Annotated in this window: 46 protein-coding genes (1 of these 46 running past the window's edge); 27 read left to right on the forward strand and 19 right to left on the reverse strand. The window is 41.9% G+C overall.

The annotated features are described in order from the left end of the window. On the reverse strand, window positions 1–133 hold a 133-nt coding region (locus EAE89_RS15915), incomplete at its 3' end, for an Rpn family recombination-promoting nuclease/putative transposase (RefSeq protein ID WP_214086238.1). Between the two features lie 797 nt (window positions 134–930). Further along, a complete protein-coding gene (locus EAE89_RS24180; protein WP_054475845.1) occupies window positions 931–1,209 on the reverse strand; it encodes a hypothetical protein in 279 nt (92 codons plus the stop codon). Between the two features lie 852 nt (window positions 1,210–2,061). On the opposite strand from EAE89_RS24180, the gene EAE89_RS15925 reads away from it, so the two are divergent. From EAE89_RS15925 to EAE89_RS15975, 11 genes are all read left to right on the forward strand, one after another. After that, entirely contained in the window at window positions 2,062–2,628 is a 567-nt protein-coding gene (locus tag EAE89_RS15925; RefSeq protein ID WP_054475844.1) for a type 4 pilus major pilin, read from the forward strand. A 38-nt stretch (window positions 2,629–2,666) separates the two neighbouring features. After that, the gene (locus tag EAE89_RS15930; RefSeq protein ID WP_149617150.1) at window positions 2,667–3,464 is read left to right on the forward strand and encodes a prepilin peptidase; all 798 of its coding nucleotides are present in this window, start codon (window positions 2,667–2,669) and stop codon (window positions 3,462–3,464) included. A 111-nt stretch (window positions 3,465–3,575) separates the two neighbouring features. After that, window positions 3,576–5,087, forward strand: a complete 1,512-nt coding sequence (gene pilV / locus EAE89_RS15935; RefSeq protein ID WP_054475841.1) for a shufflon system plasmid conjugative transfer pilus tip adhesin PilV — start codon at window positions 3,576–3,578, stop codon at window positions 5,085–5,087. 86 nt (window positions 5,088–5,173) lie between these two features. Beyond that, a complete protein-coding gene (locus EAE89_RS15940) occupies window positions 5,174–5,698 on the forward strand; it encodes a hypothetical protein (protein ID WP_054475839.1) in 525 nt (174 codons plus the stop codon). An 85-nt stretch (window positions 5,699–5,783) separates the two neighbouring features. Continuing rightward, the gene (locus tag EAE89_RS15945; RefSeq protein ID WP_214086220.1) at window positions 5,784–6,125 is read left to right on the forward strand and encodes a toxin co-regulated pilus biosynthesis Q family protein; all 342 of its coding nucleotides are present in this window, start codon (window positions 5,784–5,786) and stop codon (window positions 6,123–6,125) included. Between the two features lie 4 nt (window positions 6,126–6,129). Continuing rightward, complete coding sequence (pilN, locus tag EAE89_RS15950; protein ID WP_054475835.1) at window positions 6,130–7,731, forward strand: PilN family type IVB pilus formation outer membrane protein; 1,602 nt, start codon at window positions 6,130–6,132, stop codon at window positions 7,729–7,731. 3 nt (window positions 7,732–7,734) lie between these two features. After that, on the forward strand, window positions 7,735–9,036 hold the full coding sequence (gene pilO2 / locus EAE89_RS15955) for a type 4b pilus protein PilO2 (protein ID WP_054475832.1): 1,302 nt from the start codon (window positions 7,735–7,737) through the stop codon (window positions 9,034–9,036). Further along, window positions 9,023–9,568 carry a type IV pilus biogenesis protein PilP gene (gene pilP, locus EAE89_RS15960; protein ID WP_054475830.1) on the forward strand — a complete coding sequence of 182 codons (546 nt, stop codon included), beginning with the start codon at window positions 9,023–9,025 and terminating at the stop codon, window positions 9,566–9,568. The genes pilO2 and pilP overlap by 14 nt, the downstream gene beginning before the upstream one ends. 23 nt (window positions 9,569–9,591) lie before the next feature. Further along, window positions 9,592–11,148, forward strand: coding sequence for a GspE/PulE family protein (locus EAE89_RS15965; RefSeq protein ID WP_149617147.1), 1,557 nt, complete (start codon window positions 9,592–9,594; stop codon window positions 11,146–11,148). Between the two features lie 12 nt (window positions 11,149–11,160). Next, window positions 11,161–12,252, forward strand: coding sequence for a type II secretion system F family protein (locus EAE89_RS15970; protein ID WP_244866511.1), 1,092 nt, complete (start codon window positions 11,161–11,163; stop codon window positions 12,250–12,252). 276 nt (window positions 12,253–12,528) lie between these two features. Next, on the forward strand, window positions 12,529–13,398 hold the full coding sequence (locus EAE89_RS15975; protein ID WP_054475824.1) for a DMT family transporter: 870 nt from the start codon (window positions 12,529–12,531) through the stop codon (window positions 13,396–13,398). A 668-nt stretch (window positions 13,399–14,066) separates the two neighbouring features. Here the strand turns inward: EAE89_RS15975 and EAE89_RS15980 are convergent. Next, entirely contained in the window at window positions 14,067–15,380 is a 1,314-nt protein-coding gene (locus EAE89_RS15980; RefSeq protein ID WP_149617144.1) for an FAD-dependent oxidoreductase, read from the reverse strand. Between the two features lie 173 nt (window positions 15,381–15,553). On the opposite strand from EAE89_RS15980, the gene EAE89_RS15985 reads away from it, so the two are divergent. From EAE89_RS15985 to EAE89_RS16000, 4 genes are all read left to right on the forward strand, one after another. Then, a complete protein-coding gene (locus EAE89_RS15985; protein WP_054475821.1) occupies window positions 15,554–16,207 on the forward strand; it encodes a TetR/AcrR family transcriptional regulator in 654 nt (217 codons plus the stop codon). Window positions 16,208–16,514: 307 nt separating this feature from the next. Further along, window positions 16,515–18,227 (forward strand): L,D-transpeptidase, encoded by a 1,713-nt coding sequence (ldtD, locus tag EAE89_RS15990; protein ID WP_214086222.1) that lies wholly within the window; start codon window positions 16,515–16,517, stop codon window positions 18,225–18,227. 93 nt (window positions 18,228–18,320) lie between these two features. Continuing rightward, window positions 18,321–18,869, forward strand: coding sequence for a peptidoglycan L,D-endopeptidase MepK (gene mepK, locus EAE89_RS15995; RefSeq protein ID WP_214086223.1), 549 nt, complete (start codon window positions 18,321–18,323; stop codon window positions 18,867–18,869). Window positions 18,870–18,914: 45 nt separating this feature from the next. Further along, window positions 18,915–19,562 carry an MBL fold metallo-hydrolase gene (locus EAE89_RS16000; protein WP_214086224.1) on the forward strand — a complete coding sequence of 216 codons (648 nt, stop codon included), beginning with the start codon at window positions 18,915–18,917 and terminating at the stop codon, window positions 19,560–19,562. Window positions 19,563–19,686: 124 nt separating this feature from the next. Here EAE89_RS16000 and EAE89_RS16005 read toward each other — a convergent pair whose 3' ends face one another. The 5 genes from EAE89_RS16005 to pncB form a co-directional block, all read right to left on the reverse strand. Beyond that, entirely contained in the window at window positions 19,687–20,877 is a 1,191-nt protein-coding gene (locus EAE89_RS16005) for an amino acid aminotransferase (protein ID WP_214086225.1), read from the reverse strand. 235 nt (window positions 20,878–21,112) lie between these two features. Next, window positions 21,113–22,264, reverse strand: coding sequence for a porin OmpC (gene ompC / locus EAE89_RS16010; protein WP_280516026.1), 1,152 nt, complete (start codon window positions 22,262–22,264; stop codon window positions 21,113–21,115). Between the two features lie 518 nt (window positions 22,265–22,782). Next, window positions 22,783–23,928, reverse strand: a complete 1,146-nt coding sequence (locus EAE89_RS16015) for a porin (protein WP_054475810.1) — start codon at window positions 23,926–23,928, stop codon at window positions 22,783–22,785. Between the two features lie 323 nt (window positions 23,929–24,251). Then, complete coding sequence (asnS, locus tag EAE89_RS16020; RefSeq protein ID WP_054475808.1) at window positions 24,252–25,652, reverse strand: asparagine--tRNA ligase; 1,401 nt, start codon at window positions 25,650–25,652, stop codon at window positions 24,252–24,254. A gap of 211 nt (window positions 25,653–25,863) precedes the next feature. Beyond that, window positions 25,864–27,078, reverse strand: coding sequence for a nicotinate phosphoribosyltransferase (gene pncB, locus EAE89_RS16025; protein WP_054475807.1), 1,215 nt, complete (start codon window positions 27,076–27,078; stop codon window positions 25,864–25,866). A 345-nt stretch (window positions 27,079–27,423) separates the two neighbouring features. On the opposite strand from pncB, the gene pepN reads away from it, so the two are divergent. Continuing rightward, on the forward strand, window positions 27,424–30,036 hold the full coding sequence (pepN, locus tag EAE89_RS16030; protein ID WP_214086226.1) for an aminopeptidase N: 2,613 nt from the start codon (window positions 27,424–27,426) through the stop codon (window positions 30,034–30,036). A gap of 344 nt (window positions 30,037–30,380) precedes the next feature. Here the strand turns inward: pepN and EAE89_RS16035 are convergent, their stop codons facing one another. Further along, window positions 30,381–30,917 (reverse strand): hypothetical protein, encoded by a 537-nt coding sequence (locus EAE89_RS16035; RefSeq protein ID WP_214086227.1) that lies wholly within the window; start codon window positions 30,915–30,917, stop codon window positions 30,381–30,383. A gap of 599 nt (window positions 30,918–31,516) precedes the next feature. On the opposite strand from EAE89_RS16035, the gene pyrD reads away from it, so the two are divergent. Next, window positions 31,517–32,527 carry a quinone-dependent dihydroorotate dehydrogenase gene (gene pyrD / locus EAE89_RS16040; protein WP_054475801.1) on the forward strand — a complete coding sequence of 337 codons (1,011 nt, stop codon included), beginning with the start codon at window positions 31,517–31,519 and terminating at the stop codon, window positions 32,525–32,527. A gap of 190 nt (window positions 32,528–32,717) precedes the next feature. Beyond that, a complete protein-coding gene (locus EAE89_RS16045; protein WP_149617139.1) occupies window positions 32,718–33,263 on the forward strand; it encodes a cell division protein ZapC in 546 nt (181 codons plus the stop codon). Between the two features lie 373 nt (window positions 33,264–33,636). Here the strand turns inward: EAE89_RS16045 and EAE89_RS16050 are convergent, their stop codons facing one another. The 3 genes from EAE89_RS16050 to EAE89_RS16060 form a co-directional block, all read right to left on the reverse strand. Next, complete coding sequence (locus tag EAE89_RS16050) at window positions 33,637–34,935, reverse strand: glycosyltransferase (protein WP_214086228.1); 1,299 nt, start codon at window positions 34,933–34,935, stop codon at window positions 33,637–33,639. 220 nt (window positions 34,936–35,155) lie between these two features. Next, window positions 35,156–36,454 carry a glycosyltransferase gene (locus tag EAE89_RS16055; RefSeq protein WP_214086229.1) on the reverse strand — a complete coding sequence of 433 codons (1,299 nt, stop codon included), beginning with the start codon at window positions 36,452–36,454 and terminating at the stop codon, window positions 35,156–35,158. Window positions 36,455–36,905: 451 nt separating this feature from the next. Then, complete coding sequence (locus EAE89_RS16060) at window positions 36,906–38,030, reverse strand: YcbX family protein (protein WP_214086230.1); 1,125 nt, start codon at window positions 38,028–38,030, stop codon at window positions 36,906–36,908. 102 nt (window positions 38,031–38,132) lie between these two features. Between EAE89_RS16060 and rlmKL the strand changes: the two genes are divergently transcribed. The 6 genes from rlmKL to rmf all read left to right on the forward strand — a co-directional run bounded on the left by rlmKL (window position 38,133) and on the right by rmf (window position 46,148). After that, entirely contained in the window at window positions 38,133–40,250 is a 2,118-nt protein-coding gene (gene rlmKL / locus EAE89_RS16065; protein WP_214086231.1) for a bifunctional 23S rRNA (guanine(2069)-N(7))-methyltransferase RlmK/23S rRNA (guanine(2445)-N(2))-methyltransferase RlmL, read from the forward strand. Window positions 40,251–40,255: 5 nt separating this feature from the next. After that, a complete protein-coding gene (locus EAE89_RS16070; RefSeq protein ID WP_149617134.1) occupies window positions 40,256–42,166 on the forward strand; it encodes an ABC transporter ATP-binding protein in 1,911 nt (636 codons plus the stop codon). Window positions 42,167–42,256: 90 nt separating this feature from the next. After that, window positions 42,257–43,504: a membrane integrity-associated transporter subunit PqiA gene (gene pqiA / locus EAE89_RS16075; RefSeq protein WP_214086232.1), complete on the forward strand. Its 1,248-nt coding sequence runs from the start codon at window positions 42,257–42,259 to the stop codon at window positions 43,502–43,504. A 20-nt stretch (window positions 43,505–43,524) separates the two neighbouring features. Then, window positions 43,525–45,174 (forward strand): intermembrane transport protein PqiB, encoded by a 1,650-nt coding sequence (gene pqiB, locus EAE89_RS16080; protein ID WP_054475790.1) that lies wholly within the window; start codon window positions 43,525–43,527, stop codon window positions 45,172–45,174. Further along, the gene (pqiC, locus tag EAE89_RS16085; RefSeq protein ID WP_214086233.1) at window positions 45,171–45,734 is read left to right on the forward strand and encodes a membrane integrity-associated transporter subunit PqiC; all 564 of its coding nucleotides are present in this window, start codon (window positions 45,171–45,173) and stop codon (window positions 45,732–45,734) included. Before pqiB ends, pqiC begins: the two co-directional genes overlap by 4 nt. A gap of 246 nt (window positions 45,735–45,980) precedes the next feature. Next, window positions 45,981–46,148, forward strand: coding sequence for a ribosome modulation factor (gene rmf, locus EAE89_RS16090; protein ID WP_071881064.1), 168 nt, complete (start codon window positions 45,981–45,983; stop codon window positions 46,146–46,148). Between the two features lie 457 nt (window positions 46,149–46,605). Here the strand turns inward: rmf and EAE89_RS16095 are convergent, their stop codons facing one another. The 3 genes from EAE89_RS16095 to EAE89_RS16105 all read right to left on the reverse strand — a co-directional run bounded on the left by EAE89_RS16095 (window position 46,606) and on the right by EAE89_RS16105 (window position 49,705). Then, window positions 46,606–46,944 (reverse strand): hypothetical protein, encoded by a 339-nt coding sequence (locus EAE89_RS16095; protein ID WP_054475788.1) that lies wholly within the window; start codon window positions 46,942–46,944, stop codon window positions 46,606–46,608. A 428-nt stretch (window positions 46,945–47,372) separates the two neighbouring features. Continuing rightward, entirely contained in the window at window positions 47,373–47,891 is a 519-nt protein-coding gene (gene fabA, locus EAE89_RS16100; RefSeq protein ID WP_054475787.1) for a bifunctional 3-hydroxydecanoyl-ACP dehydratase/trans-2-decenoyl-ACP isomerase, read from the reverse strand. An 83-nt stretch (window positions 47,892–47,974) separates the two neighbouring features. After that, a complete protein-coding gene (locus EAE89_RS16105) occupies window positions 47,975–49,705 on the reverse strand; it encodes an AAA family ATPase (protein WP_149617131.1) in 1,731 nt (576 codons plus the stop codon). A 347-nt stretch (window positions 49,706–50,052) separates the two neighbouring features. On the opposite strand from EAE89_RS16105, the gene matP reads away from it, so the two are divergent. Next, a complete protein-coding gene (matP, locus tag EAE89_RS16110) occupies window positions 50,053–50,508 on the forward strand; it encodes a macrodomain Ter protein MatP (protein ID WP_149617130.1) in 456 nt (151 codons plus the stop codon). Between the two features lie 137 nt (window positions 50,509–50,645). Here matP and ompA read toward each other — a convergent pair whose 3' ends face one another. The 3 genes from ompA to sulA form a co-directional block, all read right to left on the reverse strand. Continuing rightward, window positions 50,646–51,746 (reverse strand): porin OmpA, encoded by a 1,101-nt coding sequence (ompA, locus tag EAE89_RS16115; RefSeq protein ID WP_149617129.1) that lies wholly within the window; start codon window positions 51,744–51,746, stop codon window positions 50,646–50,648. A 243-nt stretch (window positions 51,747–51,989) separates the two neighbouring features. Next, window positions 51,990–52,112 carry a hypothetical protein gene (locus EAE89_RS24030; RefSeq protein WP_262499990.1) on the reverse strand — a complete coding sequence of 41 codons (123 nt, stop codon included), beginning with the start codon at window positions 52,110–52,112 and terminating at the stop codon, window positions 51,990–51,992. A gap of 345 nt (window positions 52,113–52,457) precedes the next feature. Beyond that, window positions 52,458–52,982, reverse strand: coding sequence for an SOS-induced cell division inhibitor SulA (gene sulA / locus EAE89_RS16120; protein ID WP_054475780.1), 525 nt, complete (start codon window positions 52,980–52,982; stop codon window positions 52,458–52,460). A gap of 247 nt (window positions 52,983–53,229) precedes the next feature. On the opposite strand from sulA, the gene EAE89_RS16125 reads away from it, so the two are divergent. After that, the gene (locus tag EAE89_RS16125) at window positions 53,230–53,832 is read left to right on the forward strand and encodes a TfoX/Sxy family DNA transformation protein (protein WP_054475779.1); all 603 of its coding nucleotides are present in this window, start codon (window positions 53,230–53,232) and stop codon (window positions 53,830–53,832) included. Between the two features lie 51 nt (window positions 53,833–53,883). Here the strand turns inward: EAE89_RS16125 and yccS are convergent, their stop codons facing one another. Beyond that, window positions 53,884–56,031, reverse strand: a complete 2,148-nt coding sequence (gene yccS, locus EAE89_RS16130; RefSeq protein WP_054475777.1) for a YccS family putative transporter — start codon at window positions 56,029–56,031, stop codon at window positions 53,884–53,886. A 119-nt stretch (window positions 56,032–56,150) separates the two neighbouring features. Between yccS and helD the strand changes: the two genes are divergently transcribed. Then, on the forward strand, window positions 56,151–57,671 hold the 5' portion of the coding sequence (gene helD, locus EAE89_RS16135; RefSeq protein WP_214086234.1) for a DNA helicase IV. The gene runs 534 nt beyond the window's last position; only the first 1,521 of its 2,055 coding nucleotides appear in the window; it begins with the start codon at window positions 56,151–56,153; its stop codon lies off the right edge, out of view.

A 57,671-nucleotide genomic window follows, 5' to 3' on the forward strand; every position in this document is an offset into this window, starting at 1 on the left:
ATGTGGCTAAATCACACAACAACTGGATCTCTTCGGGCAGATAAAGGGATAAAAACTCCCTGGCCGTTTCGGGCTGCGTTAAAAAATGCTTGAATAACGCGTCATGGTGAGGCCGTTTTTCTTTCTTTGCCACAGTCTGTTTCTCTGTCTTATCAGGTAGTCATTATTACTCATTGTTAAGGTATAGTATTTCTACCAAGTTACAAAAAACATTGTCTCAGATTTCCTCAGACAAATCTTTACCGAATGCATTAATAGAAGAGCCTAAAGAATAAAATATCAGAAAATGAAAAACGATAAAATATTATATTTACAACAACTTCTTTATGAAAGCTATTTATTTAAATCAGTTTTTAACTTGTATTCTCAGAATGATAATTCCTTTGTAAAAACATCGATTGCTTATATTTCCGTTAATCTTGGATGTTCAGATCGCAAAAATTTAACTGAGTTATCTTCAGGTGATCTATTATTTTTAAATGTTATTTAGGAATCAGAAAAACCTCTGCTTCACTTTCAGAAAATTCTGTTAGACCTTTATGTATTAAAGATTTTCCATATGTAATGTTGAGTGACATAAGATAGCCTAAGTCCTCTTTATTTTGCATCAGGTCATACAAACTAAGGAGCGATATTCTGGAATAGGTTTTTATATAAATTATTTAATGCAATGAATGTGTCGGTGGTATTTTCACTATGGCTCGGAGGAAAATGACATCTAGTACGGCAGACCCCGGTTAGGTACAGTTCCTCTATAGGGAATACAATATGGGAGGCGTTTTATAACTATCACAGACCCTGCGGTGGTTTGAAAGGTAAAACGCCTTATGAGATTTTTTTGAAAAAATGAGAACGTAAAAATACTCTGTCACTCTGTCAGTGAGTCTTTACATTATCTGTATTATCTTATGCCACTCGCCAACAATAGAATTATTTTCTTTTCTTATTGCCAGCAGCAATACGGGCTTGTATTTCCTTTTGGGATAATGGCGTTGTAATGGGTGATGTTCGTGGTGTAATATCAAAAATATTCCTATCATAGCCATATCCACCGCCATTAATAAAATAGGCGCGCAGTGCGATATCAAGCCTATCGGTGGGATCAAATTGTCCACCTTTTAGTGTCAAATAATCCAGCCAGCTATTAATACGGGCAGGGGTATCTGTGGGTAAAAATGCATTGTCATTTGCAACGGCAAAAGCAGGCACTGCTGTTGATCCTGAGCTAACTGAGAGTGCAAGTGAGGCGTCTTCTTCAATATAAATGCCGGTATAGGTATAAGGTATGCATATAATTTTTATTTTATGATTATCATTAATTAATAGGGAGAGCAAGATGAATTTATTAATGATGTTACGTATCTATATATTTATATTGTTTTTGTAATTCAAATTGGGTAATTAATAGAGTTATTTTCTATTTATCTGGATTAATGACTTAATTTTATTTTTTTATTTGATCAACTTATGATCATTATGTGTATTTCGTTCTGTTATTTAAAAGATGAGTAGGTGTTATTTGGCTTTAATTGAGTATTTAATTCTCTATTCCCTTTCTCGATAGACTTTCTTGATAGATAGTGAGCAAAAATTTCCTGTCGGCATTTAAAAAACCTTGGTTAATGAAAGGCGTTTTTCTTTAGCAAGGAGCACTGCTGCATGTCCCATTGTTACGAAAATGTGATCTATGACAGGTTCGGTACAACAGTAAGTCTTAACAACAAGTTAATTTCATATATAAGAAAAATTTTCCAATGGTTGTTTGCAGCTAATTGGCAGAATAAAATCCATTGATTTTTTAATGGGCTATATCATCAGTTTTAATCGATATTCACGATTGAAATTAAAATATTTGATAGTTTTTAACGATCGTTTGTGCGATTTTTGAACGTTTTAAACAATTTTATTTTTCAAATTGTAACCTATAGTATTAATTTCAACATGAAACACTAAAGTGTTTTAAATGTTTTCGTATGTGTTATTATTACGTTAATATTTTATTTCATTTGGTGAGTATGTGAGTGGTAATACGTCTCTTATTTTGATTTTGGAGTGATTAGCATGAATAAGAAAGTCAATGTACTGCGTGGCGCCAAGCGTCAATCAGGTTTTACGCTGATTGAAGCATTGGTTGTGATGATTGTTGGTATTGTGATATTAGCCGCAGCAGCAGCCGGGATCGGTAAGTTGTTCCGGGCTTCGGAAATTTCAACTGAATCTTCAAATATTACTCAGATGGCAGCAAATGTGAAATCAATTAAAAACGGCGCTAAAGGCTATGACAGTTTGGATAACAAAGTTGCCATTAATTACAAAGTTGTTCCGGCTAATATGACTCAGGATGGTAAGGCCGGAATTATTTTTAATAGTTGGAATGGCAAAGTAACGATTTCTCCGGGAGATACTACCGCTCAGACGTTCAAGATTGAGTATCAAAATGTGCCTGATGAGGCTTGTCAGCAGCTTTCGCTGAAATTGCGGGTGGCGGGTTGGTCGAAAATGACCGTTGGTAGCGGGAAGGGGCAGCAGTCTGCTACAGAAATTAAACCAGATTCGACTTTGGCTCAAATTGATGCCGCATGTAATGCCAGTGATGCCAATACGGTGACACTTATTTCTGCCAGTTAGGACATTGATTCTTTAAGCGAATGCACCGGGAGATCATCATGGTGATAGGGTGGTTGCAATCTGAGACAGGATATTTAGTTTTGGTAGCAGGGTTACTGGGATTGTGTGTCGGAAGTTTTCTGAATGTGGTGATCTGCCGCCTGCCGATCATGATTATCTCTGAAAGCAATAATGAGACCGCTGGTTTTAATCTCTGTTTTCCCAGTTCTCATTGTCCACGTTGCAGCCACGTGTTGGCAGTCCGCGATAATATTCCCTTGTTGAGCTATTTGTGCCAGAAAGGGCGCTGTCGATACTGTAACGGTATGATTTCAATACGTTATCCATTGGTTGAAGGTACCGTGGCAGTGCTCTTTTCTTTGCTGGCTTTGTTCACTGGATGGAATTATTCGTTGTTGGGGTTATTGATGCTGAGTTCGATGTTGGTAGCGTTGGCTGTCATTGATTTCGAGTCTATGTTGCTACCTGATCAACTGACCCTTTCTTTGTTGTGGTTAGGGCTGTTGTTCAATCTGTATTCTGCCGGATTTGTGGCATTACCTCTGGCAATCAGTGGCGTGGTTTGTGGATATCTGTTTTTTAGGTTGGTGGGGTGGATTGCCCGGCAATTGATCCAGTGTGATGCGTTGGGAAGGGGAGATGCTAAATTTCTGGCGGCGCTTGGTGCTTGGTTGGGGGTGGAAGCGCTCCCATTGGTGGTTTTGCTTGCAGCAAGTCTCACACTAATAAGTTATCTGACGATTTGGCGGCTACGCAGAATAAGAACGGAGCCACAGATACCTTTCGGTCCAGGTTTGGCAATGGCTGGATTGATTGTCGCATTTTGCCAAAGGTAGCTAGGGAGTGGTATGAGCAGTGGTGTAGTCCCCTTAAGCAGGATCTCTTTTGGGGAAATAGGTTATCGGATGGAAGAGGTTTTCGTACTTATTATGTAAGAAGGGCTATTTATGCATGATGATGAGTCTGTATCTATATTGACGATACGCCGCCATGATGCAGGTTTCACTTTACTGGAAGTGATTGTTGCACTGATGGTACTGGCATCAATGATGGTGGTTGGTGTGGTTTATCTAAGTAGACAGAGTGACATGTTGGTGAATCAGGTAGTCGCCGGGCAGATCCAACATCTTGGTGATGCGGTGGTGGATTATGTTAATGACAATTATGTTGTTTTAAGTCATGGGGCAACGCCTGTATCAATCAATTGGGCAGAGATGATCCCCTATTTACCGCCGGGACTTGACCAGAATACGGTCAATCCGCTTGGTCAGAAATATGATGGCGTTTTGCGTATTGTCATGCTACCCAATGGCAAAAAACGCATTGATCCGTTGATTTATACCGTGCCGGCAATGGCTGATGGAAAACAGCCAAATGTGGCTGATCATTCGATGAAGATCGCGCAATTGATTGGGGTTGGTGGCCTGTATTTGGATTACAGAAATCGTGACAACCATAATCCGGTCACTTATTGGAATAGTTATGGTCAAGTTAATGCGCCTGAATCTTTTGCGGGTTTTTTCAATGAGCAGCCCGCTGAAATTGGCCGCATTTTTTATGCTCCGTTCATGCGGGATGCGTCAATCTATGGCCCCGGGACATTGGCGGGTGATTTGCTTCACCGACAAAAAACCGGGGGGCATCCAGAGTGGAATAAGATGGAAACCAGCATCAGTATGGGTGGCAATAGTCTCGATCAGGTGGATACGTTGTCGATGCAAGGCGCTGGAATAGTTAACGGTGCGAATAAGATAGCCTTTTCTTCCCATTCTCAAGAGAAACCATCTTATATTGAGCAAAATAATGACGGTGCAATAGTTATCAATCCAGCACATGGCTCGTTATTTATCCTTGATGGTAATGTTAATTCTGGTAATAAAGGTATTTTGGCTGCTGGCGAGGTTCAGGCAGATAAAAATGTCGTTGTTGGCAACAACTTAGTGATAAACACCAAAACTGGAAATTTTATTGGTGGTACTTGCCCAGCGTTAGGTAACGTATCCATGAACAAACAAGGGGAACTGCTGGTGTGTCAGAAAACCGGCATTAGTCCGCCGGCGTTGCAATGGAAAGACGCAACCGGAAGCGGGCGGTTATTTGCGGATCAACCGGTAATCGGGAATGGTGGTAAGGCAAATAGTCAGCCCTTTTTTAACAACTCTGATTTCCCTGTGTTAGTCACTGCTTCTACATCTCCGATTTCTGATGGCTGTTATATGTGTTGTGTGTTGGCTGTGTATGAGGCGGATAAAAATGGTAACAACCAAGAATCTGACTTACCGCTTGTTTTTCAGCGATCTGGATTAGTGGACTATCCAGAAGTGAGTACCAATGTAAATCGACAGAATACGAGGGCTTGTGTAGTGGCATTCATTGCGAGACCACATCACAAATATAACATTACCAGCGTATTCCACTCTTCTAAAAACAACATTCATATTTTGGGCAGTCATCACTGATGATTAACAGCACCCGGTATCTGGTTATTTGGAATTAACCAATCTATAGGATCACGGCTGTTTTTAACCTAAATAGGAGAACATCAATGTGGCCATTAGCTATTGTTGGGATCGCCGTCGGATTTTTCATGCAACTGATGTTCAGTGAGCTGTTGTATGAAGTGCGTGAGCAGTCAGTGCGTGCCAGGACTGATATAGCTGCGTTGTTTCGTAGCTATGCTTCAGCGGGGGTGCAATTGCTTAATAATCATTCTGTTGGTGTGATTAGTCACCGCAAGATGCAGCAAGCATTAACCACTCTGCATATGACGTGGGTGAATACCGATGCTTGGTGTAATCGCTTTTCCAGCCAGTGTCTTTGGGGGGGGATGATTTCGGGGAAGCATATCTATGTTTTCCGCAAAAATATCAACCCCGGCGACAATGTGTTGTTACATAGCGCTTTTGGGGAATTGCTTAAATGGGGGGCAGAACCCGATCAGATTGGTTTCAAGAGCGGCTCCAGGCTTATCGATGGTAGAGGAAGAGGAATAGGAAGTCCGCTTGCCAGACAATTACCGGATGATGTTCGGAAGTTTGTGTCTGACGGAGCGTTGGTGGAAATACTGTAGTTGTTGTTCTGCAAGTGGGTTTTCTTCGGGTCACTGAACTTGATTAATGGGTTGTTTGGCTACTTCTTTTTATTTGGAAAGATCGATGAACAAAATAATCGCATATGTTTTGACGGCATTTGTCTGTATGTCAAATATCGCCGTTTACGCAGCACCTACGCCAACATCGGTTCCTTTCGCGGCGGTATGGATAGCAACGCCGGGGCAAACTCTGCGTGGTGTGACGCAAGAGTGGGCGAGTAAGTCCGGCTATCAGGTGGTATGGGATGCTTCCTATGATTTTCCGATCAGGGCTGGCTTGCGTTTTAATGGCTCGTTTATCCATGCGGTCAGTGAGCTGTTCGAAGCTTATGCAATGGCGAATCGTCCTTTCACCGTCGATATTTATCAGGAACAGCGACTTGTCCATGTACAGGCACAGGGGTAATAACATGCGTATCCAATTTTTGCAGTTTTTCAGATTGATATTGTTACCCTGCATAGTCGCTGGTTTGCCAAGTTGTACAGCAATTTCTAATGTCGATCATCGGGCAGATACCGAGATGGCAAAGGCTACCGATATTATCAAGGAATTACGTAATACTCCCGCTGCGGTAGCTGTTCATGTTCACGAGCATGGTTATTGGGTGTCAACCAAGGAGATTCCATCAAGGAAAGAGAGTGAGACCGTTTCCTGTATGTTGACTCTGGAGGAAGCCGAGCCGATGACGCTGAACCAGTTTGCAGAAAAGATCAAACGTATCTGCGGTGTGCCGGTGCTTATCAGTGCCGATGCGCGGCTTGCAATGTATTCCAGTTCGGCATCGGATGAGAAAGAGAGCGGCAGGGAGGTTGTTATTGTCAATTCGAACACTCAGTCAGGATCTGAAGGCAGTGGATCAGAAGAGATGAAAATCAACGTAAATTGGCATGGTTCTTTGGCAGGTTTGCTTGATTCGGTTATTTTATCATCAGGATTGCATTGGAAAGTACACAACGGTGCAGTGCATATTTTCAAAACAGAGACGCGGGTGTTTCAAATATATGCACTGCCGGGTACCGATGCGTTATCTTCCAGCGTGACGGCGACCACCAGTGCAACATTCGGTGGTGGCTTAGGTGGAGAGGATAGTGGTAACAGCGGTAGTTCCCAAACTCTTGCGACTTCTTTGACTCGTTCGGTGATGGATGAGATCCAAAAAACAGTATCCAATATGTTAACGTCTGGTGAAGGGAAGTTAACTTTGTCGATGGCGACAGCGTCATTGGTGGTAACGGACTCACCTGAAGTGCTTGATAGAATTAAGGATTATATCGATCAGCAGAACAAGTTACTGACAACGCAAGTGGTGCTTAATGTTAAGATCCTTAACCTGACGTTTGATCGGGCTGATCAGTATGGTGTTGATTGGTCACTGGCTTATAAAAGCGCTCACATAGGAGTGGGGGGGGAGGGCAGTAGTGCCATTAATGGGCGCGATATTAGTACGAATATTCATATTCTCAAGGGGCCATTTAGTGACAGTACCTTACTGATCAAGGCGTTATCGGCTCAAGGTAAAGTCTCTATAGTGACTCAACCTTCGGTGACTACACTAAATTTGCAGGCGGTACCGATGCAGGTCGCAACGCAGACCGGTTATGTTTCATCCATTTCTAACACCTCAACGCCACAAATTGGCACTTCGGTAGGGATTGAGCCTGCGACAGTAACGACGGGTTTTAATATGTTGATGCTGCCTTATGCAATGGCCGATAAGCAAATATTGTTACAGTACAACATTAGCTTGAGCGATTTAAAAAGGTTGGAGAAATTTGGCAAGGAAGAAACCGGTCAGGTGCAGTTACCGACCATAGACTTACGTGCATTCAGTCAGAAAGTGAGGCTACATTCAGGTGAAACTCTGGTGCTGTCAGGATTTGAGCAACAGTCAGATACCAGCGATCGCAGTGGCTTGGGTAGCCCGGATAATCAATTTCTGGGGGGAAGTCGTGAGGGTAAAAGAAACCATAATGTGATCGTAGTCATGATTACCCCTATAGTGGTAGATTGAAAAATGACCCAGACTGAAACAGGCGTGGAGCGCGCTATGCAAATCAAGTTATATGGTAAAACTTTGGTAGCAGGCATCATTTGGCAACCGCCTGTTACTGCGTTGGCGCGTTCTAATATACGTAGAAGTGGGATTGCGGCGGGGTTTACCTTGGTTGTCCGGCATCGTGTTGGACGATGTATACAGGTTGGGTATATACCAAAGGAGGCAGGCGCACCGGGTTGTTATTCATTAGCTGTTATCCTTGCTAAAGCCGTGGATAAGCCTAACTGGATAGGCGCGTTTTGTTTACCTGATGGACAGTATGCATTGGTAGCGGTACACCAGGGCGCGATAATGTCCGGACGTGATTTGATCGGGACTCGTGAAGAAATTGAAGCGAAATTGTGTGATACGGTGCAGTTGGTAGAGGGCGCCAATGGGGTTTGGAATGCGATCTATGCGCCGCCGGAATTTGAATCGCCGTGGCCGGAGATGTCATTGGTGCAATTGTTACCGAAGTCCGCATTGAGAAAATCAATTGGTCAGATCGAGAGTTTAACCGGCGAAATGTCGAAGTATCAAATTAAGGTCTTTGGCATGACCGTCGGCACTGTCTTCTTGTTGGCTGGTGGTTGGTGGATGTGGCACATCTATCAGCAGAATACAGCAATAAGAGTACCGGATTTATCTAATGAGGTGGTGGAAGTTCCACCGCCGCATCCGTGGCTTGCACAGCCAAAAATGGCATGGCAGTTTTCTGCATGGAATAAAGCTTTAGCCAAGGTTCCCTTATCGCTCGCGGGTTGGCAGGTTGAATCCATTATGCTGGACACTAATACGGTTTCCGTGAGTTATCAGCGTCATGACGGGATGCCGATCAACATTTTTCAGGTTGCGGCTATCAATATTTTCCGAGCTGGCCCGGTGATTTCTAATGGTGGGGAGCAGGCACAGGTCTTGATACCGTTTGAGCAGCCGCAAGGTCATGATCAGGAAAACAATGACGATGTGTTGCAGCCGTCAGATCAGGCGTTGATTGAGCTGATGTCTTATTTTCAAGCATTGGGTTTACCATCTCCAGTTTTGACGGAGGGTGCTTCCGTTTTGCCCCCTCCGCCTCCACTTTTGCCGGGGGGGGAAACGCGTGTGTGGTCTAATCCTGATTGGCAGACTTATGACTGGACACTGACTTCTCAGTTATCGCCGGATGCATTGTTTTCAGGTAAGCCACTTCCCGGATTAAGAGTGACCAGTGCCAGAATTGTGTTATCTGATGGTTTTCCTGAGTGGAAGCTGAGTGGAGTTTTCTATGCAAAAAATTAGCCAGCTTATAATTAGCCTGTTTCTATTTGTAGTGTCGGTATTTTCCTTGGCATATGCACAAACATCACCCACTGAGCTACCGGCAGCTCAGGCGAAGCATGTTGCCCAGAAGCCTGCATTGCCAGCGGTAACGACTGGCAGCGTTGCTGCGCAGCTGGAAAAGTTACAGACGGATTTGATGTTACTTAAAGCTGAAACCGCAAGGGCAAATGCTCAGGCTGAATTCGATAAAATTTCCAGAGAGGTGAGTAAAAGAGGTGCTGTCAATAATGATTTGCCTTTGGTCAAGTCAATTTTCGGGCGAAATGGGGCATTGACCGCGACACTCCGGTTTCGTTCTGGCGGCATTATGGACGTGAAAACGGGTGATCAGCTGCCAAATGGTTATAAAGTGATCCGCATCGATACAGGGGTAGTGACTTTCACCAAACAAGGGCGATTCTATGATGTCGGTCTTACGGCTACGAATGATGCATCGTTGTTGGATAGCCTTGATTTAATGGTTGCACCACCATTGCCGTTAAGCCATTGATCACTAATGGATGGAGATTTCTAATGGTAATAACAAGTTCCGATCTGTTGTGTATGGTCAGGCAAGGTGCAAAAGTTTTATCTGCCTTGAGCGGTGCACTTGAAATAGAGTTGGCTAACCGTAGCTTGATCTGCCTTGTTGAGTTACCCCAGCAAAAAGGGCAATGCGTACTTGCCGTGTCTGCATCCCACCGGCTTGATCCACATGTGCTGGCCTATGAAGAAACGGTTAAAAGACATGGTCTCATCTACCAAATTGTCACTTGTGGTATGGGAGACATATTAGAATTGTACCGTCTTAGTAAGGGGCATAGTCATGGGCTGGGAGGTACTGAATCGGATGTTCAGCGTTATATCATTCGCTTAATCAGTGAAGTGACTGAGGAGCGTGCGTCAGATTTACATGTTGTTGCTCGCCACAATTATTGTGAAATCCGTTGCCGGGTTGATGGTTATTTGCGACCAATCGGACAATTGCGCCCGGAAGAAGGATTACGATTATGCGCGACTATCTATCAAAGTATGTGTGATGTGGCCGAGCCGACGTTTAAGCCGATGCAGGCACAGCGTGCGCGAATGAAGGATGAGTTCCTGAGTGAATGTGGACTTTCCGGGGCGCGTATTAATACTCGTCCGCTCGATCGCGGCATGTTGATGGTATTGCGATTGTTGTATGCGGACAGCCCCGGGACAATGTGCACCCTAAGCGATCTTGGCTATTTGCCGGAACAGTGTCAGATCCTGGAAGAACTTATGGACCATCGGGCCGGTGTGGTCCTCTTGTCTGGTGCGACCGGTAGCGGGAAGAGCACCACCTTGAAAGTCGTGATGCAGAAGATGATAGCTGAACAAGCTGGCATTCATCTACTCACACTCGAAGATCCACCTGAATATGAGATTACTGGCGCTAATCAATCTCCTATAACCGGAGATCGAGGTGATAGCGTCGTTATCGAACAAGAATGGGCTATGGCAATTGCTGATGCAATGCGACTCGATCCCGATGTGATTATGGTCGGTGAGATACGTGACGCAGTGACGGCAAAGATGACATTTCGTGCAGCCATGACGGGCCATTTGATCTGGACCACGATACATGCAAACGATGCTTTAGCGATTTTGCCCCGCTTACAGGATGAGGCTGTGATGGAGTCGTTATTGATGGATTCGCGGTTGGTGATCGGTTTGGTCAGTCAATCGTTGATCCAGGTGTTATGCCCTCACTGCAAAGTTCCCCTGAAAGGGCATGAACAGGAAGTTTCCGATCGCCTATTGAAAAGGCTCAATCTTTACTGCCAGCCGGAATCAGTTTACCTACAGGGAGAAGGTTGTGACTATTGTAAACAGTGCGGTACTTTGGGCCGAACTGTAGTTGCTGAAGTGATACGGACTTCCCCTGACTTAATGCAAGCTTATCGAATTGGTCACCATCACGAAGCAACCCGATATTGGATTACCGAGATGGGAGGATTAAGCAAGCTCGACGCACTTATTCGCAAAATAAATGACGGAATTATTGATCCCCGTGCTGCAGAACGTGTTATGGGGCCGATTATTCCTGCGATCAATCAAGTAGAGTGAAACGATATGGTTATGACCGATTTTGTTGAAAGACTGAACTATCGATTGACGAAGATACAGTTTGGTCAGAAAGCGCGGATTCGTTTTTACGGGCATCTTGTCATGATGCTGGAAAATCGTGTCATGCTGATTGATGCATTACGTGAGATGTATAATATTGCCAGCAACGAAGGCCATAAACCTAACAATGGTTGTGCATTGGTGTTAAGTAGTTGCTATGAATCTGTGAGTCAGGGTAGCACTTTGGCAGAGAGCTTGCGGCAATGGATTGGTCCCAATGAAGTCGCAGTGATTGCTGCGGGTGAGCGTTCCGGCGATATATGTAGCGCTTTTATGGATGCGATCGCTATGATCGAAGCGGGTAATAAGATCCGCAATGCTGTTATTGGTGCATCTATTTATCCAGTGGTGCTTATTGGCATGATCTGCGTATTGCTGCATATTGTGGCAGGCAATCTGGTGCCCAAATTGGCTGCTGTTTCTAAGCCGGAAACTTGGGATGGTGCTGCTTATATCCTTTATTTGATGGGAACATTTGTTAACGATTATGGATTTTATTCGCTGATATTTATGGTGATATTTATCATTTTATTGTCGTTATCGTTGTCTTTTTTGGGGGGGCGATTACGAACGGTGCTTGACCGGTTTCCGCCATGGTCACTGTACAGAACTATTCATGGCAGTATGTTTATATTGAATGTGTCGTTGCTGATCCGCTCAGGGATGATGTTGCAATCGGCGCTGGAATTACTGCTGGAACAAGCGGGTTCACGTTGGTTGTATGTGCGTATCGCTGCTACGCTGGAGCATATTTCAATGGGGGCTGGTTTTGGCGAGGCGTTACGTGATACCGGTTATCGTTTCCCAGACGATGAAGCGATCAGCTATCTGAGGTTATTGTCACGATTGCAGGGTTTTGATCAATCAATGGCGAAGTTTGCACGGCACTGGTTGGATGAAACAATAGTTAAGGTGCAAATAGTGACTCGTGGGTTCCTGTTGGCTTCAATTCTTATGATTGGTGGCATGTTGATGCTGGTGGTTACAGCGGTGTCTGGCATTGAGAATGCTATTGAACAGTCGCTATCTATGCCATCTGTTTAATGTCGAGATTAATGATGAAAATCAGTCGGAATGAATACATTGACAGGCTTAAATTCTCATATATCCGTTATCTTTCAAGTTGCCTCTTTGTTGGCTGCACTCACTCACCCCGGTCACAGAGTTAGCTATGCTCCCGGGGATTCGCTCCCTTGCCGTCGCGATCCATCTTGAAATCCATTGGGTATAGTGTTTTTGTCAAAGCTGCATTATTGTACGGCATGTCATATGAGGAAATTATCATGTCTGTCATTAATAGCAAAAAATGGGTGAGGCCATATGCAGATAGTTAGTTACAAAAGCGTAATTTATACTCTGCTAGTCATTTTAATTTGGAGTTTTGGTTGGATACTAACCAAAGTCGGATTGGATCATATGCCGCCATTTACATTTGCGGCATTAAGGTTTGTAATTGCTGCTGTATTAATGCTTTTGATTGCAAGTATAAAATATAAATGTAATCACTTTAGTCGGAAAGAATGGTGTATTGTTATTCTAGTTGGTCTTACTCAAACTACTTTGATGTTTACCTTTATTAATATAGGTATGCAAAACGTAAGTGCTGGTAAGGCTTCTATCTTGATTTATTCTATGCCGATATGGAGTGCTGTATTGGCTTATTTGTTTTTACAGGAGCCACTAAAAGCTAAGGACATTCTAATTTTATGTTTTGGAATAATTGGCGTTTATTTTGTTTTTGTACCTGGCATTTCAATTGAGAGTGATATTTTTGGTTTGTTTTTATTATTGCTGTCTGCCATTTCATGGGCTGTTTCGAATATACTTGTAAAAAAATATTTTGCTAAACATAATAAGTTTGTATTAACTACATGGCAAATGTTGTTTGGGTCAGTTGGCTTGGTAGCTCTTTCTTTCTGGTTTGAGAATCCGCTAGGGTTATCTTTAAATTATATAGAGTGGGGAATATTACTTTATACCAGTATATTTGCTTCTGTTGTGGCATTTACTCTTTGGTTTTCTATTCTGCCATCACTCAATGTAATGTCTTCGACCATGCCATCTCTGTTAATCCCATTTTTTGTTATTATGTTTGATTCTATATTTTTAGAACAATCAGTAACCGTGTCTGTGGCGATGGGGCTGATTCTTATCGCATTGAGTTGCATTTTAACCGCTCTTCGTAAATAGGGGTAGTGACCGGATAGCTGCCATAACCGCCTTTTAGCGTTTTCTTGCACCGGTCAGTGCAGTATGGATGATTTCAAACGATATTAATAGAGGTAAGGCATTATGTTCTCGATAGGCATTTTAGCGTTCTACAACGAGAATTTATTGAAAATTCTGAAAAACTCACTCTCACCAATATTACGTCGTTTATGCACAATCATGAGAGGATAAAAACAAAGTTAAATAGCCTAAGTCCGGCGTAATACCGAACTTAGGCCATGTTAACCACCGGGTAAACTGTCCAATAATTGGAGTTCACTTTAATTTGGCAGTTTTTAATTTCCTAATCATATCCTTCTTTATATTTTATTAAGTTGAAAGTTAAAATCTCTCTTAGGTATCAAGATGTTATTTGTCGCCAGGATAATACATATATTCAAGTCCTGTAAAATAGGACAAGAGTCTACTGAATAATCCAGGCATGGATTATTTATTATTATTTTAGACAAAGACTTTCCGGTTGATGCGATAGAAGATAATCGCCTCTCTCTTATTGAGTCTTTATTTTTTCAAAAAGAGGATCTCAATTATTTACCAAAAACAGATTCTACTCTTGATATGAAACAATATTGTAGTAAACCTTCTACTAATCGTTCATTCAAGTTGTTTAAGGTAAAGTGAAAGTCTCTTTATTGTGTACTACTAAAGAAATTGGTAGTACCTAATTTTATTTTTCCCTGGTGTTGGACATATTTTTTTGACGGGAATAGCCGTCGTTTCACTGGTGGTAAAGCTTGTGCAACCCGCAGTGCAGTTCGGAATAGTATTCGCTTGATTATCGAGCTATTAGTTGTATTTAGGGTGGCGCGTAACGAAATTTCAACGGCTTCATTAGCATATATGCGCATCTGTTGTTCATAATCTGAGATCGCCTTAATTAAGTCTTCATGCCCGGATGCGACACGAGTAAGCTCCTGCGTGAGTAAAAGTGAATCTCGAAGTGCTGTATTTGCCCCCATTCCCATCACTGGCGGCATATTATGAATGGCATCTCCAAGTAATGTGACAGAGCTGGATCGCCAGGGTAAGAGATGGACCATACTGCGTATAGGCAGCATAGATATGTTTTCCATATCACTCTGTTTAATCAGGGTATACAGAGTTTGATCCCATGAAGTAACACGGGAGCGTATCAGCGCACACAGAGATTCAGCAGAAAAATCAGTAATAGTATCTGGGTAGCTGTTTGTTGCCGCTGCGTAGGCCCATACGATAAAATTATCATTTTCTGTCGAAGTGGTCTTTACTCGGGAATTGACCGGAGCACACCATTGAGAGATAAACATCCCATCGGAGCTTTTAGGCACGATATTGTTGGGGGACCCATCCTGCATATATGAGGGCAACAAGGTTGCAAGAGTCGGGGTAAGGCGCGAACGACCAATGGTGAGAGTGGCACCAGTATCCAGCCTTTCTATGGCAGGTAGGTACTGCTTGCGTACTTTTGAATTGCTACCATCTGCACCGATAAGAACATCAACATCTTCGTGACTTCCATCTGTAAAAAAAAGCCTGATGCTATTGTTTTTAATGTGTTCATAGCGCTCGAAGGTTTTGTTCCATTGAATTGTATCTGAGAGTCCCTCGTGTAGTATTTCAATAAGATCAGATCTGTTGATTAACATTCGATTTTCGGAAGTGATCTGTCCATCCTTCTGACGGATATCGCTCTGGGCCGAGAGAAGAAGATGTAGATGCTCATCATAGAATCTTATCTGTCCACCAACAGATTTTGAGATTTTTTTAAATGCCTGCCAGTTGGTATCCGGGAGGCATTCCTGCATTGCTTGTTGGCCGAATGTGTCGATATAAATTCCATAGCCGGAAGGTATGGATAATGTGGAAGAGCTACGTTCATAGACCTTCACTTTTATGCCGTTTTTGCGCAGGCCATGAGCCAGGCATGCTCCACCAATTCCTGAACCAATTATTCCAACGTTCATTTATTTTTTCTCCGTAAGTAGTACGATGTGATTCTGAAAGAATCGTGGTGACTGTAGCTGGCTGGGACCGTCTGATCTCAGACATCAGTCGTGTTACTGCTATAGTTTTATGCTATAGTTTTAATAATAGTATACCGTACCGTTCGGTATCAATAAAAATCAGGTTTTTTTACATGACAAATACGCCTAAAGCCCAAACAGATCACAAAAGAACCCGTTCGTACTCTAGAATTTCAGGAGAACGCGTTAACGAGCTGTTGAAAGTCGCTGCTCAAGTATTTGCAGAACGGGGTTTTGATGGTGCCAGTGTCAATGAGATGGCAAAACGTGCTAATGCTTCGAAAGGGACTTATTATAGCCGATTCCCTTCTAAAGAAGAGCTGTTAGTGGCCGTTATCAGGCAGAGAATACAAGATGTTGAAGTTGGTCTGGATAAGGCCATGAACCCCGAACCGGATATTGGGAAAGCGTTAACAATTTTTGCAGAGGAAATGTCCACAGTAATCCTTTCTGAAACAATGATCGAAAACTATCGGGTGGTAACTTTGGAGTCCCAACGTTTTCCACAATTGGGCAAGATTTATTATGAAAAAGGGGTGAAACAAATCGTAGATTTTTTAGTCGAATATCTGGTTCGAAAGGTGCAAGAAGGGAAATTGAATATAGTAAACCCGGAAATCTCCGCAGAGGTGTTTATCGATAGCATCATTGGTACGCCAAGGCTTAAGGCTACTTTAGGCATTGGTTTACTCACTCAGGAGGAGAAATCTCAGCGAATTGCTATCGCTGTTCAGTCATTTCTCGCTGCATATAGTATTGCCTCATGATAGTTACATTACCGTAACCGGAAAGTTATTGCGGGAATGGAGTTAATTAAGGACCTGCCCGTTATCAGGCAGGTCTCTTTGCGGAATTGGGCCAGAATAACAGTAACGCGGTTTGAATGTCGTGAAATAGACGCTTCGGCGTCTTTTTCGTTCTTTTGTGCTTAGTTTACTTGCGATTATTTATTGTATTTCCTTTGTAGGTAAATAGTTTACAATGTATTAACTTATTGTTTTTCTTTGATTAGAGTCTGAATTTATCATAATCAAAATTGATTTTTGAAGATGTTCGGAATATGGGTATGTTGATATGGTAAAAAGAGCGATAAGGCTACTGCGCATTTCGGTTATTTGCAGTGCATTGATGGTAGCTGGATATGCTTTAGCTAATCATCAGAGTAGGCTGGTTGAAGATGATATTCAAAATCTGTCAAAAATACAGGCCGAAAAGATATCTGAGACGATAACCCCTGAACAAGCACCAATTCAAACTGCTGCAATTTCAGAAATAGAACGTCGTGAAATGCTTCGAAGCTGGTTACCAGCACAAGTTAAGCCTGTTTTCTTTGAGCGATTGGTTAGTTTGTACGCCGTTAACCAGATGCAACCTTTATGGCAGAATAAAGCCGCCGCTCAGCATCTTGAACAGCAACTTTCAGAACTTGCATTGGCGGGCTTTCAACCGCAATTTGGTCAATGGCTGACTGAACTCAATGATTCCCAATTGAGTCATATGGGACGGGATATCATCTTATCGGATGCTATGCTAGGTTATTTACAGTTTGTTTCAAATGTCGGTCAGCAGGGGCAAAGCTGGCTCTATCGTACTACGCCATACAAAATTGTTTTACCTTCACCAGTAGTTATAGATCAGTGGCAGCAAGCTATTGCAGATCGCAATGTAGCAACTTATGTTGCAGCGTTAGCACCACAGCATCCACAATATGGAAATATGCGCAAGGAGATGATGAAACAATTGGCTGATAGTAAAATGTGGCCACAACTTTCTGACAAAAGCGTATTAAGGCTAGGGCAGAGTAGCCCTGATGTTACAGCTTTAAAAGAAATACTTATTCGCACCGGTATGTTGAGTGAACTGATAACCAAATCAGATAATACCTACAACCCTGAATTGGTCGCTGCGGTAAGAAGTTTTCAGCAATGGCAGGGATTGGCACCAGATGGTGTGATTGGTAAACGCACAAGGGATTGGCTGAATACTTCACCTCAAGATAGAGCTGGATTGGTGGCGCTTAATATCCAGCGTCTGCGGATTATCCCGGGTCATGTATCCACTGGGATTATGGTCAATATTCCTGATTATTCATTACAGTATTATCTTAATGATCAGGAAGTGCTGAACTCGAAAGTTATTGTTGGTCGCCCAAGCCGTAAAACACCCATTATGAGTAATGCACTGAATAATGTGGTGATTAATCCGCCCTGGAGTGTACCAACCAGTCTGGCAAGAAAAGATATTGCACCACGAGGGGTTAATGATCCCGGATATTTCCAGCGCCGTGGCTATGTTATCTTTTCAAGCTGGCGTGCTGATGCCAGTGTCATTGACCCGTACACAATTGATTGGAATGTGATTACACCGGCTAATTTTCCTTATCGCATATGGCAAGCCCCGGGGGCGGCTAACTCACTAGGCCGCTATAAGTTCAATATGCCAAATTCTGATGCTATCTATTTGCATGATACGCCAAATCATAGTTTATTTGACAAAGATATTAGGGCGATTAGTTCTGGTTGTGTCCGGGTTAATAAAGCTTCGGAATTGGCCAGCATGTTACTGGGAGATGCTGGTTGGAACCAAAATAGAGTGAGTAATACCCTGAAACAGGGCAATACGGCTTATGTTAATATCCCGCAGCGTATTCCGGTTTATTTGTATTATTTGACTGCCTGGGTAGATGAGCTGGGAGTAGCACAGTACCGCACAGATATTTATGATTACGACAACAGTGTGAGACAAGGTTCCCAGTTTTTGTCAAAGTTATTACCTTTACAAAACTAAATGCAACTAATTTTCACTATCATCGGTCATAGTAACCGGTGTTTGGCTGCTAGTTGGCTTATTTTTTTCCATAATCTGGGTAGATATTTCTTCATGGATATAATCGATTATAACCGCCGCAAGTGGCTTAGTGTGGGGGTGGCTGCTTTAGGCTTGAGTGTGTTGCCGGGGCCGGTTTTTGCTACTTTGACGACTCCCCGCCCACGAATTTTACGTTTTGATAACTTACATACTGGCGAAACGATCAAGGCTGAATTTTTCGATGGTCATCGTTATAACAAAGAAGAATTGGCTCGTCTGAATCATCTGTTTCGTGATTATCGCCAAAATAAAGTTAAGACTATCGATACTAAATTATTTGACCAAATTTATTTACTGCAAATGATGCTGGGTGTTAATAAGCCTGTACAGCTTATTTCTGGTTACCGCTCACTGGTGACCAATAATCAGTTGCGCAAGCAAAACAAAGGTGTTGCTAAACAGAGTTACCATACCCGTGGGAGGGCGATGGATTTTCATATTGAAGGTATTGAGCTTAGTCGTATCCGTAAAGCTGCTTTGAAAATGAAAGCCGGAGGTGTGGGATACTATCCAAACAGTAATTTTGTTCATATTGATACAGGTCCCGTTAGGACGTGGTAATCTGGTGAGTAACTATTTTGTTTTGACTATGGAGTAAATGAAATAATGAAATACCAAGTTATTCCTGTTACTGCTTTTATGCAAAATTGTACCCTTATTTGGAATGAAGAGACTAAGGAAGCGGCAATTGTTGATCCGGGCGGTGAGGCAGCAAAGCTGATCGCTGAGATAGAGAATCTCGGTTTGAAATTGACCCAGATTTTACTGACTCATGGTCATTTTGACCATGTTGGTGCAACAGTAGAAGTCGCTAAGTATTTTAATGTACCAGTTTATGGGCCACAGCAGGAAGATGCTTTCTGGATCGAAGGCTTACAGGCTCAAAGCCGGATGTTTGGCATTGAAGAATGCCCATCATTTGAGCCTGATCGCTGGTTGAATGAAGGTGATGAATTACGCGTTGGTGGGGTCGATTTGTCCGTATTGCACTGTCCGGGGCATACACCTGGGCATGTGGTATTTGTGAATCATACCGATAAACTGATTTATATGGGAGATGTACTGTTCAAAGGCGGAGTTGGGCGTAGCGATTTTCCACGCGGTAATCACCAGCAGTTAATCAACTCAATTAAAGATAAACTTCTGCCACTTGGTGATGATTATAAATTTATTCCGGGGCACGGACCAATATCTACATTAGGCTATGAACGGCAGACCAATCCGTTTTTACAAGACGAAGTACCAAGTTGGTGATGGAACAACGGTATCTATATTAAATAAGTGTTGGTTTGAATAGCTGTCTAGTGGTGACATTGCATCTTCTGAGTGATAAAAACCGCTGAATTTCAGCGGTTTTTATAGCAAGGCAAATATTGACTCAGAGAACCGCAACAATGGCTTCACATAGCGGAGCCATATTCTCTAGTGTCAGGCCAGCGACGTTAATACGGCCGGAACTGACCGCATATATACCAAATTCCTCACGCAGGCGCTCTACTTGTTCTTTTGTCAACCCACTGAATGAGAACATACCATTCTGGTTGATAATGAAGCTGAAATCTTGGTTTGCACCTTTTTCTTGTAAGGTGTTTACGAACAGTTGACGCATACGCTGGATACGTTCGCGCATGGTAGTCAGTTCTTGTTCCCAGACAGCTTTTAATTCTTCATTTGACAAAATAGTGGCGACAATAGACGCACCATGAGCTGGTGGGTTGGAATAGTTAGAACGGATAATCGCTTTAGCTTGGCTGAAAGCTTTTTCTGCCGTATCGCTGTCTTTGGCAACAATAGTACAAGCGCCAACACGCTCATTGTACAGGCCAAAGTTTTTGGAGTAGGAGCTGGCAACAATCAGTTCATTATGATTTCTGGTAAAAATGCGTAAACCTTCTGCATCTTCATTCAGGCCCTTGGCGAATCCCTGATAAGCGAAATCAAAAATAGGTAACCAGCCTTTTTCCGCAGATATTTCTGCCAGTTGAGTCCACTGTGCTGGGGTTGGATCAATACCTGTCGGGTTGTGGCAGCAGCCGTGGAACAGAACGATATCACCTGCCTGAACTTCAGACAGGCTTGCCAGCATGTCTTCGAAATTCAGGGCGTGTTTTTCAGCGTCATAGTATTGATATTCGCAAACTTCCAGGCCAGCGGCAGAAAAAACATTTTTATGGTTTGGCCAGGTTGGATTGCTAATCCAGACTCGTTTAGCATTAGTCTGTTTGGCAACAAAATCTGCGGCAATACGTAAAGCACCTGTACCGCCTGGGCTTTGTGCAGTACGGGCGCGTTTATCTGTTACGATAGGGCTATCTTTACCAAACAGCAATTCCTGAGTGACACGACCAAATTCAGCTAAGCCGCTAATCGGCAGGTAATTCTTGGTCGTCTCGTTTTCTAGCAGGTATTGCTCTGCTTTTTTGACACTGGTCAGAACAGGGGTTTCTCCTGTTTCATCTTTATAGACACCAATACCAAGGTTGATTTTATTTGTACGAGGATCAGAACGAAAACTATCGGCTAAGCCAAGAATAGGGTCGGCAGGCGCTGCGGTGATTTTCTCAAACATGTTTGTGATTCCAAAGCTCTGAGTTAAGCCTAAAAGGGTAGTCAGGTTAACGCCGCCGAAACAGTTTGCCAACTATTTGTAGCAAAAAGAAGATAATCTTGTGAAGCAGTTTGCGGAGTGAAAAAAAGTTTAAATAACAGTAACAAAAGATAGGTATAAAAAAAGCAGCACTTGAAGCGCTGCTTTATTTCAATTATGTCTAACTTGTTCAGTTAAACATATTCATCAATGGTAATTAGAACTGGTAAACCATACCTACACCAACAACGTTGTCAGTGCTGACACCGGTATGTCTAGTGAAGTTATTGTCATCCAACAGGTTGATTTTGTAATCAACATAGGTAGTCATGTTTTTGTTCAGGTTGTAGAAAGTGCCGACGGAGATATATTTAACGAGATCGTGGCTGCCGGATTCTTTCTCATAACCACGAACGTCGCCGAACAGGCTCTTACCTTTAGACTGGACGTATGCCAGAGATGGGCGCAGGCCGAAATCGAACTGATACTGAGCAGTCAATTCGATGTTCTGAGTTTTGTTGGCGATATTTTCCCAGCTTTTTCCGCCATCAGTTTTCCCACCGAAGCGAGTCATATTACGGGTTTCACCGTACATGGCAGCCAGGTAGATATTATTGGCATCGTATTTAGCACCGATGTTCCATGCTTCAGCGCGATCGCCTAAGGCAAGAGATGATCCCAGCGCTTTTTGTTCAGTAGTACGAGCAGAGTTAGAGTATGCACCACCTACGCTGATACCGTAACCTGCGTCATAAATTGCAGCGAAACCGTAGCCATCACCATTGTCTTTACGGTTAGCGCGACCATTACTAGCATTACTGGTGTTTCCACTGTTCTCACCCTGATATTGCAGAGCGAAGTTCAGGCCGTCAACCAGACCGAAGAAATCAGTATTACGGTAAGTTAACAGACCAGTAGAACGGCCAGTCATGAAGTTGTCAGTCTGAGCCATGGAGTCACCACCAAATACTGGCAACACGTCGGTCCAGGAGTTGACATCATACACAACACCGTAGTTACGGCCATAGTTCAGTGAACCGTAGTCGGAGAACTTCAGGCCAGCGAAAGCCAGACGAGTTTTAGTTTCTGCGTCAGAACCTCCTTCTGTACGGTTACCTTTAATATTGTATTCCCAACGACCAAAGCCGGTCAGTTGGTCATTGACTTGAGTTTCACCTTTGAAACCCAGACGAGCGAAGGAATCATCGCCATCTTCGCCGCTGTCGTTGTTAGCGAATTGGTGACGAACATCAACTTTACCGTACAGGTCCAGTTTGTTACCGTCTTTGTTATAAATTTCAGCTGCATTTGCTGCGCCAGCAGCCAACAGAGCTGGGATTACCACTGCAAGAACATTGCGTTTCATCATTATTATTACCCTCATTGGTGTTATATTCGGACACCTGCCACTGCTATAAATAATTCTTTAAAAATCTATGGAACTATTTGTGAGAGTTTAGTGTCGTCTTTTTCGCTGTCAAGTGTTTCATTGGTTGTTATTTTTATCCACTCACAAAGTGCTATAAAAAAAAGAATTTAGTAATAATGTGAAACAAAGTGTTTCAAAATGTAAATGATGGGTTATTTTTTGAACGCTGGTTGGTCCAGCTGTTCAAAAGAGCAGAAAATGAATAGGAGTCAGTGAAGGGAAAAAGTATCTGTTGATCTTAGTAAAAAAGGTAAAACAAAGTGTTAATTTTTCATGAAATTTTTTATACGTAATTTGCTGATATTTTTATCTGCACATTGCCTCAGTCGCCGTACTATTTTTAATCAATGGTGTGATTATTATTATTCCTTGAAAAAAAGAATGGCGTTCACTTTAAATGAACGCCATAACGTATTAATTGGGTTTTCCGTAGGTCTGTTTGATTTTATTTCTGCTAATTAGAACTGATATACCAAGCCTACACCAACAGCATTTTGGGTATTAACTTCGAAATAGTTGGTATATTTGTTGTCTTTTACTAAATTGATCTTGTAATCAATGTAGGCAGACATATTTTTGTTAAAGTTGTAATAAGAACCAATGGAAATGTATTTTACCCAGTCCTGATTTGTAAAAAAATTTGTTCCCTTGGATTGAACATATGCTAGGGATGGACGCAGACCTGAATCAAACTGATATTGAGCGGTTAATTCGATGTTACGGGTTTTTGCAGAGACGATATCTTGGTAGCCGAAAGAGGTCATATTGTGGGTTTCACCGTACATAGCAGCCAGATAGATGTTGTTGGCATCGTATTTAGCACCAACGTTCCATGCTTCGGCTCTTTCACCGCGAGCGACAGACGTCACTAATCTTTCATGTATGATAGGACGGTCAGCGTTGGAATAGGCACCACCCACGCTGATACCATATCCCAGATCGTAAGTTACAGATAAGCCAAAACCGTCACCGTTACTACCACCATTAGGTTTGATGACATCACCTCGCTTGCGAAGTGAATTACGACCATTTTTGTTGTCTTCATCGTTCTTACCTTGATATTGCAGAGCGAAGTTCAGACCATCAACCAAGCCGAAGAAGTTAGTATTACGGTAAGTCAGAACACCAGTCGCACGATTAGTCATGTAAGTGTCGGCCTGAGACATGGAGTCACCACCGAATACTGGCAATACATCGGTCCAGGCGTTGACATCATAGAGAACACCGTAGTTACGACCGTAGTCCAAAGAACCGTATTCAGCAAACTTCAAACCAGCGAAGCCCAGGCGGGTTTTGTTACCTTTAGCTCCGTCTGCTTCTGAGTTGTTAGCTTGAATTTCGTATTCCCAGCGACCAAAACCTGTCAATTGGTTATTGATTTGGGTTTCACCTCTGAAACCCAGACGAACATAGCTTGCATCACCATCTTCACTCTGGCTAGGATCACTATCTGATTTTTGGAAGGCTTTAGAAAATTGATGACGTGCATCAGCTTTACCATACAAATCCAGTTTGTTTCCGTCTTTATTATAAATTTCAGTGGCATTTGTTGCGCCCGCAGTTAACAGTGCTGGGATTACCACTGCAAGAATACTACCCTTCATTAATTGTTACCTTCTATTAATTTCCGTCATTGGTGTGATTCGGACATTTGTTACTTCAAGAAATAATTCCTTTAAGAAAATCTTTGGAACTATTTATGAGAACATGGTGCTGTCCGTGTTGGGGCAGAGTTTTCCATTGGTAGAGGGCTTTATCCACTAATAAAGTGATACAAAGAGATGATTTTTGTAATAAAGTGAAAATAATATATGTGAAAATGTAAATATGGAGAGATTTATGATCGCCAACGGGATAAAAAAACAAAAAAGCCAGCAAAAGCTGGCTTTTTTATATAAGAATTTTTAATGTTATATTGGCGAGTTTATCAGAAGCTGGCACTTCTCGGTGTGCGTGGGAATGGGATGACATCACGTACATTTGGGACACCGGTCACATAAGCGACCAAACGTTCAAAGCCAAGACCAAACCCGGAGTGAGGTACGGTACCATAGCGACGTAGATCACGGTACCACCAATAATCTTCTTTATTCAGCTCCATCTCTTCCATGCGCTTATCCAGCATATCCAAACGTTCTTCACGTTGTGAACCGCCGATAATCTCGCCAATGCCCGGTGCAAGTACATCCATTGCCGCGACAGTTTTGCCGTCGTCGTTCATGCGCATATAGAAGGCTTTAATATCTTTTGGATAGTTTTTCACAACAACGGGAGCCTGGAAGTGTTTTTCTGCCAGATAACGCTCATGTTCTGAAGAAAGGTCAACCCCCCAGAATACAGGGTTCTCAAATTTTTGGTCGCAGTTTTGCAGAATTTCAACTGCGTCGGTGTAATCAATCTGAGCAAAATCGGCATTGATGAATTTTTCCAGACGGGTGATGACGTCTTTATCTACACGTTCAGCAAAGAATTGCAGATCATCGGCGCGTTCTTCTAATGCGGCTTTGAAAACATATTTCAGCATGTTTTCAGCTAGTGATGCCGCATCATTGAGATCAGCAAAAGCAACTTCTGGTTCAATCATCCAAAATTCTGCCAAATGGCGGCTGGTGTTTGAGTTTTCAGCCCGGAAAGTCGGACCGAATGTGTAGACTTTGCTTAATGCACAGGCATATGCTTCGCCGTTCAATTGGCCTGATACCGTCAAGAAAGCTTCGCGGCCAAAGAAATCTTCGTTGAAATCCACTTCACCTTTGTCAGTTAAAGGCAAATTTTGCAGATCCAGTGTGGAGACTCGGAACATTTCACCAGCGCCCTCTGTGTCAGCCGCCGTGATCAATGGAGTAGAAACCCAAAAATAACCGTTTTCATGGAAGAAACGGTGCAATGCTTGTGCAAGGGTATGACGCATACGGGCAACAGCACCAATCAGGTTGGTACGTGGGCGCAGGTGAGCCACTTCGCGCAGGTATTCAATGCTATGGCGTTTAGCTGCCATCGGATAAGTGTCAGGATCTTCAACCTTGCCAATAACCACAACTTTTGTCGCTTGTAGTTCAAAATTCTGCCCTTGACCCAGAGAAGCCACAACGGTCCCTGTCACTTCTACCGAACAGCCAGTAGTTAAATACAGAACTTCATCCTGATAATTGGGCAAATTATTATTAACGACGGCCTGTAATGGATTAAAGCAGGAACCGTCATAGACGGCGAGGAAAGAGATACCAGCTTTAGAATCTCTCCTTGTACGTATCCAGCCGCGAACGGTGACTTCACTATCAACCGCAACCCGACCTTGCAGTACGTCGACTACAGGCGCTACGTTCATAAATTTCTCTCTTCTTTATATATATACAATTCAGGTTTGTGAAAATGAATATACCCGTTAAGGGGCAACTTGTTCTATGTTACTTGCCATATTTCAGGAAACAAGAGGAAATCACTAATTTAAACGGTGAAATAGAGGGAAAAAGGTCTTTTTAAGATGTGCCGCTACTTTTCTGCTAGCGGCACGGATGTATTTTCAAATAAAAATTGTGTTAACAAGCTTGTTTGATCTGGGGTATATCAAAAGCAGCCCGTAGCCTGTTAACAAATTCATTATCCTCACAAATGGTTTTTCCGGGGCTGTCTGAAAGTTTTGCTACCGGTTTGCCATTACACTCGATAAGTTTGATGACGATATTCAGCGGATTAACCCCCGGAATATTGCAGGTCAGCCGTGTACCGATACCAAAAATCAGGTTGATTCGGTTGTGAAAATGACGATAGAGCGTCAGCGCTTTCTGGAAATCCAAGCTATCAGAAAATACCAAGGTTTTTGTTATCGGGTCGATACCTAGCTTTTGATAGTGAGCAATGGCTTTTTCACCCCATTGAACTGGATCTCCCGAATCATGGCGCAAACCCTGATAGCTGTTGGCAAGCTGGGCGTCAAAATCCCGCAGGAAAGCGTCCATGGTAATGCAATCCGTCAGGGCAATACCTAATTGGTTGGGATATTCATTTAGCCAATTTTGTAATGCTTCCCGCTGACTGTTTGCCAATTCAGGGCTGATTTGTTGATGAGCCTGAAACCACTCATGTGCTTGCGTACCAACCGGAGTGAGTCCAAGTTGTTGTGCAAGTTGATAGTTGCTAGTGCCAATCAGGTAAGGGAAATGCTGTTGCAGTTCACTGACAATGGCATGCTGAACACTGTGTGAAAAGCGGCGGCGTGTGCCGAAATCCATCAGTTTAAAACCGGAGAGATCGATTCCTTCCTCTTTGGCATCTTGATAGAACAATTTAATCAATTTGCGAAGCTGGTTGGTTGCATTTTCAGCAGCGTTATTCAGTGCGTGATGGCGGTGGACCAACTCACTGATCAATGCCAGTAAGGGGACTTCCCACATAATGACTTCATGCCATAATCCTGAAATACGGATGGCTAATTGACCGGCACCTGTAACAGAGATATTGACTTGTTGTGGATTAAACCGAAAAGTTTTTAACCAGTTTAGATAATCAGCTTTGAAAAAAGGCAGATTGGCAAGATAATTAAATTCAGCATCGGTTAATGCCAGATTAGCCATCATGTTAACCTGATGGCGTAATTCTTCGGCATATTCACCTAGCAGTTCATCACCACGACAGCGGAATTCTGCAACTACAGGAATGTCGTTGTAGCGGTGGTACACTGCTTGTTGCATATGAAGCTTATAAGCGTCAGTATCAAGCAGTGATTTAATAATCAGGGTAGCGTCTAGGGTCATGGCGCGTTATGCATCCTCACGGAGCGTATTCATATCAGCTAAATCGATAAAGTTGGAAGAGTATACCGAGATTATTTTGTTATTGAAGTCACATAACATCATAAAGTTCACCAAAAGATCGAAGCTAAAAGGGGCTGTTAGTTAAATGTTATCATGTTATTTGATCATTGCGTGATAACAAGCACCAAAGAGCAAACATATTCTTTACATAATATCATACTCGTGCTGAATGAATGTTTAACGCCAAAAGGTGCGTTATTTTGCTCTTGAAATTCAACCTATTTCTGTGGCAGCGTAAGATTTAGTATTGAATTAATTCCATAAATATGAACCAAAAGGTTTCTTATGACACAACAGCGACAAGCTAAGTATCGCCGGGATTACCGCGCTCCCGACTATACGATTACTGATATTGAACTCGATTTTAATCTTGATGCCGATAGCACAGAAGTTACCGCAATAAGCCAGGTAAAACGTCTGAGTTATGAAACAACGTCATTAGTGCTAGATGGAGAAGACTTAACACTGAAAAGTCTGCATGTAAATGGTCAACCGTGGGAACATTACCGTGAGCAGGAGAGTGTTCTGATCATTGAGCAGCTACCAGCTCAGTTCACGCTGAAAATTGTGAATACCATCCATCCGTCGAAAAATACGGCTCTTGAAGGCTTGTATGTTTCTGGTGATGCACTTTGTACCCAATGTGAAGCAGAGGGTTTCCGTCACATTACCTATTATCTTGATCGCCCTGATGTGTTGGCGCGTTTTACAACTCGTATCACCGCCGATAAATCTAAATATCCGTATCTGCTTTCAAATGGTAACCGGGTTGAGCAGGGAGAAACTGATGATGGGCGTCATTGGGTGAAGTGGCAGGACCCATTCCCAAAACCAGGTTATTTGTTTGCTTTGGTTGCTGGGGATTTTGATGTTCTGCGCGATACTTTTACGACCCGTAGCGATCGCGAAGTTGCATTGGAGCTGTTTGTTGATCGCGGTAACCTTGACCGGGCTGATTGGGCAATGACTTCCCTGAAAAATGCCATGAGATGGGATGAAACCCGCTTTGGTCTTGAGTATGATCTTGATATTTATATGATTGTTGCAGTGGATTTTTTCAATATGGGCGCAATGGAGAATAAAGGGCTAAATGTCTTTAACTCCAAATATGTATTGGCAAAATCTGAAACTGCGACTGATAAAGATTACCTTAACATAGAAGCAGTGATCGGCCATGAATATTTCCATAACTGGACAGGTAACCGTATTACTTGTCGTGATTGGTTTCAGCTTAGCCTGAAAGAAGGACTGACTGTCTTCCGTGATCAGGAATTCAGCTCTGATCTCGGCTCACGCTCTGTTAATCGTATCGATAATGTGCGCGTTATGCGTTCAGCGCAATTTGTTGAAGATGGTAGCCCAATGGCTCACCCCATTCGTCCCGATAAAGTGATTGAGATGAATAACTTCTATACGCTGACTGTGTATGAAAAGGGGGCAGAAGTTATTCGCATGATTCACACCTTGCTGGGTGAAGAACAATTTCAGGCAGGGATGCAGCTTTATATTCATCGTCATGACGGTAGTGCTGCAACATGTGATGATTTTGTTCAGGCAATGGAAGATGCATCAAATGTGGATCTGTCACTTTTCCGCCGCTGGTATAGCCAATCTGGTACACCAGTGCTGACAGTCCGTGATGAATACGATGCAGAAAAACAGCAGTACAAGTTGCATGTCAGTCAGATGACACCACCTACAGCTGATCAAAAAGAGAAACAACCTCTGCATATTCCGTTGGATATTGAACTCTATGACAGTAAAGGCCGTGTGCTTCCACTGTATTATAATGGTCAGCCAGTACACCATGTGCTGAATGTAACCAATGCAGAGCAGACGTTTGTATTTGATAATGTGCCGTCATTGCCAGTCCCTTCTTTATTACGTGAATTCTCAGCGCCGGTGAAGCTAGATTACCCATTTAGTGATGAGCAATTGGTATTCCTGATGAAGTATGCCCGTAATGAATTTTCGCGCTGGGATGCTGCTCAGTCGTTGATGGCAAACTATATCAAGCTGAATGTTATTCGTTACCAGCAGAAGCTGCCGATTGAACTGCCAATGCATGTGGTAGATGCTTTCCGTACAGTGTTATTAGATAAGGATATTGATCCTGCTTTGGCTGCTCTGATTCTGGTTTTGCCATCAGAAAGTGAGATAGCGGAATTGTTTACGATTATTGATCCAAAAGCAATTCATGAAGTTCTGGATGCAACTACCCGTACTTTGGCTCAGGAAATGGCTGATGAGTTTGCGGCAGTTTATAACGCCATCAATATTGGTGCATATCGTGTCGATCACCAGGATATAGCCAAGCGCTCTCTGCGTAATATTTGTTTATATTATCTGGCTTTTGGTCATCAAGCTCAGGCTGATAAGCTGGTATCAAATCAATATCACCAGTCTGACAATATGACTGATGCACTCGCTGCGTTATTTGCTGCGGTAGTAGCGGAATTGCCTTCCTGTGATCAACTGATGGCGGAATTTGATGAGCGCTGGCATCAAGATGGTTTGGTTATGGATAAATGGTTTGGCTTACAGGCAAGTAGCCCGTCAGCAGATGTTCTGGTTAATGTGCGCAATCTTCTGAATCATCGATCATTTAGCATAGGGAATCCAAACCGAGTGCGTGCGCTGGTTGGAACATTTATTCACAACCCGGTGGCATTCCATGCTGAAGATGGTAGTGGCTATCAATTCTTGTTGGAAATTTTGACTGATCTTAACAGTCGTAACCCGCAGGTTGCTTCCCGTTTAATTGAACCGTTGATGCGCTTGAAGCGTTATGACGATAAACGTAAAGATATGATGCGTAGTGTGTTGGAACAGTTAAAAGGGTTGGAAAATCTGTCTGGTGATTTGTTTGAGAAAATTACCAAGGCGTTAGAAAGCTGATCACTGTTTATCGGGCTAATGGTTATTTAGCCCGATATTCTTTCAGCTTTATTTTCTGGATAATAAGTTCCTTGCAATTATTTACTTTCGGATCAGCTTTTATTAAGGTGTTCAGCGCTTAATAAAAATTTTATCACCTTAGTGAAATTTAATTACCTACTAGGTTGCACAGTGATTTTCATACAGATATTCCCTATTTGTCGGTGCAAAATAGATGTGATGTCAATTGAAGGTTGATGTGCAATTATTTGAAAATTCAATTTGGAATTGAAAACAGAGCTAAAGATAAGCAGAGGTTTGTTGCCCTCATAGAGAGAGGGCTATTGTAGTAAAAAAGGTAACAGTTATTCGTAATTTCTACCGCCCAATAGGCTTGTTTTGTATTTACACTCTTTATCGTCGTCATTCCAATTTCGATAGCCATTTTTACTTGATAGATCTTTAATGATTACATTCAATTCATGTGGATATATGTCATAATCGTGACCAACTTCAGGAATAAAAAAGCTTGATATGTATCCGCTCGGAGACCTGTAAGTGTGTTCTTGGGAAGTAATACTCATATGTTGATTTGCTTTAATAATATACTCAAGAGCGTCTGCACCTTGCATGTGCAGTGACGGAGGAGTCATACCTGGTATTTTTTTATTGTATGTTGATTTAATGCCAATAAAGTTAATACCAGCCGTTAGAGTCCTGAGGTCAACAAGCTTAAAACATTCCCCCGATTTTTCGTAAGTTTCCAATGTCAGTGGTGGGAGGTAATTTCTGACTCTAATTCTGGCATAATCAGTACCTGAATAATCTTCCATAGGCTTTGTTAAACTAATTGCACAGCCTGAAAGTAAAGAGATGGAGATAACAAGGATTAATTTTTTCATATGATTCAAAGTCACAGTTTATTTAAGATTTCCTTCTATTACAATAGAAGATAAAATAATCTCCATTTTTTTATCATTATATGAAGCATTATTCAATAGCGAAATGAATCTGTACTAATTTAAAATGATCTTACTTAACTCTTGTAGGGGGAAAGTTTTAAATATTGGATAATCATACCTTTATTAAAGGTGGAAAAACTCCGTATGTACTTTAGCAAGATGCTTTTGATACTTTGGGATTTTATAAAAATTTCGCAGGTTTTTTTAACCTTTCGATGCGTTTTTAATCTTGGGGAAGAAAGTAGGGTAACACACTGAAATGGCAGTTAATTTTTGTATCCTTAATGGTATGTTTTTACTATTTAAAGGCAGCTAAACGACAGTTTTAGTCACGGATGGAAAAAATTTGCTTCTGGTGAGCATATTTCTGTAGCCTCAACCCACGCTATTCGGTTAATCTCTTGACAGGATTTCTTGGAGATTAGCAATGAGCATTGTGTCGTTCAAGAATTTCTAAGTGTTACATGAATGTGTATAGAAACGTATTAGTTTTATTTTTATAACTTAGTGTTTATGAATTAATTAACAGGTTGAGGATGATGTGCTACCCACTAATCAGGAAGGCGTTGTTTCAGTTTGATCCGGAACGAGCGCACGAGTTAACTTTCCGCCAGCTCAAACGTATTACCGGTACTCCTTTCGAATTTCTTATCCATCAGTCAGTTGCTACAAAACCTGTTACCTGCATGGGCCTGTCATTTAAAAATCCCCTTGGTCTGGCGGCAGGTCTTGATAAAGATGGCGATTGTATTGATGCATTTGGTGCAATGGGATTTGGCTTTATTGAAATTGGTACTGTGACTCCACGTGCTCAGGCAGGAAATGATAAACCAAGATTGTTTCGTATCGTTGAAGCAGAAGGGTTAATTAACCGTATGGGCTTCAATAACCTCGGTGTTGATAACCTAGTGGAAAATGTCAAAAAAACGAAATATGGTGGGGTTATTGGGATCAATATTGGCAAAAATAAGGATACGCCAGTAGATCATGGGAAAGATGATTATTTAATCTGTATGGATAAAGTTTATCCTTATGCTGGCTATGTTACGATTAATATCTCGTCACCGAACACGCCGGGTTTAAGAACATTACAATACGGCGAAGCGCTGGATGATTTACTCTCTGCGATTAAAGATAAACAAAGTGAGCTTCAACAAAAATATCAAAAATATGTCCCGGTTGCGGTAAAAATCGCACCGGATCTTTCTGAAGCGGAGTTGGTGCAAATTGCAGATAGTTTGATTCGTCATAATATCGATGGTGTTGTTGCAACGAATACAACATTAGACAAGAAATTAGTTGAAGGACTTAACTATTGCCAACAAGCTGGTGGATTAAGTGGGCGACCGGTTCAATTACGTAGTACAGAAATTATTCGTCGATTATCGCAAGAATTAAAAGGTGAGATTCCTATTATTGGTGTTGGCGGAATAGATTCACTGACTGCGGCTAGAGAAAAAATAGCAGCAGGGGCTTCTTTAATACAGATTTTCTCAGGGTTTATCTATCATGGGCCAAAATTAATCAAAGATATCGTCAATCATATCTGAATTTTTCTGGTAATTTATCATTGGGGGTTTATTTTTGCCCCCAACTCGTCTATATTCGCTCTGATTACCTAAATTTTATCTGTATCTTCGCATGTCTTTTAATTATGACAGGACTTATTTCACTGAATAGCAGGTAAGTTATTTACAATCTGTTTAGAGATGTAAGCTTTTTGGCATAAAAGGATAACCCATGAAAATTAAACCTGATGACCAATGGCGCTGGTATTTTGATGCTGACCATGACCGTGTAATGCTTGATCTGTCTAATGGTATGGTTTTTCGTTCCTGTTTTCCTGCAAAGATGCTGATACCCTATGCAATGGGAGAAGTGTCGTTTTCTGTAGAAGATGCGACGCTTTATTATTGTTTTGAAGAACAGGCACGCCGAATTAATATTTCAGATGAATTCAGGGCTGAATTAATTCTTAATGCGTTAGTGGCTTTTCGCTTTATTAAGCCACAAATGCCAAGAAGCTGGTATTTTTCTCGTTTTGCTATGATGGAAAAGCCTGTACACGGGGAGTTGATCCAGGTACGGCTTCTGGACTGTGGAACCGATGCTATATTTTTGGTAGCAGAAGCCGGGGATAGTGCGAGCCTTTGCTTGCTAGCTCAACCGCAATTAACGTTATCTGATCGGGTAATGAATTTTTGCGATCCAATTAAGATTATGAATGACAGATTGATGCCATTTGTGGAACCTGTTTGTATGCCAATTTATGGCGCTGCGGTCTGATTTGAGTTTAAGATCTAGTTGTTCTGTTCTCTTTCTAAGAGCAAAGTCGCTTTTTTCTTGTGTCCTAAAATCATCTGTTAGCTATCATCACAGAAACTTACCTGTTATACCCAATGGATTTCAAGATGGATCGCGACGGCAAGGGCGGCGAATCCCCGGGAGCATAGATAACTATGTCATAGATAACACTGTGACCGGGGTGAGAGAGTGCAGCCAACAAAGAGGCAACTTGAAAGATAACGGGTATATATGTAATAGCTACAGTTCACTCATTTGAAGCAGGCGTGGGAAATATATTAAGAATCATTTTAATAGCTCCCCCTCTGGATAACATGAGTCTCAAGATGAGGAGGAGAGATAATATATTAAGGAGTTAATTAGCGCGGTTTCGTTCGAGGATTAATTGTTCTGCGTGATTGGATATTGCTGCCAATGCGTCGTGACTGGCGTAATCGTCTTGGACGATTTGGGCGCGTTGTTTAAACAAATTTGTACTTAGCATATTTTCCACTGCTTGCTTAAGCTGAGATTCAGCAGGTTGTGCTGTATCCAGATTAATACCGCATCCAGCCCATACGACGCGAAACGCTGTCTCTTGTTTACCTTCTCCTGTATCGGCAATGAGCAATGGTGTACCGTGGTTGAGGGCGTAATTAATGGTTCCGTAACCCCCGTTGGATACTAGTAATGAAGCTTTCGGTAGCCAGTACTCAAATGAGATAAATTCTTCGATGCGTGCGTTGTCAGGTATGTTCTCTCGCAGTATTTCTGCCGATCTGCCACCGGTGGTCGCCAATACACGTACAGGTAATGTGGTCAGTGCTCGCAATGTAGGGAAAATTAACTGATTTAGATCGGTATTGGACATGGTGCCTTGAGTGACTATAACTAGTGGACGTGGATCATCTTCTTCCCATAATTGAGGTGATTCTATTTTCGGTGCGGGGTTGGGGAGTGGGCCAATAAAATGGACTGTATCAGGCAATCCTTCTCGTGGGTATTCAAATGCCAGGGTTGAAAGTTGCAAAAAGCGATCAGAGCTGAAGATGACTTCATCGTTGAAAAATCTGGTTAACGTAGCGCATCCTGACTGAGCTAATGCGTCATTAAAGCGATCCTGTACTTCGGTTATTAGTTGTCGGGCTTCCTCATCCACGAGTTGTTCATGGGTCAATTCTGATGGTAATAATGCGGGTGGGATACGTGGTCCCCAGAAAATGGAGTCTTTCGAAGAGTAAGCCAGAGGCGTTATGCCAATGATGATCACTGGAAGGCGATGAGCTTTTCCTTTTTGCAGCAGTGGCAATATGCCATAAAAGCAGTTCTCGGCTATAAGTAATTCTGCTTGCTGTTCATGGATGATTTGTTGTAATTGTCGGTCGAGGAATGGGATTGGACTACAGAAGAAATCTTTAAACGCTAGCGCCATTTGCAGATTTCCTGGCGGAAGGTGCGCTCGGTCAGGAAAACGTTGCTTTAAGTGACGGTAATCAAAGTCTATTTTTTCATCAAAAGGGATAAATTCTGCGTTTAAATTTTCCACATGTTGGCGAAATAACGCGCCAGTGAATACAGTTACCTGATGTCCTTGTGCTATCAGTGATTGAGTTACCTTTAACATCGGATAGACATGCCCGGGTGTGGCGACCGCTGCAATGACAATACGTGCCATAACTTACTCCTTATACTGTTTTGATTTAATTACGTTAACTCCTGACTCAAAGTGTGATTATTTTATGACTACTGTCATAAATTAATTGTAGTTATAATAATTAATTATGACAATAATCACTTAGATTTATTTTTTTATGAGGTTATTAAATATGTTGATTTCCCCGCCTTTTAGCCTGTGTTAGCGCCAAAATGGAGAGGAAGGATGAAGTATCTAGGGTTTAGTTAATGCGGCTTTGTTCAAGAATTAATTGTTCTACGTGATGGGATATTGCTGTTAATGCATCATGTCTTGTGTAATCTTTTTGGACAATTTGTGCACGTTGTTTAAACAAGTCTGTATTTAACATATTTTCCACTGTTTGCTTCAGTTGAGATTCAGTGGGGTGTGCTGTCTCTAGGTTAATTCCGCATCCAGCCCATACGACACGAAAGGCCGCTTCCTGCTTACCTTCTCCTGCATCTGCAATGAGTAATGGTGTACCATGGCTAAGAGCGTAATTAATGGTTCCGTAACCCCCGTTGGATATCAGTAGTGAAGCTTGTGGCAGCCAATGCTCAAATGAAATAAATTCTTCAACGCGTGCATTTTCAGGTATGTTCTTACTCAGTGTTTCTACAGATCTACCACCGGTGGTTGCCAATATACGCACTGGTAATGTAGCTAATGCGTGTAATGTGGGGAGAATCAACTGATTTAAATCAATATTAGAAATAGTACCCTGAGTGACTATAATCAATGGGCGTGGATCATCTTCTTCCCATAACTGAGGTGATGCTACTGTCGGTGCAGGGTTAGGAAGCGGCCCAATAAAATGGACTGTATCAGGCAATCCTTCTCGTGGGTATTCAAATGCCAGGGTTGAGAGTTGTAAAAAGCGATCAGCACCAAAAATTATTTCATCATTGAAAGGTCTGGTTAACGCAGAGCCGCCTGACTGAACTAATGCATCATTGAAACTATCCTGCACTTCGGCTATTAGCTGTTGATTGGTTTCATCTACGAGTTGTTCATGTGTCAATTCTGGTGGTAATACTGCGGGCGGGATGCGTGGCCCCCAAAAAACCGAATCTTTCGAAGAGTAAGCCAAAGGCGTTATGCCAACAACTATTACTGGAAGACGATGGATTTTTTCTTTTTGCAGCAGAGGTAATATGCCGTAAAAGCAGTTTTCGGCTATAAGCAATTCCGCTTGTTGTTCACGAATGATTTGTCGCAGTTGACGATCGAGAAGTGGGATTGGGGCGGAGAAAAAGTTCTTGAATGCGAGTGCCATTTGTACATTTCCCGGAGGAAGCTGAGCACGGTTAGGGAAATGTTGTTCTAAATGACGGTAGTCAAAGTCTATTTGTTCATCAAAAGGGGCAAATTGTGCGCTTAAAGCTTCGACTTGTTGGCGAAATAACGCACCGGTAAACATTGTTACCTGATGTCCTTGTGCTATCAGTGATTCAGCAATCTTTAACATCGGATAGATATGCCCGGGTGTTGCGACCGCTGCAATGACAATACGTGCCATGATTTGCTCCTTCATATTGTTTTGATTGAATTGCGCTAGCTCCTGTCTCAGAGTGTAATCATTTTATGACGACTGTCACAAATTCATTATAGTAATAAATAATTCATTATAGTGATAATCAATATTATTGACTTTTATGTGAAATTATTACATATGCTGATTTCTTGATTTTCTCCACTTTCTAGTTAGTTGTCTGTGTTAGTACCAAAATGGAAATGGAGGACAAAAATTGACGATTAAGAAATGGGATTGGGGTAGCGAATATGTTCTTTAGTGCCTGATTGCTTCTACTTGTTAACGAAGTATCACGCTGGTGAAGGTATGGTGTCCCCTGTGAGATAATTGGTTCGGCAACCTTTTAACATAGGATAGAGCGGCTCAAGGCTTGTGGTGGCTGCAATTCATGTAATTATCCGCGTGCCAACTCATGGCACTGCGGTTTTATTTGAATTTAAGATCTATTCTGTGTATTACTTTTAAGAATAAGATTATTCTTTGGGATACAGCAGCAAGCTAGAATATAACCATCATTTTTAATTGCGGTGGCTTTTAAAGGAGAAACCTCTCCTTTCACTAAAGAAATTTTACAGCATCCACATATACCCGCCCGACATGAGTAAGGCACTCTTATTCCTTGTTGTTCCAGTTGTTCTAAAATGATTTGTTGATTATTACCTGTAAAGGTTTGCCCATTATATTCAATAGTTACAATTTGATTATTTGTTTTTGGTGCATCGATGTTGTCAACTTTTTCACTATTGCCATATTTACGGGGATCTTTTTTAGCTAATATAGTTACATTATCCCCGACGCGAATAATACCACTTGAACGGGCAATGAGGTTCTGACCAAAATCGATATCACCGTTTTCTGCGGTACGGAATGATTGCAAAGTTGCTAAGGGTTCTCCATTTGGATTTTTAATTCCTTTATCAATGCTGACAGTTGTTAGAATACAGCGGCTACATGGTTTAGGTAAGTCAAAAATAACATCCCCAATCTGGATTGATTGCCAACTGTCTTCTGCAAATGCCTCTGCACCGGTAATAACAATATTTGGGCGAAATTGTTCTAATCTAATACTAGCGGGGCAACGTTGTTGTAATAAATGAAATGAAGCCTCATTAATAAGCAAAAATGGATAACCATCAGCAAATGATAATGGAACTTCAGGGTGTTTTTTTACCCTGCGAGTTAATTCATGGCTTAACCAGCGTAATTGCACTGGAGTGTCAAAAAAACCACTTAGCCATTGGTTAATGGCTTCCGGGGCAATGAGTGCTGTAAAATGATTTCCCCATACTTCAGTAGGTTGCTGCTCTGGCTGGAAATCGCTATAGAGCACTGTGGCATTTTCGCCGTTAGGTGCATGCAGATAAATACCGTTGTTTAAAATAGCAGGAGTGAACAGCAGCATCTGGGGATACTTACGAGCAGTAATAAAAGTCCCGTCTGGAGTCGTGATCATAAAATTGCGGTCAAATATAAGGCCGCTTTCACGAACTAATGCATGGGAAAGTTGCAAACCACGCATAGACTTTACCGGGTGAGTGTACAGGCGAGACAAAGTTATCATCCATTAATCTCCATGAAACATTTTTTCAGCGTGAGCAACTTTATGACATGTCACCCGGATTAGCTATAATGCGTAACAATTTTCTTTTTGGTGATACACAATATGAACTCTCTGTTTGCCAGTACGGCGCGTGGATTAGAAGAACTTTTAAAGAACGAACTGGAAATGCTGGGTGCGCAATCATGCAAAATTGTGCAGGGAGGAGTTCATTTTCAAGGTGACGATAGAGTGATGTATAAAAGTCTGATGTGGAGCAGGCTGGCATCACGTATTTTGCTACCACTAAACGAATTTAATGTTTATAGCGACTTAGATCTCTATCTTGGGGTTCAGTCTGTTGATTGGAGCCAGATTTTCTCTGTAGACAGCACTTTCTCCGTGCATTTCAGTGGCACGAATGAAGAGATTCGGAATACTCAATATGGCGCACTCAAAGTTAAAGATGCCATTGTCGATAGCTTTATTCGTAAGTTGGATCAGCGTCCAAATGTGGCAAAGCAACAGCCTGATATTCGCATTAATGTTTTCTTGAATAAAGAGAAAGCCAGTGTTGCTCTAGATTTGAGTGGTGAAGGTTTGCATATTCGTGGTTATCGAGATCTTGCTGGTCAGGCTCCGTTGAAAGAAAACTTGGCCGCAGCGATTATCGTGCGTTCAGGTTGGCAGGTTGGTACTCCGATGGTCGATCCCATGTGTGGTTCGGGCACGTTATTGATTGAAGCCGCAATGATGGCGGCTGATCGTGCTCCGGGGTTATATCGCAATAACTGGGGTTTTGCGGCTTGGTTGAAGCATGATAAAGAAATTTGGACTGAGGTAACGGCAGAAGCACAAGTTCGTTTCCGTAAAGGTCTTCAGGAAACAACTGCTCGTTTCTTTGGTTCTGATATTGATCGCAGAGTGCTGGATATGGCGCGGTCAAATGCCCGCAGAGCAGGGGTTGCACCATTGATAACTTTCCAGCAAGGTGATGCCAGCCGTTTGGAAAACCCGTTACCCGAAGGTTCTGCCGGAACCGTATTAAGTAATCCACCATATGGCGAACGTCTGGAAAGTGAGCCAGCATTGATTGCATTGCACAGTTTATTTGGACGGGTGATGAGAAGTCGTTTTCCTGGTTGGCGTCTGTCTCTGTTTAGTGCCTCACCTGAATTGTTAAGCTGTCTGCAATTACGGGCTGAACGTGAGTTTAAAGCCAAAAATGGTCCACTGGATTGTGTACAGAAAAATTATCAACTATCAGATAAACCGCACTCATCAGAGATAGATATAGCGGGAGATTATGCCAATCGCCTTCGCAAAAATGAAAAGAAATTAACTAAATGGGCAAAACAACAAGGGATTGATTGCTATCGTCTGTATGATGCCGATTTACCCGAATATAACGTTGCTGTTGACTATTATGCGGATAAAGTGGTGATTCAGGAATATGCTCCACCAAAAAGTGTTGATGCTAATAAGGCGCGTCAGCGTTTGTTTGATGTTATCAGTGCAACGATGCAGGTTCTTGGGCTTTCATCAAATCAATTAGTGCTCAAGACCCGTCAGCGTCAGAAAGGCAAGAGCCAGTATGAAAAGATGGCAGAAAAACAAGAATTCTTTCTGGTAAATGAGTATGACGCAAAATTTTGGGTCAACTTAATTGATTATTTGGACACCGGCCTGTTCCTTGACCATCGTATTGCCCGGAAAATGTTAGGTGAAATGAGTGAAGGGAAAGATTTTCTGAATCTATTTGCCTATACCGGATCAGCGACTGTGCATGCTGGGTTAGGAGGTGCTCGTTCAACAACAACGGTAGATATGTCCCGTACTTATCTTGAGTGGGCTGAACGGAATTTACAGGTTAATGAGTTGACAGGTCGTCAGCACCGTTTAATTCAGGCTGATTGTCTCGCATGGCTGGCTCAGACCTGCGAACAATTTGATTTGATTTTTATTGATCCGCCAACTTTCTCCAATTCTAAACGGATGGAAGATACGTTTGATGTACAACGCGACCATATCATGTTGATGAAGCAGCTTAAACGCCTGTTACGTCGTGGTGGAACGTTGATGTTTTCCAATAATAAACGCGGTTTTAAAATGGATTTTTCTGAGCTGGAAAAAATTGGCTTGGTGGCAGAAGAAATCACCAGCAAAACCCAGTCGCAGGATTTTGCCCGTAACCGTCAGATTCATAACTGCTGGCTATTACGTCATGCTGGTGAGGAAAAATAATTATTATGTCATTAATCAATTTATCTGGTGCTTGGTTGTCATTCAGTGATGCGCCATTACTTGATAATGCAGAATTGCATATAGAAAAAAATGAAAGGGTTTGTCTGGTTGGCCGTAATGGCGCAGGAAAATCCACTTTGTTGCGGGTATTAGCAAAAGAACAATCACTGGATGATGGTCAGGTTATTTATGAGCAGGATCTGGTTGTTGCCCGATTACAGCAAGACCCCCCTCGTGACGTGGAAGGGACGGTTTTTGATTTTGTCGCCGAAGGTGTTCAGGAGCAAGCCAAATATATTAAAGCGTTCCATCAGGTTTCCCACATAGTGGAGCAGGACCCAAGTGAGAAAAATCTCAGCCGTCTGGCAGAATTGCAGGAGGTGTTGGATATCCGTGGGTTATGGTCGTTGGACAGCCGTATTAATGACGTATTGAAACAGCTCTCCTTACCTGCGGAAGAGAAGCTCTCTTCTCTTTCTGGCGGCTGGTTGCGTAAAGCTGCATTGGGAAGGGCACTGGTCAGTTCACCAAAAGTTTTGTTTCTTGATGAACCAACTAACCATCTGGATATTGATACGATTGAGTGGCTGGAAAATTTCTTGAAAGATTTTCAGGGCAGTATTGTTTTCATTTCCCATGATCGTTCATTTATTCGCAGTATGGCAACCCGTATTGTTGATTTGGATCGCGGTAAATTGGTTTCATGGCCGGGTAATTACGATGAGTTTCTTGAGGGCAAAGAAGAAGCGCTGCGTGTGGAAGAAATGCAGAATGCTGAATTTGATCGCAAGCTAGCGCAGGAAGAAGTATGGATTCGCCAGGGGATTAAAGCGCGTCGTACCCGTAATGAAGGGCGCGTTAGGGCATTGAAAGCATTACGTGTTGAACGTTCTCAACGCCGTGAGGTGATGGGAACAGCCAAAATACAGATGGAAGAAGTAAGCCGTTCCGGCAAAATTGTGTTCGAGCTGGAAAATGTTAATTATCAGATTGGCAACAGGAAATTAGTCGATAATTTCAGTGCTCAGATTCAGCGTGGCGATAAAATTGCACTTGTGGGACCAAATGGTTGCGGTAAAACAACTTTATTGAAACTAATGTTAGGTGATCAGCAACCTGATAGTGGCCGAGTTCGTTGTGGTACTAAATTAGAGATTGCCTATTTTGATCAGCATCGTGCGGCGCTTGATCCTGAAAAAACGGTGATGGACAACTTGGCCGAAGGTAAACAGGAAGTGATGGTAAATGGCCGTCCCCGTCATGTTTTGGGTTATTTACAAGATTTTCTGTTCCATCCCAAACGGGCAATGACACCGGTTAAAGCGCTTTCTGGTGGTGAAAGGAACCGGTTGTTACTGGCGCGTCTATTTCTGAAACCCAGTAATTTACTAGTGCTTGATGAGCCAACCAACGACCTGGATGTGGAAACATTGGAGTTGCTGGAGGAGCTGGTAGATAGTTATAACGGTACTGTATTACTGGTCAGCCATGATCGTCAATTTGTTGATAATTCAGTGACAGAATGTTGGATTTTTGAAGGTAATGGTGTGATTAATAACTATGTTGGTGGTTATTATGATGCTCAGCAACAGCGTGAGCAGACTGTATCGTTACGCCAACAAGGTGAAAAAAAACCGCGAACAGAAATCAAAATAGAGAAAGCTAAGGAGTCACCAAAGCGTTCAGGTAATAAAATGAGTTATCATTTGTTACGTGAACTAGAACAACTTCCGTCATTGCTGGAGAAATTGGAAGAAGAGATTGAGCAATTACAATCTCAAGTGAGTGATACTGAATTTTTTAATCAACCTCATGTAGTGACTCAAAAAGTACTAACTGAACTGTCTGAGAAAGAGCAAGCATTAGAAACTGCTTTTGAGCGCTGGCAGGAATTGGAAACATTGAAAAACGGTTGATAGTCATCATTATTTACAGAATCATGTCGTGGGATTCCTCTAAGTGTGATTCTGTGAATATTTCCGATTTCCCCTGATAGGAGAAAAACCTTGTGTTCCAATAACCATCATAATGAAATGGTATTGTGTCCTCAATGTGACTTGCTGGTGGCACTACCCGAATGGGAGCAAGGAACGAAGGCGGTTTGTCCTCGTTGTAAAACGATATTAATCGCATGGTGGAAGGAGCCTAAACACCAACCAACAGGTTATGCAATCAGCGCATTATTCATGCTATTAATTGCTTGTCTGTTTCCGCTTGTCAGCATGAGTGTGACAGGAATTGACAGCGAAATTACTTTATCTCAAATCCCACAGACGATGTTCAATGAAGATTATGCCAGCATAGGAATCTTCTTCCTGTTTTGTGTTCAACTGGTACCTACATTTTGTATGATAGCGATTATCTTGCTGTGCCAGGACGTTGCTATGTCTCAGAAAATAAGGATCTGGCTGGCCAGAATTCTGTTTCAGATGAAAAACTGGTGTATGGTTGAAATTTTTCTGGTAGGAGTATTAGTCAGCTTCGTCAAATTGATAGCTTATGGTGATATCGGGTTGGGTTTGAGTTTTTTGCCATATTGTCTGTTCTGTTTGCTTCAGGTAAGAGCGTTTCAGTGCTTGGATCGTCATTGGTTATGGAACCAGATTGGGGCTGCGCCTAAGGTAGATATATCGTTGCAGGCAGGGAAGTCAGGTTTGGTACAGGGGGTGCGGCTATGTCAGTGTTGTACAGCTATTTTACCGGTAGACCAGCTGATATGTTCACGTTGCCATACTCGTGGACATGCTCGTCGACGTAACAGCTTGCAATGGACAATGGCGCTGCTAGTTACTGCTTTAATGCTTTATATTCCCGCGAATGTCTTGCCAATGATGGTGACAGAATCGCTTGGAAATCAGAGTGATTCCACTATCATGGCTGGGGTGATATTACTGTGGAGTATAGGTTCATATCCTGTAGCTTTAGTCATTTTTATTGCCAGTATTATGGTGCCATCACTGAAAATGTTGGCAATTGGTTGGTTGTGTTGGGATGCTAAAGGCCACGGTAAGCGCGATTCCGCTCGAATGCATTTTATTTATGAAATTGTGGAATTTGTCGGACGCTGGTCAATGATTGATGTATTTGTTATCGCAATATTGTCATCATTGGTGCGTATGGGAAAACTGATGAGTATTTACCCTGCTATGGGGGCGATTATTTTTTCTTTAGTTGTGATCCTTACTATGTTTGCGGCAATGACATTTGATCCGCGTTTAATTTGGGATAGAGCCAACGTTAAACATTCGTTATAAGGCAATGAAGGAGTGTCAAGGTGACGGATAAAGTTGAAGACCAGAGTCAGGCTAAAATCGACAAAATTAAAAGTTGGTCACCAGTCTGGATTGTGCCGATTGTGACAGTGCTTATTGGTGCTTGGGTATTGTTTTACCATTTTAGCCACCAAGGACCGGAAGTAACGTTGATTACCTCCAACGCAGAAGGGATTGAAGCCGGCAAAACTAAAATTAAAAGCCGCAGCGTGGACATTGGTGTGGTTGAGAGGGTTATGCTAAGTGATAACCTTAGCCAGGTTATTATCAAGGCTCGTTTGCATGATGGAATGGAAAACCTATTGCGTAGTGACAGCGCTTTTTGGGTAGTGAAACCGCAGATTGGTCGTGATGGAATATCTGGTCTTGGTACTCTCCTCTCTGGAGCTTTTATTGAGCTTCAACCGGGCACACTTGGCGATGAAGAAGATAAATTTTATTTGCTGGCCTCACCTCCATTGGCCTCACCTGATGCAAAAGGTATCCGTGTAATCTTGAGCAGTGATAAAGCGGGTCAACTCAATCCGGGTGATCCGGTGCTGTTTCGTGGCTATCGAGTTGGCTCTGTTGAAACCGGTGAATTTGAACCGAAATCCCACTTGATGCGTTATCAATTGTTTATTAATGCACCTTATGATGGCTTATTGACAACTAATGTTCGTTTCTGGAAAGACAGTGGTATCACTGTTGATCTGTCTTCTCAGGGGGTGCGCGTTGAAATGGCTTCATTATCAACACTGTTTGGTGGTGGTGTCAGCTTTGATGTACCTAAAGGCTGGGAATTGGGCGAGCCAGTTAAAGAAAAAATTACTTACAAACTCTTCGATAACCAAAAAAGTATTCAGGATTCTTTATATACCGAACATAAAGATTATCTGTTGCTCTTTTCTGATTCAGTCCGTGGATTACAGCCGGGGGCGCCAGTAGAGTTCCGTGGCATTCGCATGGGGACTGTGGCAAAAGTGCCATTCTATTCAGAGGAGATGAAACAGCGATTAGATAATGATTTTCGCATTCCGGTCCTTATCTCTATTGAACCAGGACGCTTTGAAAAAGAGCTGGGTGAAGGATTTGATGTTGAGAAAGAGCTAAATAGTATAACTAAACGTGGCCTGCGTGCTTCGCTTAAATCAGGAAACTTGCTGACTGGAGCGTTATTTATTGATTTGGATTTCTACCCGAATGAAAAAGGGTGGACTGGTCCGCATGAAATTTCCGGTTATCAATTATTACCAACAATCAGTGGTGGTCTTGCTCAAATTCAACATAAGGTCATTTCAGCGCTGGACAAAATTAATAGCATGCCAGTTGAGCCAATGTTTAATCAGGCTACCCGAACGCTGGAAGAAAGTCAGAAAGCAATTAGAAAAGCGCAGCAAGCCCTTGATGAATTAAATAAGGTACTGGCTAATTCTGAAACCAAAGATCTGCCAAAAGATATACAGAAAACATTGCAGGAATTTAACCGCAGTATGCAAGGTTTTCAGCCGGGTTCACCCGTTTATAACAAGATGTTAGATAATATGCAGCGACTGGATCAAGTATTGAGTGAGTTGCGGCCTGTTTTGAGAACACTAAATAATAAGAGCAACGCGTTAGTTTTTGAAGCTAAGCCAATTGACGATCCTGAACCGAAGAAGGCTAAAAAATGATGAAAAGATGGGCGTTAATTTTAGTGATTTTTATTTCGGCTTGTAGCAATCAGCCGGAAAAAACTTATTACCAATTGCCGGTAGTAGCAATCGCACCACAGAATAGTGCTGTTATACAGCATGATCACCAGTTGTGGGTACAACGAGTTATACTGTCCGATTATCTGGCATCCTCCGGTGTGGTATATCAAAGCAGTGATGTTAGTTATGTCAGTGCGGTGAATCATTTGTGGGCAGGCCCGCTGGAGCAGCAGCTACAGCAAGTGCTGGTAGCTGAATTAACTATGGCATTACCCCAGCGTTTGGTTTCTGCCCAACCATTGGTTAGTAAACCGGAGACTTTAGATGTGATAATCACTGGTTTTCATGGCCGTTATGACGGTAAGGTGATTTTACAAGGTTATTGGACTTTAACCCGTCAGGGGCGTGTCGTTAAATGGCCTTTTAATCTAGAGCTGAAACAGGAAGAAGATGGTTACGATGATTTAGTTCGCACACTGGCAAAAGGATGGAGTCAGTTGGCACAAGCTATTGCCAGTCAATTAGCTTCCCAGACATAACCTTTGTCATTCTCCGATCGTAAAGCCCTTTATGCTCGGAGAAGATAAATATTATCAGCAATATAAAAATTTCTCTTTATTATTAGCCTGTTATCGATTTTTTTGTGCGGATTATAACAAATATTACATTAATATGAATTTCTTGACTTGATTTTCAAAACTTATAGGGGTATTTCTAAATTGTGGTTGGATGAAGGACAACCACTGTTTTCTTTCTACTGATATAGCTTATGAGGTAAGTAAAGCATGAAGAGACAGAAACGGGATCGTTTAGCACGTGCGTTATCGAAAGGGTATCATGCAGGCATTTTAGGACGTCCAAGGGAGCATTGCCCCTATTATTCATTAGATGCCCGTTCTCATTGGTTAGGAGGATGGCGACAGGCGATGGAAGATAGAGCGACAATGGCTTAGTCTGGCAAACTGAGGCCACAGTTAAGTAAGCAAAACCTCTTCTTTTTATCAATGTTATACTAGCCTAAATTTGATCTGACAGTGACTGATTGTTTATACATAATACAGATATCTGTCAGATTAAATCTTATTGATATTCTTTCTGCTTAGATTTCTCTTTGACTGTGACTAAAATAAAAATGCCCGTATCGCATAAAATAAATTTTTCCTGGCGCTAATGGGTTTGCCAATATCTATTTATTAAAGCATCGTGTATTGAATGTCTTGATTGCACTGTGTAATAAACCAGTAAGCATGAGCAATGTCAGGGTTCAGATTTTTTAATGTTATTGTGTGCCTTATGAGATTTTATTTGCGAATTCGATAAGATGTGAATCAATGGCCGCCAGTGATACATCCTATTTAACCATATTCTATGGCGGCCATTAAGTAATCTATTTACGAGGGATGACGTAATTCAGTAATGGCAGTAAGCTGGGTTTGATAAACATTCATGATGTAATTCAACCCAAAAGAGGCGGCTATATTCCTCAATCCCAGCGATTGATATGGTTACAACTTCATGACTTGTATAGGCGGTTTGAAGCAATGATAATAACGTCGACCCACCATTAATAGTACATACCCACCTAAATCCTTGTGAGTGAGTAGGTGTCGCTATTTTTCCATAGCAATCTCCATTAGTATTAGGTGCTTTTAGCATTTCGACGGTACCGTCAACCCTATCTAGTTTTGCGATAGCAGTTGGTGTAAGAGTCAACGCTACGATTATAAGCGCTATTTTTCTGATGTTCATATAAATTACCCTTGGTTGTGTTTGTTAATAATAATTATAAATCGTAAATTTTATTAATATTTATACCTGTTATCAGTATGCTCTTGTGAGCTTATCTGATATGCCAAGTCAATTTGAGCATAGCACAATTTGTCAATTGCATGCTAATTAGCCAGCGATAAACCAAGTGCTTACTATTGCAGGTTGCTCAGGTGTGGTTTTGTGTTATTTCTAGCCGAGGTGGGCTTGATTTGATTTTTTTGTTCTATGTGGATCTCAGAGTTTCATGCTCTGAAATATAGCCGGAATTGCCTTTGAGTGAGCAAAAATAACACCAAGTATTTTTTCAAGATTACTGTGTCACGTGACGTCGAGCTTTTACTGTTTTACTGAAGTAGGTGAAAAGCAATTAGCTAGTCACCTTTCTTTTTGATATCACTGATTATGTGTCAGAAAGTACTGGTATCTTTAAACAAGCCTACTTTTAGATCTGTTGCGGTATAGATAACTTTGCCATCTACCAACACTTCACCATCGGCCATACCCATAATTAATTTGCGGTTAATAACACGTTTAAAATTGATACGGTAAGTAACTTTTTTAGCTGTTGGTAATACCTGACCGGTGAATTTAACTTCACCAACACCAAGCGCACGGCCTTTGCCTTCGCCACCTAACCATCCAAGGAAGAATCCAACTAATTGCCACATGGCATCAAGACCAAGACAGCCTGGCATCACCGGGTCGTTAATAAAATGGCAGTCGAAAAACCATAAATCAGGGTTAATGTCTAGTTCAGCTTCCACATACCCTTTACCGTAGGTTCCACCGTTTTCTGTCATTTCAATGATGCGATCCATCATTAACATATTGCCAGATGGTAATGGTGGCCCATTTTCTCCGAATAACTCACTTAGCCCAGATGCGATAAGATCTTCTTTTGTGTAGGATTTACGTTGATCAATCATATTCTTAGATAGCCTTATATTTAATGTAAGGTAAATAATAGAGTACACTTGTACGCTGGACAACTCCGATCAGACATTTTGGATTAATCCAGCCAGCGAAGAAACCACGGGGATTTAGGCCGTTCCTGATTATTCGCTTGTGTTATACGCTCCTGTATCATAGCTAACAAGTGTGTTTCTTGTTGATCATAATAAGGGATACCTGTCAGTAAAGGCAGCGCTTCAGAAACATGTTTTACTGACCACACGTGAAATTTTTGCGCTTTTACTGCGTCTACGACTGCTTGGTTAAGACATAAGTGGCGGACATTCGCCGCTGGCAGAATGACACCTTGATGACCAGTTAGCCCACTGCGGTGGCATACTTCAAAGAAACCTTCGATTTTTTCGTTAATACCACCAATTGGCTGAACATAACCAAATTGATCCACCGCACCGGTGACGGCCAGTTGTTGATCGATGGGTTGCTGGGAAAGAGCACTTATCAGTGCACATAATTCAGCAAGTGAAGCACTGTCACCGTCAACTTCGCTATAGGATTGTTCAAATACAATAGACGCGGAGAAGGGTTGAGGTTGATCAAGCTTTAATTCGGAAATTAGGAAGGCTTGCATAATCATCATGCCTTTCGCATGGATATTGCCGCCTAATTCTACTTTGCGTTCGACATCAATAAATTCTCCATCTCCCACATGGGCCACACAAGTGATACGAGATGGTTCTCCTATTGGATCAGGGTGACCAGGATACTCCAGCACGGATAATCCGTTAATCTGACCAATGACCATTCCCTGAGTACGGATCAGAATTTGACCTTGCTGAATCTCATCTAAGCTACGTTCAGACAAATAGTTATGACGCCAGAGGCGATTTTCCACCGCTTGTTTGATCGATTGAGCTGTAATTTGGTTTTCTTGCTGATAGAGTGCCGCAGCTGTCAGTTGTTGTTGTAGCCAGAGAATATCCAAAGGCAGGCGGTGTTTATCTTCTGCATAACGGGTTGCTTGTTGGATAAACTCAGGCCAGGCATCATGACTCAGTGGTGGCAATTGCCACTGTTGAATAAGCCCATTGATATAGCTGCACCACAGGCTTAGATCCTGTTCATTATGCAATGGCATATCCAGCTCAAATTCACCATACAGAGCGCTTTTTGCTAATTCAGGCTCTGTAACCTGAAACTCTTCAAGGCTGAGGCGATCTCCAACCAAAATCAAACGTAGATTTAGTGGAATGGAGGGGATGGGTAATGGTAAGGATTTGTTATTATCCTGAGATAACCATTCAAAGTGTTGCTGAATAATCATCTGTTTCAGGCGAACCCACATTAATGGTTGGGTCAACAAGGTGCGTAACGGAAGGATAAGTACGCCACCATTTACTTGATGAACTAAACCGGGTTGTAGATGGATTTCTCCATGGTGAGAGTGGACGCAGCCAAATAATTGTTCTGCCTCTATCCATTCACGATAGGCTACTCGCAATTTAGGTGTGAAATGGCCTTCTGTTGATGATTGCCAGCTAATTTTTTGTTGTTCTATCTGATAGTCGCCGCCAATTTGGGGAATTTCTTTGGGGAGTAATAGATGGATAGATCCAGCTAATTCTGACAAATAAGTATCACATTCCTCAGCTTTCAACAGCATAAAAGGCTGGCGGGAATTCATCCGGCAGAAAAGCTTCAAGCCACTATGCAGCCGTGACTGAACGACTTCCATACTGGCAGGAGCCTGTTGGGACGCAGAATGAAAAAACGCATTATAGGGAGTGTTATCCGGCAGTAATGCCTGCCAGTCTAGTTTGTTATTGGTCAAAGTGATCGCTATATATTGTAAAGTAGGAAAGCGCCGATTATACAAGATTAAGATATATACCCAATAGATTTCAATATGCATCGAGACGGCAAGGGAGCGAATTCCCGGGAGCATAGATAGCTATGTCATAGATAACTCTGTGACCGGGGTGAGTGAGTGCAGCCAACAAAGAGGCAACTTGAAAGATAACAGGTATAAACCAACATGTTTGAATGTTTGCTATTACAGGCGTTTTATGTAAAGCATCATTGTGAACAAAAAACAGGCAATGATCAATTTAGCCATAAGCAATTTACTAGAATAGTTGCTATGCTTATTTTTAAGTTACGCCGTCACTGAGAAATAAGATGAAATATCAACAATTGGAAAATCTGGAATGTGGCTGGAAATGGGCTTATCTGATAAAGAAACATCAGGAAGGTGAGCTAATTACCAAATATATTGAAAACAGCGCAGCTTGTGAAGCAGTTGATATGCTAATCAAGCTTGAGAGTGAACCGGTAAAGGTACTTATATGGATTGAACAGCATATGAATCCTGATTTATCCAACCGTATGAAACAAACAATCCGCGCTCGGCGCAAACGGCATTTTAATGCAGAACATCAGCATACTCGCAAGAAATCTATCGATTTAGATTTTCCTGTATGGCATCGCTTATCTGCACTTTCTCAACGGCGGGGTAATACATTGTCCGAAACTATCATACAACTCATTGAAGATGCTGAACGTAAGGAAAAATATGAAAATCAGATGTCTAGTCTGAAGCACGATTTAGAGGCTATTTTGGGTAAGAGTGAGTAATCTCAGCTATTGTGGATTGGTATCACAATAAAACTCGTAATATAAGTTGATATAAGATTTCAATGGATGGAAAAGAAAACCCCATTTTCAACGGGGTTTCCCTATCTTTTGATTACATTAGTAATCAATAAAGACTGTTACTGAGCAGCTTGTGCTTGAGTAACAACTTCTTTAGTGCCTTGGATTTCGATCTCTACGCGACGATCTGGAGCCAAGCAACTGATTAAGTTAGGTTTGCGAATTTTATCACAAGTAGAACCCGTTACTGGATTTGCTTTACCGTGGCCTTCTGCACTGATACTGCCCGCAGGGATGCCTTGAGTTACCAGATAGTTAACTACGCTCTGAGCACGTTCTTGCGATAGTTTCTGGTTGTATGCGTCTTTACCAATACGGTCAGTATAGCCAAGAACTAGCACCTTACCCTGAGTTGGGTCGATGTTCGCTAATTCAGTATATAGCTGGTTCAGAGTCTGTTTGCCTTCCGCTTTCAGCTCAGAGCTGGCGAATTCGAACAGAACGTCAGAGCGCAGAGTAAAACGTTTGTTTTCAACAACCGGAGCTGGAGCAGGGGTTGGAGCAACAACCGGAGCTGGAGCAATAATTGGAGCAGCTGCTTCATCTTGGCCGAAGCGGTAAGAAACACCTACGCTCAACAAGCCGTTGTCAGGACGTGCACCTACTGTACCTGCATCACCGATATTGTTAACCCACTGGTAGTCCAGGCGAGTAGCCCAGTTTTTGGTCAGAGCATACTCAACACCAATTGCTACCAATGGAGAAACACCGGTATCATGGTTTTTCAGATGAGTGTTGGTAGCGCCGTAGGTTGCTTTGGAATCTGCACGCCAAACCATACCACCCAAACGAGTATAGACATCCAGATCATCCATAATTGGATAACTTAGTTTAGTCGCTAGTTGGAAACCATGAGCTTTGAAGGCACCATTGTTTACGCTACCTTTGTAAGGCATGCGGCCTAACCAATCATAACCTATTTCGAAGCCGAGATATGGATTGGCTTGATAGCCCAAATAAGCACCAGCGCCTAGCTGGTTTTTGTGCGTAGGGCCATTACCGATTGCATTGGTATAATCGTTACCGTAGAAGTTTACGTCATGGTATTGAGACCAGCCCAATTTACCACCAGTATACCAAGTGTTGTCTTTTGGAGCTGCTTGCGCTGCAGTTGTGAAAGCGGCCACTGCCACTGCTACCGCGATAGCTGTCTTTTTCATTTTAACGCCTCGTTATTATCATCACCCAATAGGCAATTGGCTTTGGGAGCCTTTTTACTTACTGCCTATCCCATTGGCTATTTATACCTGTTATCTTTCAAGTTGCCTCTTTGTTGGCTGCACTCACTCATCCCGGTCACAGAGTTATCTATGACATAGTTATCTATGCTCCCGGGGATTTGTTCCCTTGCCGTCGCGATACATCTTGAAATCTATTGGGTATACATTTGCCATTCTTTGTAATTATTCAGGAACGAACTTGAGTAGTACTCGAACTTCAACTTCTCGTACTGCATGTACGCCCTGATATTCTGCGTGCTGTACATGTTCACTATTTATCCATACATTCACAAAAACGGCACGCATTAATTACTTATTACTTACATCTACTGAGATAGGCTATTAGCCATATTGATTAAAAAACTCAGTTTAAGAATACTGCACTTTCGTCAAACCAGTTAACCAAACAATACAAGGGTACTAAGCACAGTAATCTTTAATGGTGTAAAGTCTACAACGAAGTTAAAAAGTTACAAGTGGGTATTGATTAATAGCGCAAAAAAATTAAAAGGTAATGTATAATTTAAAAAAAACTTTACTATTCTTTACAACTAATCCTATATTAATTAATTGATTTTAATTGTGATCAGTGTTTTTTGGTCAAAATTGGTTATTTTGTGCTATGGATATTGAGATAATTCTTGGTTTTGGTCAATGATAGTAAATGGAATGAATTTTTAGTAAATTTGATTGTAGTTCAGTACAGTTGGTTCCTTTATTCACATTTTGTGGGCGCATAATAAAGCCCAATGCGTTACCTTTTCGCGCCGCAGACTGCAATTTTACCGTATCTCTTTCTGATAACTTAGGTAACCAGCCAAGTACTACACTGTAATTACCACTTGCTAGTGCTCTTTCCATTGCATCTACAGTTGTAATGGAGTTGATGTGATTTAATTGAACAATTTTATCTAAAGGTAATCCAGAGTTAATTAACCATTGGCGGCTTAGTTTCTTGTGTGGACTCACCCATAGCAGCCAGCGAGACTCATTCCCCGATTCACGTAATAGAGGTAGCAATATATGGTTAATGACAGATTGGTTATCACTATAAATCAATTCACTCACTATACCACCACCTCCCACTGAATTATCTTGTGTAGGGGAAGAGCGTGATGGCTGCCTTTCTGTTGACAGATGTTTAGAAGAGTAAACCCAAGATGATTGAATGCCCATAATGAACCTCGCCACAAGATGCTGTATGAACATACAGTATCTTTATGTTAGGCTAAGATCAAGTCTATTTTTTCAAAGGGCTTCGCAAATATTGATTATAAATCGCTTTAAGTTCATTTAATCATTGGCAGAAAAAATTGGATTGCGTATGTTTTTAATTACTTGTTCCTCTTATCTATTTTACTGATAACTGGGACAAATCTATGGATAAGAGACTTATTTGCACTAAACTCATGGAGCGATCTGTATGTTTTTGTCTGAGGTACGTTTTACTCAACTCAAAAATGGTTTTTCTTCGTTTGGAAGATTGACAAGGAAACCGCAGTTTGGCGGCTACAGCCTGCTGGCTGACGGGGTTATGTTCGCTATTATTGCTGATGGAGAATTATATTTACGGGGAAATAGTCATGCTGAAGTATTGTTCAAAGCCAGAGGAATGAAAAACTATATTTATTCGAAAAGAGGAATACCTGTAACTTTGCGTTATTACCAGGTTGGTGAATCACTTTGGCAAGATCAAGCATTGTTGTCTCAATATACACATTTAGCCTATCACTACTCATTGATTGAAGTGGTGGGTAAAAAGAAAATACCAGCGCGCTTAAAGGATTTACCTAATCTTGGAATGTCTCTTGAGCGTCAGTTATGGAAAGTAGGAATATGTAAAGTTGAAGATTTACGGTTGTTAGGTGCGAAAGCCAGTTATTTAAAACTGCATCAATATAAAAGAAAATTTAATGTTAGTTTGTTACTTGCTCTGGCTGGTGCAATTGAAGGATGTCATTCAGCCGTTTTACCGGTACAAATTCGTAATGACTTATTACGCTGGCACAAGGAGTTGTCCTGTTAGATTTTTATCGTGAACAGTTAAATGAACGGGGCAGCTAACTGCCCCAGTATATTAATGGGGTTCTAACTGGTTAATTTGTTTAATATGGTTAACAATTTCAGGTAGCAACTCTATTAATAAACTTGTTTGTTGCAATACTAATTGCTCTTTACTGTTTCCTTCTACCAAGGCTTGTTCAATTTTTTTCACTATATTGACAGGTATTTGTTTAATTCTTTCATCATCTATTGATGCTAGTTTTAATGCTGTATCAACATAACAAATAACGTCGTTAAGAATATCTAGAATAACTTTGTTATCCAATTTATCCCGGTGCGCTCCCAGCGTGGAGATATAACTCAACATTGTGTGATTTAGGCACAGTAGTCGGAATGCTTCTTCTTGGGAGGTTTGATAACTTTTCGGCTCGGCAGACATGTTTGAAATAACTGATGCCAGTTCTGCATCACTATTGTGGGCATCACGGCGGGCAATTCGATAGCTCAATCCATTGTCTTTTCCCTGATTATATTGGACTAAAATGGCATCAAGATAGCGGCAATTAGTACTCATTGTCCGGCTGATGACTTGTGATAATTGGCGGAATTTCCAGTCTGGCCAGATGAAACTCACTGCTAACCAGGCGATACCACAACCAATAAATGTATCAAAAATTCTTGGTAATGCGACGTCAAAACCTTCACCTAACAAATTAAAACACAATAATACCAGCAGCGTGATAAATAAGGTTGCGTGTGCATACTGGATATTACGAAAGGCAAAGAACAGTACACCAGAGATGATCATCAGTACCAATTGCCCTTCAATAGATGGTACGAAGTAGAGGATTGGTAAGCCGATTAATACCCCGGCAACAGTTCCTATTATTCTCAGAGCCAAACGGCGGCGGGTAGCGCTGTAATTAGGTTGGCAAACGAACAAACTGGTTAGTAAAATCCAATATCCACGTTGTAAATCCAGCAACTGAATCATAGCGTAGCTACTGCACAGTAAAACAGACATACGGATTGCATGACGGAATAGGGCTGATTGTGGAGTCAGGTGACGGCTGATCCTTAGACAGATATCGCGCACACCAGTTAGTGGTTCATCAGATAGTTGAGTTTCATCTTTTCTTTCTTTAGTCAGATTGTCCTGCCCGGATCTAATACCGGCTAGTTGTGCATCGATCGCACGCAAGTTTTTCAGTAGATTGTATAACGCGGTGATCTTGAGGCTATGTTTTTGTTGTTCCCCCAATTGTTGCAGCGAACTTTCCAGATAGTTGAAAGCACGTTCAACACGTGGATTGTGCTGATATTGCCTGTGCCAAAGAATTGACTGAGCAACGTGTTCACATGCACGGGCTTGCATGGAAAGAAGACGTTGAAACCGGAACAGGACATCACTGTAACGGAAAGCATTCCGTAGGCTCTGGTACCTTACATGAGCTGAACTCGCTCGTTCATGAATGTCCTGTGCGACAAAATAATAATGTAGCGTGTGACGAGTTCCACGTTGACTACGCTCTCCCTTCAGACGGGTTAATAAAGAGGCTTTGGTTTGATTTAGCGTATTTACCAAAGTACTGTTTGCCATTGCTACGTTAACGACAGATTGCTGGTATCCCTCTTCTATATCGGGATCAAACAAGTTGGCTTTGGCATTAAGATAAGCTGAAAGTTGCTGATAACAACGCGCTAGGTTGTCTTGTAACGGGCGAATAGGAAACAGTAAGTAGTCGGCGAGTGTTAGTAGGTGATACCAGATTGCTCCTGTCAGGAGTAATAGTGGTTGTTGATACCATAGTGGAAAAATAGATGTACCCAACATGGTATAAATGGCAATCAGTAACGCACCAAATGCAATGGTTGCGTAGCGTTGCCCGAGCGCACCCAGTAAGATAAAACTACAAGTAGATAACGCCAGTCCGACGGTGAAAAGCCAAGGGTAAGGAAATAGCAATTCGATAGAGATTGACGCGATAAAGAAAGAAATTAGCGTGATCATTAGATTGCGTAAACGGCCAATCAGACGATCATCGAGGTCGGCTAGTGCTGCGGCAACAACACCTAAAGTCAGTGGTATGGTTATCTTAGGTTCTTTATCTAGAAACCAAGGTACTAGCGTTGTTCCAGTTAGGGCTATTAGGATACGGGTATAATAAAGAAGATGACTGTTATAAAGAAAACGGCGCAGACCGGAGAACACAGTTAGCACAAAATACCTCTGAGGTAATGATAACGGCCATAAATGACCATTAGGATATAAGGTTTATTAGTGATAAAAAACCCTTATAAGGCATAGTTCAACTATTTTTCAGGTATAGCGTTACGATCATGGAACTTAAAGCAACACAAATTGGCCGGCGTCTTGCTCAGCATCCCTATAACCGGGTGCGATTGCTGAATGCAGGTATTGAAGTCAGTGGAGAAAAGCATCAATACCTTATCCCATTTAATCAGTTAATTGATATTCAGTGCAAACGGGGTATTGTCTGGGGTGAGCTGGAATTTGAATTGCTTGATGGACAAGCGGTTCGCCTTCATGGCACTGAATGGCAGCAAACACAGCGTTTTTATCATTATCTACTCGGTGAATGGCAAAAATGGAGCCAGGAAATGAGTGTTGTTAGTGCTAATGTACTGGCAGATCAGGTTAATGAAGTTAATAAAATTGGTCAGTTGGATCGCTGGTTTAAAAAAGCTGATTTGTCCCAATTGCAACAGCGGATTCAGGCCGCATTTCAGGCTTTACCACTGCCATTACAACGTCTGGAACAATTTGATAATTGCCGAGAAAATTATCAAATTTGTCTACATTGGGTTGAGAATGGCGAAAAATCTGTTGAAAAGATTAACCAGCAATGGACAGAGCGTATGCTGGGGCAATATCGTGATTTTTTTCAGCGGGTAGAAACCTCTTCTTTAAGCCTTCCTCAGAGCTTAGCTGTTGTTAATGGTGAAAATTCAGTGCTGGTGCTTGCTGGTGCTGGTAGCGGAAAAACAGCTGTGTTAGTGGCGAGGGTAGGATGGTTATTACTTCGCCAACAGACGATTCCCGAACAGATATTACTGTTAGCGTTTGATAACCAGGGAGTTGATGAGATGAATGAACGAATTCATACTCGTCTTGGTGTGAAAGATATCGAAGCGAAAACATTTTATGCTTTGGCACTGCATATTATTCAGCAGGGAAGTAATAAAGTGCTTAAAATTAGCACATTGGAAACTGACGGGCAAAAGAGAAGAGATTTTCTGGTTAAACACTGGCAGCAACAATGCAGAGAGAAGAAAGCACAAGCTAAAGGTTGGCGGGAATGGCTGACAGAGGAGCTGAAATGGGAAATACCGGAAGGTGAATTTTGGTGTGATGAACAGCTTGTTAGCCGATTGTCAGGCAGGCTTGAATGTTGGCTGGAATTAATGCGTATGCACGGTGGTAGTCAAAAGGCGATGATAGAACAGGCTCAGGGAGAGTATCTGGAACTGTTTCAAAAATGTGTTCGCTTGATGGGGCCTTTATTAAAAGCGTGGAAATCTGAATTAAAAACAGAATGTGCTGTTGATTACTCAGGGTTGATTCATCAGGCAGTTCATATTCTGGAGAAAGGACGATTTATTAGCCCGTGGAAGCATATTCTGGTCGATGAGTTTCAGGATATTTCGCCATTAAAGGCGAAATTGCTTACCGCATTGCGGGCGCAAAATAGCCAAAGTTATTTGTTTGCTGTAGGGGATGACTGGCAGGCAATTTACCGTTTCAGTGGGGTGAAGTTGATATTACCCACTGCTTTTGCTGATTATTTTGGTAAAGGGGCTGAATGTGTATTGGATACTTCTTATCGGTTTAATGATCGG

The sequence above is a fragment of the Photorhabdus heterorhabditis genome, from assembly GCF_018448905.1.
Classification (GTDB): Bacteria; Pseudomonadota; Gammaproteobacteria; order Enterobacterales; family Enterobacteriaceae; genus Photorhabdus; species Photorhabdus heterorhabditis.

What these genes read in the sequence shown, in the direction of transcription:
- EAE89_RS15925 (WP_054475844.1), top strand. Translation starts at nt 2,062, where the DNA reads ATGAATAAGAAAGTCAATGTACTGCGTGGCGCCAAGCGTCAATCAGGT.
- EAE89_RS15930 (WP_149617150.1), top strand. Translation starts at nt 2,667, where the DNA reads ATGGTGATAGGGTGGTTGCAATCTGAGACAGGATATTTAGTTTTGGTA.
- pilV (WP_054475841.1), top strand. Translation starts at nt 3,576, where the DNA reads ATGCATGATGATGAGTCTGTATCTATATTGACGATACGCCGCCATGAT.
- EAE89_RS15940 (WP_054475839.1), top strand. Translation starts at nt 5,174, where the DNA reads ATGTGGCCATTAGCTATTGTTGGGATCGCCGTCGGATTTTTCATGCAA.
- EAE89_RS15945 (WP_214086220.1), top strand. Translation starts at nt 5,784, where the DNA reads ATGAACAAAATAATCGCATATGTTTTGACGGCATTTGTCTGTATGTCA.
- pilN (WP_054475835.1), top strand. Translation starts at nt 6,130, where the DNA reads ATGCGTATCCAATTTTTGCAGTTTTTCAGATTGATATTGTTACCCTGC.
- pilO2 (WP_054475832.1), top strand. Translation starts at nt 7,735, where the DNA reads ATGACCCAGACTGAAACAGGCGTGGAGCGCGCTATGCAAATCAAGTTA.
- pilP (WP_054475830.1), top strand. Translation starts at nt 9,023, where the DNA reads ATGCAAAAAATTAGCCAGCTTATAATTAGCCTGTTTCTATTTGTAGTG.
- EAE89_RS15965 (WP_149617147.1), top strand. Translation starts at nt 9,592, where the DNA reads ATGGTAATAACAAGTTCCGATCTGTTGTGTATGGTCAGGCAAGGTGCA.
- EAE89_RS15970 (WP_244866511.1), top strand. Translation starts at nt 11,161, where the DNA reads ATGACCGATTTTGTTGAAAGACTGAACTATCGATTGACGAAGATACAG.
- EAE89_RS15975 (WP_054475824.1), top strand. Translation starts at nt 12,529, where the DNA reads ATGCAGATAGTTAGTTACAAAAGCGTAATTTATACTCTGCTAGTCATT.
- EAE89_RS15980 (WP_149617144.1), bottom strand. Translation starts at nt 15,380, where the DNA reads ATGAACGTTGGAATAATTGGTTCAGGAATTGGTGGAGCATGCCTGGCT.
- EAE89_RS15985 (WP_054475821.1), top strand. Translation starts at nt 15,554, where the DNA reads ATGACAAATACGCCTAAAGCCCAAACAGATCACAAAAGAACCCGTTCG.
- ldtD (WP_214086222.1), top strand. Translation starts at nt 16,515, where the DNA reads ATGGTAAAAAGAGCGATAAGGCTACTGCGCATTTCGGTTATTTGCAGT.
- mepK (WP_214086223.1), top strand. Translation starts at nt 18,321, where the DNA reads ATGGATATAATCGATTATAACCGCCGCAAGTGGCTTAGTGTGGGGGTG.
- EAE89_RS16000 (WP_214086224.1), top strand. Translation starts at nt 18,915, where the DNA reads ATGAAATACCAAGTTATTCCTGTTACTGCTTTTATGCAAAATTGTACC.
- EAE89_RS16005 (WP_214086225.1), bottom strand. Translation starts at nt 20,877, where the DNA reads ATGTTTGAGAAAATCACCGCAGCGCCTGCCGACCCTATTCTTGGCTTA.
- ompC (WP_280516026.1), bottom strand. Translation starts at nt 22,264, where the DNA reads ATGATGAAACGCAATGTTCTTGCAGTGGTAATCCCAGCTCTGTTGGCT.
- EAE89_RS16015 (WP_054475810.1), bottom strand. Translation starts at nt 23,928, where the DNA reads ATGAAGGGTAGTATTCTTGCAGTGGTAATCCCAGCACTGTTAACTGCG.
- asnS (WP_054475808.1), bottom strand. Translation starts at nt 25,652, where the DNA reads ATGAACGTAGCGCCTGTAGTCGACGTACTGCAAGGTCGGGTTGCGGTT.
- pncB (WP_054475807.1), bottom strand. Translation starts at nt 27,078, where the DNA reads ATGACCCTAGACGCTACCCTGATTATTAAATCACTGCTTGATACTGAC.
- pepN (WP_214086226.1), top strand. Translation starts at nt 27,424, where the DNA reads ATGACACAACAGCGACAAGCTAAGTATCGCCGGGATTACCGCGCTCCC.
- EAE89_RS16035 (WP_214086227.1), bottom strand. Translation starts at nt 30,917, where the DNA reads ATGAAAAAATTAATCCTTGTTATCTCCATCTCTTTACTTTCAGGCTGT.
- pyrD (WP_054475801.1), top strand. Translation starts at nt 31,517, where the DNA reads ATGTGCTACCCACTAATCAGGAAGGCGTTGTTTCAGTTTGATCCGGAA.
- EAE89_RS16045 (WP_149617139.1), top strand. Translation starts at nt 32,718, where the DNA reads ATGAAAATTAAACCTGATGACCAATGGCGCTGGTATTTTGATGCTGAC.
- EAE89_RS16050 (WP_214086228.1), bottom strand. Translation starts at nt 34,935, where the DNA reads ATGGCACGTATTGTCATTGCAGCGGTCGCCACACCCGGGCATGTCTAT.
- EAE89_RS16055 (WP_214086229.1), bottom strand. Translation starts at nt 36,454, where the DNA reads ATGGCACGTATTGTCATTGCAGCGGTCGCAACACCCGGGCATATCTAT.
- EAE89_RS16060 (WP_214086230.1), bottom strand. Translation starts at nt 38,030, where the DNA reads ATGATAACTTTGTCTCGCCTGTACACTCACCCGGTAAAGTCTATGCGT.
- rlmKL (WP_214086231.1), top strand. Translation starts at nt 38,133, where the DNA reads ATGAACTCTCTGTTTGCCAGTACGGCGCGTGGATTAGAAGAACTTTTA.
- EAE89_RS16070 (WP_149617134.1), top strand. Translation starts at nt 40,256, where the DNA reads ATGTCATTAATCAATTTATCTGGTGCTTGGTTGTCATTCAGTGATGCG.
- pqiC (WP_214086233.1), top strand. Translation starts at nt 45,171, where the DNA reads ATGATGAAAAGATGGGCGTTAATTTTAGTGATTTTTATTTCGGCTTGT.
- rmf (WP_071881064.1), top strand. Translation starts at nt 45,981, where the DNA reads ATGAAGAGACAGAAACGGGATCGTTTAGCACGTGCGTTATCGAAAGGG.
- EAE89_RS16095 (WP_054475788.1), bottom strand. Translation starts at nt 46,944, where the DNA reads ATGAACATCAGAAAAATAGCGCTTATAATCGTAGCGTTGACTCTTACA.
- fabA (WP_054475787.1), bottom strand. Translation starts at nt 47,891, where the DNA reads ATGATTGATCAACGTAAATCCTACACAAAAGAAGATCTTATCGCATCT.
- matP (WP_149617130.1), top strand. Translation starts at nt 50,053, where the DNA reads ATGAAATATCAACAATTGGAAAATCTGGAATGTGGCTGGAAATGGGCT.
- ompA (WP_149617129.1), bottom strand. Translation starts at nt 51,746, where the DNA reads ATGAAAAAGACAGCTATCGCGGTAGCAGTGGCAGTGGCCGCTTTCACA.
- EAE89_RS24030 (WP_262499990.1), bottom strand. Translation starts at nt 52,112, where the DNA reads ATGCGTGCCGTTTTTGTGAATGTATGGATAAATAGTGAACATGTACAG.
- sulA (WP_054475780.1), bottom strand. Translation starts at nt 52,982, where the DNA reads ATGGGCATTCAATCATCTTGGGTTTACTCTTCTAAACATCTGTCAACA.
- EAE89_RS16125 (WP_054475779.1), top strand. Translation starts at nt 53,230, where the DNA reads ATGTTTTTGTCTGAGGTACGTTTTACTCAACTCAAAAATGGTTTTTCT.